57 protein-coding genes and 1 riboswitch are annotated in these 55251 nt (G+C 48.1%); of the genes, 53 read left to right on the top strand and 4 right to left on the bottom strand.

The annotated features are described in order from the left end of the window. A partial coding sequence (locus tag HMPREF1039_RS05670) for a 3,4-dihydroxy-2-butanone-4-phosphate synthase (protein ID WP_007391410.1) occupies nt 1-165 on the bottom strand: 165 nt, incomplete at its 3' end. A gap of 118 nt (nt 166-283) precedes the next feature. After that, nucleotides 284-400, bottom strand: a riboswitch (FMN riboswitch). 232 nt (nt 401-632) lie between these two features. Here HMPREF1039_RS05670 and HMPREF1039_RS08285 point away from each other — a divergent pair. After that, nucleotides 633-776: a hypothetical protein gene (locus HMPREF1039_RS08285; protein ID WP_007391444.1), complete on the top strand. Its 144-nt coding sequence runs from the start codon at nt 633-635 to the stop codon at nt 774-776. A 20-nt stretch (nt 777-796) separates the two neighbouring features. On the opposite strand, the gene HMPREF1039_RS05665 is transcribed toward HMPREF1039_RS08285, so the two are convergent. Beyond that, nucleotides 797-2200, bottom strand: a complete 1404-nt coding sequence (locus tag HMPREF1039_RS05665; RefSeq protein WP_007391446.1) for an FAD-binding oxidoreductase — start codon at nt 2198-2200, stop codon at nt 797-799. 161 nt (nt 2201-2361) lie between these two features. Between HMPREF1039_RS05665 and HMPREF1039_RS05660 the strand changes: the two genes are divergently transcribed. From HMPREF1039_RS05660 to HMPREF1039_RS05490, 37 genes are all read left to right on the top strand, one after another. Further along, on the top strand, nt 2362-2700 hold the full coding sequence (locus HMPREF1039_RS05660; protein WP_007391447.1) for an FtsB family cell division protein: 339 nt from the start codon (nt 2362-2364) through the stop codon (nt 2698-2700). A gap of 118 nt (nt 2701-2818) precedes the next feature. Next, the gene (locus tag HMPREF1039_RS05655; protein ID WP_007391450.1) at nt 2819-3250 is read left to right on the top strand and encodes a S1 domain-containing RNA-binding protein; all 432 of its coding nucleotides are present in this window, start codon (nt 2819-2821) and stop codon (nt 3248-3250) included. Between the two features lie 96 nt (nt 3251-3346). Then, nucleotides 3347-4279 carry a Ppx/GppA phosphatase family protein gene (locus HMPREF1039_RS05650; protein WP_007391456.1) on the top strand — a complete coding sequence of 311 codons (933 nt, stop codon included), beginning with the start codon at nt 3347-3349 and terminating at the stop codon, nt 4277-4279. Beyond that, the gene (gene tilS / locus HMPREF1039_RS05645; protein WP_007391411.1) at nt 4276-5652 is read left to right on the top strand and encodes a tRNA lysidine(34) synthetase TilS; all 1377 of its coding nucleotides are present in this window, start codon (nt 4276-4278) and stop codon (nt 5650-5652) included. Before HMPREF1039_RS05650 ends, tilS begins: the two co-directional genes overlap by 4 nt. Then, nucleotides 5636-6175 carry a hypoxanthine phosphoribosyltransferase gene (gene hpt, locus HMPREF1039_RS05640; protein WP_007391418.1) on the top strand — a complete coding sequence of 180 codons (540 nt, stop codon included), beginning with the start codon at nt 5636-5638 and terminating at the stop codon, nt 6173-6175. Before tilS ends, hpt begins: the two co-directional genes overlap by 17 nt. Before the next feature lie 106 nt (nt 6176-6281). Next, complete coding sequence (ftsH, locus tag HMPREF1039_RS05635; RefSeq protein WP_007391457.1) at nt 6282-8222, top strand: ATP-dependent zinc metalloprotease FtsH; 1941 nt, start codon at nt 6282-6284, stop codon at nt 8220-8222. 309 nt (nt 8223-8531) lie between these two features. After that, a complete protein-coding gene (locus tag HMPREF1039_RS05630; protein ID WP_007391426.1) occupies nt 8532-9518 on the top strand; it encodes a biotin--[acetyl-CoA-carboxylase] ligase in 987 nt (328 codons plus the stop codon). Nucleotides 9519-9654: 136 nt separating this feature from the next. Continuing rightward, on the top strand, nt 9655-10419 hold the full coding sequence (locus tag HMPREF1039_RS05625) for a type III pantothenate kinase (protein ID WP_007391422.1): 765 nt from the start codon (nt 9655-9657) through the stop codon (nt 10417-10419). After that, a complete protein-coding gene (gene dusB, locus HMPREF1039_RS05620; RefSeq protein ID WP_007391455.1) occupies nt 10403-11398 on the top strand; it encodes a tRNA dihydrouridine synthase DusB in 996 nt (331 codons plus the stop codon). Before HMPREF1039_RS05625 ends, dusB begins: the two co-directional genes overlap by 17 nt. 112 nt (nt 11399-11510) lie before the next feature. After that, complete coding sequence (gene greA / locus HMPREF1039_RS05615; protein ID WP_007391443.1) at nt 11511-11996, top strand: transcription elongation factor GreA; 486 nt, start codon at nt 11511-11513, stop codon at nt 11994-11996. A 22-nt stretch (nt 11997-12018) separates the two neighbouring features. After that, nucleotides 12019-13530 (top strand): lysine--tRNA ligase, encoded by a 1512-nt coding sequence (lysS, locus tag HMPREF1039_RS05610; protein WP_007391436.1) that lies wholly within the window; start codon nt 12019-12021, stop codon nt 13528-13530. A gap of 281 nt (nt 13531-13811) precedes the next feature. After that, nucleotides 13812-15098 carry a hypothetical protein gene (locus HMPREF1039_RS05605; RefSeq protein WP_007391407.1) on the top strand — a complete coding sequence of 429 codons (1287 nt, stop codon included), beginning with the start codon at nt 13812-13814 and terminating at the stop codon, nt 15096-15098. Nucleotides 15099-15188: 90 nt separating this feature from the next. After that, a complete protein-coding gene (gene brxF / locus HMPREF1039_RS05600; RefSeq protein WP_007391441.1) occupies nt 15189-15656 on the top strand; it encodes a BREX-3 system P-loop-containing protein BrxF in 468 nt (155 codons plus the stop codon). A 71-nt stretch (nt 15657-15727) separates the two neighbouring features. Next, nucleotides 15728-15982 carry a hypothetical protein gene (locus HMPREF1039_RS08015; RefSeq protein ID WP_007391428.1) on the top strand — a complete coding sequence of 85 codons (255 nt, stop codon included), beginning with the start codon at nt 15728-15730 and terminating at the stop codon, nt 15980-15982. A gap of 72 nt (nt 15983-16054) precedes the next feature. After that, complete coding sequence (locus HMPREF1039_RS05595; RefSeq protein ID WP_007391448.1) at nt 16055-17473, top strand: autotransporter outer membrane beta-barrel domain-containing protein; 1419 nt, start codon at nt 16055-16057, stop codon at nt 17471-17473. Between the two features lie 51 nt (nt 17474-17524). Continuing rightward, entirely contained in the window at nt 17525-18928 is a 1404-nt protein-coding gene (locus HMPREF1039_RS05590; RefSeq protein WP_007391408.1) for an autotransporter domain-containing protein, read from the top strand. A 188-nt stretch (nt 18929-19116) separates the two neighbouring features. Next, on the top strand, nt 19117-20550 hold the full coding sequence (locus tag HMPREF1039_RS05585; protein ID WP_007391429.1) for a DUF438 domain-containing protein: 1434 nt from the start codon (nt 19117-19119) through the stop codon (nt 20548-20550). Nucleotides 20551-20684: 134 nt separating this feature from the next. Then, the gene (gene thiL / locus HMPREF1039_RS05580; RefSeq protein WP_007391409.1) at nt 20685-21659 is read left to right on the top strand and encodes a thiamine-phosphate kinase; all 975 of its coding nucleotides are present in this window, start codon (nt 20685-20687) and stop codon (nt 21657-21659) included. A 10-nt stretch (nt 21660-21669) separates the two neighbouring features. After that, nucleotides 21670-22137, top strand: a complete 468-nt coding sequence (locus HMPREF1039_RS05575) for a bifunctional tRNA (adenosine(37)-N6)-threonylcarbamoyltransferase complex ATPase subunit type 1 TsaE/phosphotransferase (RefSeq protein ID WP_007391405.1) — start codon at nt 21670-21672, stop codon at nt 22135-22137. Next, on the top strand, nt 22121-22822 hold the full coding sequence (gene tsaB / locus HMPREF1039_RS05570) for a tRNA (adenosine(37)-N6)-threonylcarbamoyltransferase complex dimerization subunit type 1 TsaB (RefSeq protein WP_007391449.1): 702 nt from the start codon (nt 22121-22123) through the stop codon (nt 22820-22822). The genes HMPREF1039_RS05575 and tsaB overlap by 17 nt, the downstream gene beginning before the upstream one ends. Next, entirely contained in the window at nt 22819-23280 is a 462-nt protein-coding gene (gene rimI / locus HMPREF1039_RS05565) for a ribosomal protein S18-alanine N-acetyltransferase (RefSeq protein WP_007391433.1), read from the top strand. Before tsaB ends, rimI begins: the two co-directional genes overlap by 4 nt. A gap of 18 nt (nt 23281-23298) precedes the next feature. Continuing rightward, the gene (gene tsaD / locus HMPREF1039_RS05560) at nt 23299-24324 is read left to right on the top strand and encodes a tRNA (adenosine(37)-N6)-threonylcarbamoyltransferase complex transferase subunit TsaD (protein ID WP_007391423.1); all 1026 of its coding nucleotides are present in this window, start codon (nt 23299-23301) and stop codon (nt 24322-24324) included. A gap of 21 nt (nt 24325-24345) precedes the next feature. Further along, nucleotides 24346-25791: a histidine kinase N-terminal domain-containing protein gene (locus HMPREF1039_RS05555; protein WP_007391427.1), complete on the top strand. Its 1446-nt coding sequence runs from the start codon at nt 24346-24348 to the stop codon at nt 25789-25791. Further along, on the top strand, nt 25766-26359 hold the full coding sequence (locus HMPREF1039_RS05550) for an ANTAR domain-containing response regulator (RefSeq protein WP_007391452.1): 594 nt from the start codon (nt 25766-25768) through the stop codon (nt 26357-26359). The genes HMPREF1039_RS05555 and HMPREF1039_RS05550 overlap by 26 nt, the downstream gene beginning before the upstream one ends. 114 nt (nt 26360-26473) lie before the next feature. Then, on the top strand, nt 26474-26755 hold the full coding sequence (gene groES / locus HMPREF1039_RS05545) for a co-chaperone GroES (protein WP_007391424.1): 282 nt from the start codon (nt 26474-26476) through the stop codon (nt 26753-26755). 38 nt (nt 26756-26793) lie between these two features. Beyond that, entirely contained in the window at nt 26794-28425 is a 1632-nt protein-coding gene (gene groL / locus HMPREF1039_RS05540) for a chaperonin GroEL (protein ID WP_007391413.1), read from the top strand. Between the two features lie 165 nt (nt 28426-28590). Next, nucleotides 28591-28797 carry a 50S ribosomal protein L31 gene (gene rpmE, locus HMPREF1039_RS05535; RefSeq protein ID WP_007391442.1) on the top strand — a complete coding sequence of 69 codons (207 nt, stop codon included), beginning with the start codon at nt 28591-28593 and terminating at the stop codon, nt 28795-28797. Nucleotides 28798-28871: 74 nt separating this feature from the next. After that, nucleotides 28872-29753 carry a DUF1385 domain-containing protein gene (locus HMPREF1039_RS05530; RefSeq protein ID WP_007391420.1) on the top strand — a complete coding sequence of 294 codons (882 nt, stop codon included), beginning with the start codon at nt 28872-28874 and terminating at the stop codon, nt 29751-29753. A gap of 17 nt (nt 29754-29770) precedes the next feature. Beyond that, nucleotides 29771-30853 carry a peptide chain release factor 1 gene (gene prfA, locus HMPREF1039_RS05525; RefSeq protein ID WP_007391421.1) on the top strand — a complete coding sequence of 361 codons (1083 nt, stop codon included), beginning with the start codon at nt 29771-29773 and terminating at the stop codon, nt 30851-30853. Continuing rightward, nucleotides 30846-31718, top strand: coding sequence for a peptide chain release factor N(5)-glutamine methyltransferase (prmC, locus tag HMPREF1039_RS05520; RefSeq protein ID WP_007391419.1), 873 nt, complete (start codon nt 30846-30848; stop codon nt 31716-31718). The genes prfA and prmC overlap by 8 nt, the downstream gene beginning before the upstream one ends. Next, nucleotides 31708-32754 (top strand): L-threonylcarbamoyladenylate synthase, encoded by a 1047-nt coding sequence (locus HMPREF1039_RS05515; RefSeq protein ID WP_007391451.1) that lies wholly within the window; start codon nt 31708-31710, stop codon nt 32752-32754. Before prmC ends, HMPREF1039_RS05515 begins: the two co-directional genes overlap by 11 nt. 44 nt (nt 32755-32798) lie before the next feature. Next, a complete protein-coding gene (gene rpiB, locus HMPREF1039_RS05510) occupies nt 32799-33239 on the top strand; it encodes a ribose 5-phosphate isomerase B (RefSeq protein ID WP_007391412.1) in 441 nt (146 codons plus the stop codon). Between the two features lie 15 nt (nt 33240-33254). Then, on the top strand, nt 33255-33878 hold the full coding sequence (upp, locus tag HMPREF1039_RS05505) for a uracil phosphoribosyltransferase (protein ID WP_007391406.1): 624 nt from the start codon (nt 33255-33257) through the stop codon (nt 33876-33878). Between the two features lie 169 nt (nt 33879-34047). Beyond that, nucleotides 34048-34863 carry a hypothetical protein gene (locus tag HMPREF1039_RS08385; protein WP_007391461.1) on the top strand — a complete coding sequence of 272 codons (816 nt, stop codon included), beginning with the start codon at nt 34048-34050 and terminating at the stop codon, nt 34861-34863. 44 nt (nt 34864-34907) lie between these two features. Further along, nucleotides 34908-35687: a uridine kinase family protein gene (locus tag HMPREF1039_RS08380; RefSeq protein WP_007391458.1), complete on the top strand. Its 780-nt coding sequence runs from the start codon at nt 34908-34910 to the stop codon at nt 35685-35687. 237 nt (nt 35688-35924) lie between these two features. Continuing rightward, a complete protein-coding gene (gene ilvA, locus HMPREF1039_RS05495; RefSeq protein ID WP_007391438.1) occupies nt 35925-37145 on the top strand; it encodes a threonine ammonia-lyase in 1221 nt (406 codons plus the stop codon). A 52-nt stretch (nt 37146-37197) separates the two neighbouring features. Further along, nucleotides 37198-38574 (top strand): amino acid permease, encoded by a 1377-nt coding sequence (locus tag HMPREF1039_RS05490; RefSeq protein ID WP_141557579.1) that lies wholly within the window; start codon nt 37198-37200, stop codon nt 38572-38574. Nucleotides 38575-38778: 204 nt separating this feature from the next. Here HMPREF1039_RS05490 and HMPREF1039_RS05485 read toward each other — a convergent pair whose 3' ends face one another. Further along, nucleotides 38779-40341, bottom strand: a complete 1563-nt coding sequence (locus tag HMPREF1039_RS05485; RefSeq protein WP_007391417.1) for a putative polysaccharide biosynthesis protein — start codon at nt 40339-40341, stop codon at nt 38779-38781. 398 nt (nt 40342-40739) lie between these two features. Between HMPREF1039_RS05485 and HMPREF1039_RS05480 the strand changes: the two genes are divergently transcribed. The 7 genes from HMPREF1039_RS05480 (at nt 40740) to HMPREF1039_RS05455 (ending at nt 48936) form a co-directional block, all read left to right on the top strand. Continuing rightward, nucleotides 40740-41216, top strand: a complete 477-nt coding sequence (locus HMPREF1039_RS05480) for a MarR family winged helix-turn-helix transcriptional regulator (RefSeq protein WP_007391434.1) — start codon at nt 40740-40742, stop codon at nt 41214-41216. After that, a complete protein-coding gene (locus HMPREF1039_RS05475; protein ID WP_039891836.1) occupies nt 41203-42294 on the top strand; it encodes an efflux RND transporter periplasmic adaptor subunit in 1092 nt (363 codons plus the stop codon). The genes HMPREF1039_RS05480 and HMPREF1039_RS05475 overlap by 14 nt, the downstream gene beginning before the upstream one ends. Beyond that, a complete protein-coding gene (locus HMPREF1039_RS05470) occupies nt 42291-45338 on the top strand; it encodes an efflux RND transporter permease subunit (protein WP_007391414.1) in 3048 nt (1015 codons plus the stop codon). Before HMPREF1039_RS05475 ends, HMPREF1039_RS05470 begins: the two co-directional genes overlap by 4 nt. 100 nt (nt 45339-45438) lie before the next feature. Next, complete coding sequence (locus HMPREF1039_RS08375) at nt 45439-45675, top strand: FGGY family carbohydrate kinase (protein WP_235720034.1); 237 nt, start codon at nt 45439-45441, stop codon at nt 45673-45675. Next, nucleotides 45612-46985 (top strand): FGGY-family carbohydrate kinase, encoded by a 1374-nt coding sequence (locus HMPREF1039_RS05465; protein WP_007391453.1) that lies wholly within the window; start codon nt 45612-45614, stop codon nt 46983-46985. The genes HMPREF1039_RS08375 and HMPREF1039_RS05465 overlap by 64 nt, the downstream gene beginning before the upstream one ends. Nucleotides 46986-47229: 244 nt before the next feature. Further along, a complete protein-coding gene (locus tag HMPREF1039_RS05460; RefSeq protein WP_007391431.1) occupies nt 47230-48090 on the top strand; it encodes a 3-hydroxybutyryl-CoA dehydrogenase in 861 nt (286 codons plus the stop codon). A gap of 63 nt (nt 48091-48153) precedes the next feature. Then, nucleotides 48154-48936 (top strand): enoyl-CoA hydratase-related protein, encoded by a 783-nt coding sequence (locus tag HMPREF1039_RS05455; RefSeq protein ID WP_007391437.1) that lies wholly within the window; start codon nt 48154-48156, stop codon nt 48934-48936. 111 nt (nt 48937-49047) lie between these two features. On the opposite strand, the gene HMPREF1039_RS05450 is transcribed toward HMPREF1039_RS05455, so the two are convergent. Then, nucleotides 49048-50151: an acyltransferase gene (locus tag HMPREF1039_RS05450; RefSeq protein ID WP_007391425.1), complete on the bottom strand. Its 1104-nt coding sequence runs from the start codon at nt 50149-50151 to the stop codon at nt 49048-49050. Nucleotides 50152-50277: 126 nt separating this feature from the next. On the opposite strand from HMPREF1039_RS05450, the gene HMPREF1039_RS05445 reads away from it, so the two are divergent. The 8 genes from HMPREF1039_RS05445 (at nt 50278) to HMPREF1039_RS05410 (ending at nt 55076) form a co-directional block, all read left to right on the top strand. Beyond that, nucleotides 50278-50793, top strand: coding sequence for a hypothetical protein (locus tag HMPREF1039_RS05445; protein ID WP_007391445.1), 516 nt, complete (start codon nt 50278-50280; stop codon nt 50791-50793). A gap of 16 nt (nt 50794-50809) precedes the next feature. Beyond that, nucleotides 50810-51208, top strand: coding sequence for a DUF3592 domain-containing protein (locus HMPREF1039_RS05440; protein ID WP_007391435.1), 399 nt, complete (start codon nt 50810-50812; stop codon nt 51206-51208). An 18-nt stretch (nt 51209-51226) separates the two neighbouring features. Continuing rightward, a complete protein-coding gene (gene folE / locus HMPREF1039_RS05435) occupies nt 51227-51826 on the top strand; it encodes a GTP cyclohydrolase I (protein WP_007391432.1) in 600 nt (199 codons plus the stop codon). Next, entirely contained in the window at nt 51816-52661 is an 846-nt protein-coding gene (gene folP / locus HMPREF1039_RS05430; protein ID WP_007391459.1) for a dihydropteroate synthase, read from the top strand. The genes folE and folP overlap by 11 nt, the downstream gene beginning before the upstream one ends. After that, a complete protein-coding gene (gene folB / locus HMPREF1039_RS05425) occupies nt 52661-53023 on the top strand; it encodes a dihydroneopterin aldolase (protein WP_007391416.1) in 363 nt (120 codons plus the stop codon). The genes folP and folB overlap by 1 nt, the downstream gene beginning before the upstream one ends. Further along, a complete protein-coding gene (gene folK / locus HMPREF1039_RS05420; RefSeq protein WP_007391454.1) occupies nt 53016-53519 on the top strand; it encodes a 2-amino-4-hydroxy-6-hydroxymethyldihydropteridine diphosphokinase in 504 nt (167 codons plus the stop codon). Before folB ends, folK begins: the two co-directional genes overlap by 8 nt. Then, entirely contained in the window at nt 53504-54163 is a 660-nt protein-coding gene (locus HMPREF1039_RS05415) for a response regulator transcription factor (protein WP_007391439.1), read from the top strand. Before folK ends, HMPREF1039_RS05415 begins: the two co-directional genes overlap by 16 nt. A gap of 97 nt (nt 54164-54260) precedes the next feature. Further along, nucleotides 54261-55076 carry a sensor histidine kinase gene (locus HMPREF1039_RS05410; RefSeq protein ID WP_007391460.1) on the top strand — a complete coding sequence of 272 codons (816 nt, stop codon included), beginning with the start codon at nt 54261-54263 and terminating at the stop codon, nt 55074-55076. Nucleotides 55077-55251: the final 175 nt, after the last annotated feature.

Genomic DNA, 55251 nt, shown 5'->3' with positions numbered 1-55251 from the left:
GGTGGCCATAAAATTCATATTTTCAGTCGTACAGAATTGAGCCGCGCAGATGAGATCGCCTTCATTTTCCCGATCCGGATCATCGGTGACGATAATCAGATGTCCTGCACGCAGCTCTTCCAAGGCTTCTTCAACGGTATGGAAAGGTCGTTTTTGGGTTGTCATAAATGATATCCTCCTTTGGGTTTAGCGGGGTACGTAGTGATAAGAAGCGATACACTAAGAAAAGCCCCGAACTGAATGACAGTTTCAGGGCTTTTTTTATGCAACCAAAAGAATAGGTATACATCTTCTTTCATCCAGACTATACTGTCGGTTTTGGAATTACACCAAATCGTACGCCGTAGCGTTCGCGGACTATACCGCCGGTCGGGAATTACACCCTGCCCTGAAGATTGTATATTCAATATATGGCTATATAATACATCAAGAATATGTTCTTGTAAAGTACAAAGAACAGAAAACCTTACAGAAGAAGGAACATTTTCTCCGGATCTCGGGCCTGTTTGTCGGCTTTCCTCATGGCCGCTGTTGCGGGAGCCGTGCATTTTTTTGACTTGTCGGCGTGTATCGTCGATTCCGGGGGATCCTGAAAGGTGTTTGTCCGACGGATAACTATAAGTATATTATTCGTGCCGGGTAGCGTAGTCGACGGCGACAACTCGCCCGCCGCCGGCATGAGTGACCGTCGGACGGTCACGTGGCTGTATTTCGGTTCTAAAGAGGGGCCGGGACAGCGGCAGCGGTTTATGCACGTCAAGAATATACTGTTGTAAAGTATAAATACCGGAAGATCTTACGGCAGATCGAAAATTTTTCCCGGATTTAAAATGTTATTCGGATCCCAGGCCTGTTTGATGGCTTTCATCATGGCCAATTCTTCGGGATTTGTGAATTTTTTCATTAACTGTTTACGTTTATAGCCGATGCCGTGTTCTCCCGAAAGGCGTCCGCCCAACTGATAAATATAGGTATATAATTCCTGCTGATGGGCTTGGACACGGCGTTGCCAAGCGTCGTAGTCTTCGGCGGGCGGTTTGAGAATATTGAGATGCAGATTGCCGTCGCCGGCATGGGCGGCCAGTCGGACGGTCAAGCGGTAACGGGCGGTTGTGGCGGCGATTTTTTGTAGCAGTTCCGCTTCCCGTTCAATCGGGACTACCACGTCTTCTTTGCTGACGCAAAGGCTTTCGGCGCGCACGGCTTCGGCAAAGGATTTGCGTAAATGCCAAATTTTTTTATACTCGGCCAATAAGACTTGGGAAGCACCGCCGGCACGACAATATTCGTCCAGTTGTAACAGATGACGATCGCGTTCGTCTTCATCGGCACTTTCCATTTCAATAATGACATAATGTCCGTCTGCTTGTCCCGGCAAGGGTTCTTGCAAAAAGTCGGCGATGGCGTGCAGGGTGGTTTGATCCAAAAATTCCACACAGGTCGGCAGGATTCCCTTTTGTAAAAGTGTCGAGGCCAGCGTGACGGCCGCTTCGGCGGTAGGGAAAACCGCCAGTATATCCGAACAATAGGGCGGTTTGGGGAAGAGTTTAAGTGTGGCTTGCGTAATAATACCCAAGGTGCCTTCCGATCCGGCCAGCAGCTGTTCCAAACAATAGCCGGTAGATTGTTTACGTAAAGGCGCCCCGACAGACAGAATATGACCGGTAGGATTGACGATTTGCAGGGCGTAAATTTGATGGCGGGTGGTACCGTATTTGACGGCACGATTACCGCCGGCATTGGTGGCGATGTTACCGCCTATGCAGCAAGAATCGCCGCTGCACGGATCGCCGGCATAGAACAGGCCGCGGGCTTCCGCGGCGGCTTGCAAATCGGCAGTACGCACCCCCGCTTCGACGACGGCGTACAGGCCGTCCGGACGGATTTCACAAATATGATTCAATCGTTCCGTACTGAGAACGATACCGCCATAGATGGGGACGGCGCCACAGGCCAATCCCGTGCCGCCGCCGCGGGGAACGACGGGAATGTGACAGGTATTGGCCAATTTTACTACGGCGGCCGTTTCGTCCGCCGAGGCCGGCAGCACCACCGCTTCGGGGAGGTGGTGATAGGAGGGATCCGTCACTTCATCATGACTATATGGCAGCATCTTTTCCCGTTCCGTCAGGACATAGGCGGCGCCGACAATTTGTCGTAAGCGGGCTTGAACCGATGCGGTTACTTTTTCATAGGACATACAACATCCTTCTTTCTTTTACAAAATTACTTTCTCTTCTTCATTATAAGAAGGAAGCGGAAAAAAGTCATCACTTTTCCTATAAATTTGGGCAAGAGACTTTCTATCTTATAAAAATAACGGTATACTATACGTGATACGAATAAAAGAGGAGGCTGGACATGGTACCCCAAGAGCAGCGGCACAGACGGCCGCAACGTCGGCTTCGTCGGCGGAACGGACGGCACGGTAAAACGACATATCGTATTTTTCCCATGTATCGCCTGCTACGTGCGGTGATTATTTTGGCGGGACTCTTCTTTTTGGCATATCGCGGGGCGGAGTTATGGAGAATTCATGATAATATGCGGCAGACGATGCAGCAAAAACAACAACTCCAACAGGAAAACACGGTGTTGAAACAACAAAAAGCCCGTCTGGAAGATCCGGAGGAAGTTGTCAAAGAAGCGCGGCGACAATTCGGGTTGGCCAAACCGGGAGAAATTCCTTATAAACGATAATTACTGTAAAAATCAGTAAAATAGGCAATTTTTATTGAATTTTTCAGGGCTTTTTATTATAATAGCGTTATACGCTTCAGCAATAATGCGGAGCATACAAGGAGGAATATACGTCAGCATGATAATCGAAGCAGGCAAGGTGTTGGAAGGCACTGTGACAGGGATTACGAAATTCGGGGCATTTGTAGAGCTTCCCGATAAAAAGGTGGGGCTGATTCATATTTCAGAAGTAGCCAATGAATATGTAAAAGATGTTCACGATTTTTTGAAAGTGCAAGATGTAGTAAAGGTCAAAGTCTTGGCGGTTGATGATAAGGGAAAAATTGCCTTATCCATTAAACAGGCGCAACCGATGCCGGAAAAAAAGGAATTTCGTCCGCATCGTGAATTTCGGCAGCATAGCGGGTTTGACAATCGTCGTACGGCTTCTTCCGCCTCGTTTGAGGATCGACTCAGTAAATTTCTCAAAGAAAGCGACGAACGTCTCATGGATTTGAAACGCAATACTGAATCGAAGCGCGGTGGCCGCGGTGCACGGCATGCTGATTGATTTCGGATGAGAAAGATTGGGGCAGAAAAAAGAGTATTCCCACCGGGATGCTCTTTTTGTTTTTCATTCGCACGAGGATACTAGAGGAGATAAATCATGACAAAACAAGAATATGCGGTCATTGATATGGGGACGAACTCGTTGCGACTCATGACGGGTTGGAAAGATGAGAGTCGCGATCGTTGGGTGCTTTCTCCCAAACAGGTGGAGACCACGCGGCTGGGACTTCATGCGGAGCAAACCGGACGGTTGTCCGAGGCGGGGATGCAGGCGTCTTTTGCCGTATTGGAACGTTGGCGTTCCCGGTTGGCGCAGGTGCCGGTTTGCGTGGTGGCGACCAGTGCCGTACGGGAAGCCAAGGACGGCAAAGCGTTTTTGGCGGAAGTACGTGCCCGTTTCGGCTGGCATTGTCGCGCCATTACCGGTTGGGAAGAGGCGTCCTTGGGATTTTGCGGGGTGACGGCGGAGCTGCCGGCACAGCAGTGTGTGCTTACGGTGGATATCGGCGGCGGCAGCAGCGAAGTCGCTTCGGGTATGCGGGGCGACGTGCATTGGTCGCATAGTTATCCTGTCGGCGCCGTGCGTTTACAAGAGCAGCGGGAACGGGAAGGACTGTCTTTGGACGACCTGGTCTCCCGGTGTGAGAAACAATGGCTGGCTATGCCGTTACAGGCGGAAACGGTGATCGGTATGGGCGGTACGATTACGGCGGCGGCAGCCGTCGAATTGGGATTGACCGTGTATGATCCGCAGCAAGTACAAGGGTATTATATAGGATTGGAAAAGTTGACCGCTTTAATTCAGCGACTGGATCGCATGGGGGCGGAAGAACGGCGGCATGTACGCGGGCTGCCTGCCGATCGCAGTGAAATTATTGTGCCGGGATTGGTGATTCTCTGGTCTTTTTTATGTCATTACGGTTTACCCGGTATACAGGCCAGTGAACGCGATTTAATGGAGGGCGTCTTTTATCGCCATTCGTTTCATGATGCGGCATGGCGCGGCGGTGCCGGCGCAGGTACGAAATGATCGGGCGCGTTGCGGCGTTTTGTCGGGAACACGGGTTGGTGCATGACGGGGATCTCGTGCTGGCGGCCTGTTCGGGAGGCCCCGATTCGCTGGCTTTATTGGATGTACTTGCCCGTTGTCGGGAGCGTCTGCACATAGAAGTTGCGGTGGCCTATATTAACCACGGTATACGGACGGCGGCGTTCGATGAAGAACGCCGGGTGCAACAAGCCGCGGCGGCACGCGGCTGCCCCTGCTATATACGCCGCACGGCAGTGCCGGCCTTGGCGCGACGGCGCAAGCAATCGTTGGAAACGGCGGCGCGGGAAGAACGGTATCGGCTGTTGCGTGACGTACAGCGGCAAATACGGGCACAGTCCATTGCGGTGGCACACCACCAAAATGATCAGGCGGAAACCGTTCTCTGGCATTTGGTGCGGGGGAGCGGGTTGACAGGATTGGCCGGCATGCGTCCCCGACGGGAGAAAATTATTCGTCCTTTTTTATGTGTAACACGGGCGGAAATTACGGACTATGCGGCAAGACGGCACTTACACCCTTGTCATGATGAAACCAATGATGAATTGCATTGCACGCGCAATAAATTACGTCTTCAATACTTGCCGTTCCTGGCACAACTGAATCCGGCGATTATTGCCGATTTGAATCGACTGGCCGCGGTAGTGCAGGCGGAAGATGACGTACTGCGGCAACAAACGGAAGAGGCGTATCGGCGGACGGCACAGGTACGGGCGGAAGGGATTGTTTTATCGAAAACACGTCTTGCAGAACAGCCGACGGCTTTGCAGCGCCGGCTTATACGTCGGGCGTACGAAGCGCTGACGGGACATATGACGGGGCTTTCGTTGGAACAGGTCGAGACGGTGCGGCACTTGCTGGATAAAGAACCGGGAAAACGATTCGCCATGCGGGCGTTTTACGTACAACGTACGTATGAGGCGTTGGTTTGCACTGCACGGCCGCCTGTATCCCGAACGGCGGAAATTGCCGCCGCGCTTCCCTTCGGAACTCCGCAAGTATATAGGCTGGGAGCATGGCGACTGCAATTGCAGGTCACGACGAAGCCGGTGAAACCGGCGCCGAATCAATGGCTGATCGATTATGATCGGTTGTCGCCGGACACGGTGTTACGCTGTCGTCGACCGGGAGATCGCTGGCTTGGTAAAGACCATACGACAGCGTTGAAAAAAATTTTTACAGCACAACATCTTATGCCGGCACAGCGGGCAACGCTTCCTTTACTTTGTCAGGGCAATCTGGTAGTGTGGCTTGCCGGCCGGGGGGCGTGCCCGACCCTTGCCGTGCAGGCGGAAACGAAACGAATCGGGATTATTACCTTGCTGGGAGGAACTGAATATGCATCAGGATATTAAAGAAATTTTATTTACAGAAGCACAAATCAAACAACGTGTACAGGAATTAGGGCGGGCCATTACCCGGGATTATGCGGGGAAACCGGTTGTTTTGTGCGGTATTTTAAAAGGGGCGGTGACCTTTTTTACCGATTTGGCACGGACGATAGAAGCCCCCGTACAATTTGATTTTATGAGTTGTTCCAGTTACGGCGACGGCACGACTTCCAGCGGTTCGTTAACGATTCGCAAAGATCTGGATACAGACGTGCGCGGTAAAGATTTGCTGGTAGTGGAAGATATTATTGATACGGGCGTGACGTTAAGCCATTTGGTGCCGCTGTTGCAAGAACGGGGTGCCCGTTCCGTAAAATTGGCCACTTTATTGAGTAAACCGTCACGGCGACAAGTGGAAGTGCCCGTGACGTATAACGGCTTTGAAATACCCGATGCGTTTGTTGTCGGCTACGGCCTGGATTATGCAGGCTTATATCGGAACCTGCCGTATATCGGCGTATTAAAAGAAAACGTGTATCAGGCATAACATCTATCCCGGACAGGAGGTGTTGTTGCTTTTTAAGAATTGTGGTAAGATAAGCACATATGAGTCGAATTCTTAAGAATTTGATAAATTATGCGAAAGGAGCAGTATGTTGAGTAAATTTGTGCGTAACGTAGGGTTAAATCTCTTGATTATTGTAGTAGCCGTAACGATTATTGACGCCGTCACTACGAATCACGTCGATAAATCGGAAATATCGTATACTAATTTTTTGAACCAGGTGCATCAGAAAAAAGTGGATGCCGTTCAAATTACGGATGACCATTCCATTTCAGGACAATTAAAGGATGGCACTTCTTTTTCATCTTATGCGCCCACAGATGCTGCTCTAATGTCGGATTTGCGGAATGCCGATGTCAATGTCGTGGCGAAGCCGCCGAAACAACCGTCATGGTGGATGAGTTTATTGAGCTCTGTATTGCCGATTTTAATTCTCATCGGCGTATGGTTCTTTATTATGCAGCAAACGCAGGGCGGCGGCGGTCGAATTATGAACTTCGGGAAAAGTCATGCGAAGCTGCATGGCGAAGGGAAGATTAAAGTTTCCTTTAAAGATGTGGCCGGCGAAGATGAAGCCAAAGAAGAATTATCGGAATTGGTGGAATTTTTGCGTAATCCCGGAAAATACAATGATATTGGTGCGAAAATTCCCAAGGGGGTCTTGCTGTTCGGACCGCCCGGGACAGGGAAAACTTTATTGGCGCGTGCTGTAGCCGGAGAAGCGGGCGTTCCCTTCTTCAGTATTAGCGGTTCCGATTTTGTGGAAATGTTTGTCGGTGTCGGCGCTTCCCGCGTGCGGGATCTCTTTTTACAAGCGAAAAAGAATGCGCCCTGCATCGTCTTTATTGATGAAATTGATGCCGTCGGCCGTCAGCGCGGTGCCGGGTTGGGCGGCGGACATGATGAACGGGAACAGACCTTGAACCAACTGTTGGTGGAAATGGACGGGTTCGGCGCCAATGAAGGTATTATTACCATTGCCGCTACGAACCGCCCGGATATTCTCGATCCCGCCTTGTTGCGTCCCGGACGGTTTGACCGGCAAATCACGGTCGATCGGCCGGACTTGCGCGGCCGAAAAGCCATTTTGGAAGTGCATGCCAAAGGCAAGCCTTTGGGAAAAGATGTGGATCTCGGGATTATTGCCAAAAAGACGCCCGGCTTTACCGGCGCCGATTTGGGAAACTTGTTGAATGAAGCCGCCTTATTGGCGGCGCGTGCCGATAAACGGATTATCAACATGCCGGAATTGGAAGAAGCCAGCGAAAAGGTTTGCTTCGGACCGGAACGACGCAGTCATGTGATCAGCGATAAAGAAAAACGTTTGACCGCCGTACATGAATCGGGGCATGCGCTCATTGCTTACTTGTTGCCCGAAGCCGATCCGGTACATAAAGTTACGATTATTCCGCGCGGCCGTGCCGGCGGGTATACGATGATGCTTCCGGAAGAAGATCGTTCGTATGAAACGAAATCGTACTACTTGGCGCAAATTCGTGTCGCCTTGGGAGGACGGGCGGCTGAAGAAGTCTATTTTAACGAAATCAGCAGCGGCGCATCCGGCGATTTGCAGAATGTCACACGGATTGTACGACAAATGATTACCCGGTTGGGAATGAGTCCGAAATTGGGCCCCATGATTTTCGGCGAACAACAGGAACAGGTATTCTTGGGTAAAAATTTGGGACACGAACGTAATTACGGGGAAGGCGTGGCGGAACTGATTGACCGGGAAATGCATGAAATCGTGACGACCGCCTATGACGATGTATTGCGTATGTTGCGTGAACATATGGATACGTTGAAACATATGTCCGATGCGTTGATAGAAGTGGAAACTATTGATCGGAAACAAGTGGATAATTTAGTAAAATACGGGACGTTGACAGCCCCGGAAGAAACGGCGATAACTGCAGGTGAAGAGGACGTACAAGAAAACGTTGCCCCGCCGGCACAGACCGAAACTTCGGAAAAGGCGGAAGCTGTCAGCCCGTGGGGCAATCCTGAATCTTCCGATACGAAGAAATAAGTGAAAACACTGCGGCATATACCGCAGTGTTTTTTTTATAACTTTTAGGAAGATACAAAGGATGAAAAAGGGGATATTGTAAAGCGAGTGTGAATAAATATTATATAAAATATATATGAGTTATAAGAGCATATGGAAATGGTCACATATAATACGTAAAAAATGCTTACACGATATTGCGACTTTGATAACAGTATTGACATAATTATTAAATATGCTACAATTTTACAGTAGTATAGAGGGTCAGAGAGTACAGCGACCGCAGGCGGTCATCGTTATGATAAATGCAGGTATAGTAGAGGTGAAAGAATGAGACAGGACATTTTGGATTATTTGACGGCACATGAAGGGGAATTTGTATCGGGTCAGCGTATTTCGGAAGCCTTGGGTATTTCACGAACCGCTGTATGGAAACATATTAAAGTACTCAAAGCGCGCGGCTATGTGATTGAGTCCTATACGAAAAAAGGATATTGCTTACGGGAAGCGCCGGAACTGATTGTGCCGGAAAAAATCAAGGCGCAGGTGCAAACCGAGTTTTTCGGAAAACAGTTCATTTACTTGGAAAAGATTGATTCCACTAATACGTATGCCAAGAAGATAGCCGATAGCGGTGCTCCGGAAGGAACGGTCGTGTTGGCGGAAGAACAACGCGGCGGACGCGGGCGGCTGGATCGTTCCTTTTTATCACCTTTTGCACAGGGGCTTTGGTTTTCGCTTATTTTACGGCCGTCGTTTTCGCCGATGGAAGTATCGAAATTGACGTTAATGGCGGCTGTTGCCGTGACTAAGGCGTTGCATCGTTGCGGTTTGACGGAGTGCGGCATTAAGTGGCCGAATGACATTTTAGTACATGATAAAAAAGTGGTAGGTATTTTAACGGAATTACATGCATCGGCGGAAAAAATAAATTATGTTGTCATGGGTATCGGCATTAATGTTTCGCTGACGAAAAAAATGTTGCCGCGAGAATTAAAACGTATTGTTACCAGTTTTGCTATGGAAAATGTGGAGGCGCTTCGCGCGGATATATTGAAGACGGTCCTGGAAGAATTGGAACACTATTATATTTCGGTCTCGGAAAACGGCTTTGCCCCCATTATAGAGGAATGGAAGGTTTTATCCTGCATGATGAATCGGGAAGTGGAAGTGTCGGCGATTGATCGGATTTTTAAAGGAAAGGCCGTAGGGTTGGATGAAGACGGCAATTTATTGGTAGAAACGAACAAGGGGACGGAACGTGTTTTGGCCGGCGATGTGCATGTGCGTCCTTTGGTAATGAGAAGAACTAATTAACAGGTCGGAAACAGTCTTTCCTGCACCGCAGGAACAGGCTGTTTTTTTTGTGCAATTTTTAACAAAGTCTGTTCAAGATTGCCAAACTTTGCTATTATAGTAGGCGTAACTACTTCATCATTAAGGGAGCGTAAAAATGTTATTAGTCATTGACGTGGGCAACACGAATATTGTATTAGGTGTGTTTCAAGGTAAAAAATTATTAGACCATTGGCGTATTTCGACGAATCGTTTGCGGACTACCGATGAATACGGGGTACTCATTCGCAATTTATTTTATTTAAACGGCGTCAATGCGAAAGAAATTAAAGATATTATTATCTCTTCCGTCGTGCCGCCGGTTATGCCGACGTTGGAACGGATGTGCCAGCGGTATTTCGGCCTAGTGCCGTTGGTCATCGGTCCCGGCGTAAAGACCGGTATGGATATTAAATACGATAATCCGCGGGAAGTGGGCGCCGATCGCATTGTCAATGCCGTAGGCGCGTATGAAAAATATGGCGGCCCCGTCATTATTATTGATTTCGGTACGGCCACGACATTTTGTGCCGTCGATAAAAAAGGCAATTATTTAGGCGGCGCTATTTGCCCCGGCATCGGTATTTCCACGGAAGCCTTGGTACAACGCACGGCAAAATTACCGCGCATAGAAATTCGGCGGACCGATCGCGTTATTTGCCGCAATACGGTGGAAAGCATGCAAGCCGGCGTGTTTTACGGTTTTGTAGGGCAAGTGGACGGCTTAATTGCCTGCATGCATAAAGAATTGGGGGCGAAGGCCAAAGTGGTGGCTACAGGCGGCCTGGCAGTCGTCATTGCTCCGGCGACGAAGTCCATTGACGTGGTTGAACCCTTACTGACCTTGGAAGGATTGCGAAGTATATATGAACGAAATTGTTGAGGCGCCGTTGCGGATCGGTTCCGTACCGCTGGCCTCCCGGGTTATTTTGGCACCCATGGCCGGAGTATGCGATTTGCCGTATCGGCGCATTGCCAAAGCTCACGGTGCGGCGCTGGTTTGTACAGAAATGGTCAGTGATAAGGGCTTGGTATATCACAACGGACATACGCAAGAAATGTTACAAATTGCTAAAGACGAGCATCCCCTATCGTTACAACTTTTCGGCGCCGATCCCGCTTCCATGGCCTATGCGGCGGCGGCGGCGGAAGAGGCAGGCGCCGATTTGGTCGATATTAATATGGGGTGTCCGGTCAAAAAAGTGGTTCGTAACGGTGCCGGCGCCGCGTTATTACAAGATTTGCCGCGGGCGGAAGCTATTATTCGCGCTGTCGTACAGGCCGTATCCATACCGGTGACCGTAAAAATGCGTGCCGGCTGGGATGCCGCCCATGTGGTGGCGCCGGCTTTGGCCGAACGGGCCGAAGCGGCGGGCGCGGCGGCGGTTGCCGTGCATGGGCGGACGCGCGAAGCTTTTTACAGCGGGAAGGCGGATTGGCGGGTCATTGCCGATACGGTACAAGCCGTGTCCATTCCCGTCATCGGCAACGGTGATGTCGTAGACGGACCGTCGGCGCGGGATATGTTGCAGCAGACCGGCTGCGCCGCCGTTATGGTGGCGCGGGCCGCGCAGGGAAATCCGTGGATTTTTTCGCAGATTACGCACTATTTGACGACCGGAGAAACGGCCGCACCGCCGACGGCATGGGAACGATATACTCAAATACTGGCACATTTAGAGGCCCTGGTGGCGTATAAAGGCGAATATATCGGTATTCGCGAAATGCGGGCTCATGCGTCGTGGTATACACGGGGCTTATACGGTTCGGCGGCCTTGCGGGAACGGATCAATCGCACCGTGTCGGTGGCGGAATTTAGGGCGGTAGTGGAAGAAATGCGTCGCCATGCGGCGGGTGATTGACAGTCGCCGGGGATATGAATATAATTAAAATTACCATTATTTTGTTATGCAAACCACCGGAGTTGCCGTCAGGCCCCCGTGTATACGCAGGAACATACAAAGGAGTACGGTTATGAATACAGAAACCTTAATTACGCAGGAAGGCTTGCAAAAGCTGAAGGATGAATTGAATGAATTGAAATCGGTGCGACGTATTACTGTTTCCAAGCGCATTCAAGAAGCTATTGCATTGGGGGACTTGAGCGAAAACTCGGAATATGATGACGCTAAGAATGAACAGGCCTTTATTGAAGGGCGCATTGCCGAATTGGAAGGGAAAATTCGCACGGCTAAAATCATTCAGGCCGCCGATGACAGTGCGGCTAAAGTGCGGTTGGGTTCTCATGTCGTATTGGAAGATGTGGAAACGGGTGAACGGTTTGATTATACCGTCGTCGGTACGGCGGAAGCCGATCCGTTCAATAATAAAATTTCCAATGAATCGCCTGTAGGAAAGGCGATTTTAGGACAACTTATCAGTCAACAGGAACCGGTAGTGGTCACCGTAAAGGCCCCGGCAGGTGAATTGCAATATCGCATTTTACCGCCTGAAGCATAAGACAGTAGGAGGAGAACCCCAGATGGCAGATACTAAGCATACAGATACAACTGCAGCAGATATAGAAAAATTAAATGATCAAATGCACGTACGGCGAGAAAAAATGGAACAATTTGCCGCTGCCGGCGTGTATCCGTTCGGGGAAAAATACGAATGGGATCATCATGCGGCAGACGTCAAACAAGCGGCAACGACTTTGGAAACGGCGGCAACGGTGGTGCATTTGGCCGGGCGTCTCATGGCCATTCGTCGGCACGGCAAGACGGCTTTTTGTGTACTGCGCGATATTAGCGGTGAAATACAAGTATATTTTCGTAAAGACTTGCTGGGCGAAGACTCGTATACGCTGTTTAAACTTTTGGACATCGGCGATATTATCGGTGTAGAAGGTACGGTCTTTACTACGCATACGGGGGAAACGACGATTCGCGTGAGTGACTGGAAACTCTTAACTAAGGCACTGCGTCCGTTGCCGGAAAAATTTCACGGGTTAACGGATAAAGAAACCCGGTACCGGCAGCGGTATTTGGATCTCATTGTCAATCCGGAAGTGAAGGATACGTTTATTAAGCGCTCAAAAATCATTAAGGGCATTCGTCGCTATTTGGATGAACGCGGCTTTTTGGAAGTAGAAACGCCGATGCTGCATACGATTGCCGGCGGGGCGGCGGCACGGCCGTTCAAAACTTATCACCATGCGCTGGACATGGACATGTATTTGCGGATCGCCCCGGAATTACATTTGAAACGACTGTTGGTAGGCGGATTGGAACGCGTGTATGAAATGAATCGCTGCTTCCGCAATGAAGGTATTGACACCCGGCATAATCCGGAATTTACAACGGTTGAATTATATCAGGCCTTCGGGGACTTGGAAGACGTGATCGCCATTACGGAAGACATCGTCGCCACGTTGGCAAAGCAACTGTACGGTACGACAAAAATTACGTATTTGGATACGGAAATCGATTTGACCCCTCCTTGGAAGCGCATGACCATGATTGAAGCGGTAGCCGAATTTACGGGCAAAGATTTTACGGGCGTGACGGATTTGGCCGCGGCACAAGCCATCGCGGACGAGTTACAGGTGCCGTACGGGAAATTTGACGGTATCGGCAAGATTATTAACGCCTGCTTTGAAGAATATGTAGAAGAAAAATTAATACAGCCGACGATTATTACCGGTCATCCTTTGGAAATTTCCCCGTTAACCAAGCAGCAACGGGAAAATCCTCTGCTGACGTACCGTTTTGAAGCCTTTATTTACGGGCGGGAATTGGCAAACGGCTTTTCCGAATTAAATGATCCCTTGGATCAGCGGCGACGGTTTACGGCACAAATGGAAGAACGGGAACGCGGGGATGATGAAGCGCATCAGATGGACGAAGATTATTGCCGCGCTCTGGAATACGGCTTACCGCCTACAGGCGGTTTGGGAATCGGTATTGACCGCTTGGTTATGTTTCTCACCGACAGCGCTTCTATTCGCGATGTGCTGCTTTTCCCGACCATGAAAACAATAGAAAACAAATAGGGCAACGTGTATTTTTTATAGTAAAGTACCCTCGCAGCGGTCGGTTTCGCTACGACGGGTACTTTTTTTTATATCGTTTTCGCTTTGTTCGGCGGTTGGGAATTGACCCGACAAGGCGGGAACAGTATACTAAGAAGAGACATGTTGCAGTGGCGGGTTGCAGGCGGATGCACGGTAGGGGACAAGCGTTTTTTTTTGTTACGGCGCCGGCAGCAAACCGGGTAAACCATGTTATATTTCAGTTATTATACAACAGCAGGACTGTCCATACAGGAGGAAGTATGAAATACCATATATCTATAATGACGGCGTTGACGGCGGGCATTGTTTTCGCGTTTGCCGGAAGCAGTGCGGTGACGGCGGAATCGCCGTTGTTTACGCCCGCAGCGATAGAAGAAAACGTTTCAACGGCAACGACGACCGACGCGGCGGAGCAGCCGAAGGATACGACGGATACGCCGGCCAAGCCGGCAAAAGAGGATGCCTACGCCCGCTTGGAACGTGAATGCCGGGAACATCCGGACACGGACAAGACGGCGCCGACCGGTCCGTTGGGAGAAAAAAGCAAAGAAATACTTTCTATTTTAACTCCCTTGACGCCCGTTACGGCCGCGCAACGACAACTATTGGCACAGCAAGATACGTTGCATGTTATTCCTCTTATTGCGGCGGATTTGAATATACAGGGAATTGAACGGGGCTTTTCACAAGCCCAAGTGGAAGAAAGATTGGGTAAACCCGTACGCATTACGAAGACGGATCATTTTATGACCCTGCATTACGGTAATGATAAAGAATCTCTGCGCTGTGTATTGCGTACGGAACAGGAAACGGCGGACGGCCGATTTACGTATACACCGCAAGTGGATGCCGTTTTTTTGGCCAAAGGCGATACGGTGTCGATTGGCAGAAATATTTTTTTGCACAATCCTGTAGAACTCGTTTTGCGTCGTTATGGCGTACCGCACAACGTTTTGCGGGATGCCGCCGCCAATGTGTATTATTTGGTTTATGAAGCGGGCCGTACGGATTTGATCTTTGCCGTAGCGGAACGGAAGGTACAGCGGGTGGCGCTCATGGAGGCCCGTTATCCGTATCATCGGGAACAGGCGCTTACCGGGCGACAGGCGCGGGAAAAGCGGGATTTTACACTCATGGGGTTCGGCTTGGACGAACCGTTCATTGCCAACCGCTATAATATGTGGAATAATCAACTTAAACGAGGCACCGATACGTTTTGGTTATATAATAATTACGGCGTGGCGGTAGACGGAAAAAATAAGGTGAAACGGGTGTTTTTACTGACCAACAGCGGTTATACCGATCGCGGCGCGACGTTGGGTTACCATGTGTCCACCGTGTTGGGCTTATACGGGTATCCCGACCATGTGGATCATACGGGGACGGATCCCAAGGGAGTCGATGTGTACTACTACAGCAGTCCGTATCAACCGGGCGTGTATTTAGCCTTTGTCATCAAACGGGATACACAGTATGTGGATGATGTTATCTTGACGGAAGGTCCGTTGCACGATGTGCAAAATCCGACGGCACGCTACGGCTTATAAGCGGGGCGAGAAGGAACTTTGCTTTTTCGTTGCCGTTCCAGTATAATAAAGATACAAGTAAGTCAATATTAACAAACGAAGGTGATTTCCATGGTGACAGATGCAGAGGTTTTAAAACGGTGGAAGTACGTGGCGCAGGAAGAGGAAAAAATTCTCATCCTTATCGGCGGCCCCGGTTCGGGAAAAAGCAAGGTCATTCGGGATTTATCGGAACAAGACGGGTGGAAAATTTGTGAAGCGCGGCAACTGTTCGACGACGAATTTCTCGCCATTCCCCGCGCCGATCGCCCGGAACGGGCAGTGGCCCTGATTGCAACCGCCTTGGAGCGATTGCATGCCAAAGTGGTCATGATTGACAATGTGGAATTTTTATTTGCGCCTATTTTAAACTTGAATCCCGTACACATGTTGCTGGAGTTGAGCAAAAAATTTCCGATTATTGTCAGTTGGCGCGGTACGCTGGACGGGAATACGCTGTATTTTGAACATAACGGCGAACCGAAGTATGCCAAATTTACCGTAGCCGATACGAATCATGTGATTTCTATGGATGCGTAACCGTCCACCTGCAAAGCGTTGTCTTTGCAGGTGGATTTTTTTATACGAAGAATTGTACACAGGCGGTGTATATGCCGCCTGTGATTTTTTTGATCGGCAAAGGGTGGATATATGGCTGGTGTAATACCGGGAGTACAGGTGTTAACGGAGAAAGTTGGGGAAGCTGCAATGTCATCGGACAAAGAATCGGCAGCATGTATTGTCGTTTGTTGCCATGTGTCGGTACATTTTTAGGGAAGGTGTTGACGGTGGCTCGGCGGTATTCGGGAAGGTGCGGGTGGTTACGGGTAGGAGAGCACATTCGCTATAGGGGAAAGACTATATAGGTATTGTATGTTCGGATGAATCACAGTATAATAATAAATGCTGTCGTAGGAAAATAAAAGAGGTGGTACGGGATGAAAAAGGCTGTATGGTGGTTATCGGTACTGACGGTGATGATGACCGGTACGGTGACGGCAAATGATTTATATACATATCGTTATGTTAATTCGGACGGTACGATTGTCAATGTTACGGATGCGGGATATACGAAAGTAGGAAACGTAACGGTGGCAGGAAAAACGTATTGGGGGGCCTTTTCGGCGGTACCTAAGTCGCAGGATACGATTATCGGTAAATTGGCAACGAATATGCCGTTGACTCATCACGAGGGCTTTACGGTTACCAAGCGCATGCCCGATCCGGAGCATCCGGGGGAGCAGATAACAGAACTGGAGCAAGAAATTCCTCGTAATTTATATGATATGGCAAAATGCCCTCATGTATGGGGAACCACAGACGGAATCGAGGTTTCTGTACCGAAGACTCCGGGAAAAATGGTATTGCTTAATAATGCCATTCATATAGAGCCGACCGACAGGGATACAAATGTGGATTTGGCGAAGACTTGTTTACGGAATGGTGAGGCCCATGGGAAGGTGGCCGCAGTGACGGAGTCGGCAGCGTGGTGGACCCATTACACGTCGGCACATATACAAGATGTGCAGGGCGTGGGAAATAGGCGGTTGTTATGGGAACGAGATGCGGCGGGAAAGTGGAAAACCGCAATGCGGTATAATCTGTTTGAGAAAGAAACGCAGCTTCGTGTATGGACTATCGGTAACAATCGCATGGGGCGCGATAAGAGTGTAAACAGTATGTACTTTTTTTACGGACAAGAGGCCGGTCGATATTTCAGGACGTCCGTTCTTGATGAAAGGATACGGTGGATTGCGAATCCGAACGGCTTTCATGTAGCCAATGCCAAGACGGATATGTTCGGCGTGGGATTTCGTAAGACTAAACCTTTTGCGCACGGGCTGTACGGAGAAGTGCTGGGGCAATATGCCGTATTTGATCGTCAGATACATACGGTAAATGACGGCATATATGGCAGTCAAAAGGCGTCCGTACAGGGATCGGATGTGGGACTGTCGGTGGAAGCGGGGCGGCATATAGCGGTCATGTCTCATGTATCTTTACAACCGGAAGTGCAGTATACGTATCATTTGTATGATCAACATGCGTATACGGACAGTTTGCAAAGGAAATTCGGGCGTATATATCGACATGAAGAAGACATCCGTGTCGGTTTGCAAGTAGCGTATAAGGGGATTTATGCGAAGGTGAACCGATATTTTTCGTGGTATAATCAGTATCGCTTACCGGCGGTAACGGAATATGAAATCGGGTGGGAACGACATTTTCATCGGAACGGCGAGTTGGGGGCGGCAGTTTCCTCTCGCACGCAAGTATTGTGGCGTTCAAGAAAGAGCGGTAAGACGTATAAAAAACGGCAACAGACCTATCGGTTTTGGGCACAATTTCATTTTTAAGCGGCGTGTCCATGGCGTCTGTAAAGGAATGATAAGAAAGAGAGCACTTGTATGAAAAAAATATTGTATAGTGTGTTGGCTGCCGCTTGTTTATTCATGACCGAGGTTGCGGCGGCTAATGATTTAAATACATATCGTTATATCCGGTCGGACGGAACGGTACATGAACTGACGGATACGGATGATTATACGGAAGTGGGAAGAGAGCCGATAGAAGGGAAAGAGTATTGGGTAGCCGTCATGTTTCGTCCTCAGGATGAGTACACGGATATATATAAGCTGAAAACTAATGCACCGCTAGATAACAAGAGTGATATGGGCGGCTTTATTTTGCGTAACCGTACGAAGGATCCGAAAGACGGTACGGTCGTGACCGAATGGGAAAAGCCGATCCCACGTAAGGTAAGTGGGGGGTGGTTGGGATCCCCTTTTGTAACGTGGGCTGTACATGGGAAAACGTATAGGATCGGCGATGACAAGGGAAGATTTATATTGCTTAATAATGCCCAACACATACAGCCGTCCGACCCGGATACCGGTCTTGATTTGGCGAAAGCGGGCCTTATGAGCTTGGAGCGGCGAAACGTGGCGGCAGCGGAAAAAAAGAAGAAATCATCGTGGTGGACAACGTATACGACAAACCGTATACATCGAAAATATTTTAGTATATATAAGTTACCGACATGGAAAGTTGATAAAGATGGAAAGCGGAAAATAGGGAAAGCGAGGATGGTGGCTTTTAAGAATTCTTATAGTCGGATTTTAGGTGTCGGCAGGAATATAATCGGACAAGACGGTAGTATTACGGGGATGTATTTCTTTTATGGGCAAGAAGAGGCGCAATATTTACGAGATCGTATTATGGATAAAAATATTAATGTTATTCATAATAAAGCAGGGTTTCATGTGGCGAATGGAAGTACCAAGATGCTTGGCGGCGGCTTAAGCAAGACAACGTATTTTTCGCATGGACTGTATGTAGATGCGTTGTGTCAGTATGCGGTTTTCGGTAGAGATATACATACGGTGAATAATGGTGTATATCGTAGGCAAAAGGCTTCCGTACGGGCGGATGATATAGGGTTGTCATTGGAGGTAGGGCGGAAGATTCAGATGCGGAATCATTGGTCGATGCAGCCGGAAGTACAGTATACATATCATCACTATGTACAGGATCCGTATACGGACAGTTTGCAAAGAAAAATTGCCCGGGCGGATATACGGGATCGAGAATTTAGGGCCGGTATGAAGGTCATGTATCGGGATATATATGTTACGTTCAATAAGTATTTCAATTATACAGACCGTAAAAAGATAGATACAGAAACGGCAATCGGCATAGATAGGGAAAGAAAGAACAACTACAGCATTCATTCTTCCGTGACGTATCGAACGGGGGTACAGCGAGAGGAAGAGCAGGTACGGCTGAATATTTTAATGAAAAAATATTTATAAATCGGCAAGGCGCGTTTTCAAGGGTCCAGGTCAAGACGGCAGCTTCGCGGCGAAATGCGAAGCATGCCGTTTTTTTTATGATCCTCTCCGGTTGGTTGTAAAAACAACATCTTGCCGGCAGGGTATATGGTATAATGACGATGTAAAGGCGGTACGTATGGATATTAGCGAGAAAAGAGGGACGGACAATGAAAAAAACGTTGGATTTAAAAAAGAGTGTGTATGAGTTGATTCAAGAGTATCCGGAAGTGGTACAGATATTGTCTTCAGTCGGATTTTCAGAGGTGGAAAATAAAGTGGCGCAACATACGGTGGCCAAGGTGATGACGATTCCGCAGGGCGCGGCTATTAAACATATTGCGTTGGGCCATGTCATTCGGGCTTTTCGCAAAGCCGGGTTTGCCATCGAAGGTCGGGAGGAGGTCGGGTTTGCCGGTCCGGAGGTGGCGAAAAATCGTGAAGAACGTAAAGCGGAATTAAAAAAGATGTTGTTGCAATTACATGACGGGATTCCTTTGGAACAAGTTCGGCAAGCGTTTATCCGTTCTTTTTCGCATGTGGAAGCGGCGGAAATTATGGCGGCGGAACAGGAATTGATACAAGAGGGAACGCCGATAGAGGAAGTGCAGAAACTTTGTGATTTGCATTCGGCTTTATTTCATGATGCGGCGGGACAGCGGGTGCAAAATCCGGAAGAGGTGGAGCAAATGCTCCGGAATGCGTATGAGGAAACCGGTCATCCTTTACGCACGTTTAAACGAGAAAATGATGTGCTCCGGCAGGCGATTGTTGCAGTTAAGGAGGACTTGGAAAAGGGAACGGATGCCGGGGACTCTTTGGGGAAAATGTCCGATTTGGCGATTCATTATGCTAAAAAAGGAGATTTGCTGTATCCTTTATTGGCACAGAAATACGGTGTTACCGGACCGTCAAAGGTCATGTGGACGGTAGATGATGAAATTCGCCGGGATGTACGCCTGTTACAACGTCGAGAGTTTCATGAAGAAATTTGGCGGGAGGAAGTCAAGACGTTGGTGCAGCGGGCGGAAGAAATGATTTATAAGGAAGAGCATATTTTATTTCCTATTTGTGTACGCACGTTTACGCAAGCGGATTGGGTTCAGATTTATAAGGACGGCGAAGAGTACGATCCGGCCTTTTCTCTGCCGGCGGAAGTATGGGCGGCGGCAACGGCGGGAAAAGCGGCGGTGCTTCCGGAAGGGTGGGAAGACGGTAAAATCGTCATGCCCGGCGGCAGTTTTACTGTACGGCAGTTGACGGCTGTGTTAAATACGATGCCGGTAGAAATTACCTTTGTAGATGAGGAGGATGTGAATCGGTTTTTTAATGAAGGACCGAAAGTATTTAAGCGTCCTATGGCGGCGATCGGACGGGATGTGTATTCTTGTCATCCGCCGAAAATTGAAGCGATGGTACGGATGATTATCAGCGAGTTTAAAGCCGGCCGTCGGGACAAGGTGGAACGATGGGCGGAACGTAAGGGGAAACCGTTATTTGTTACGTATTTTGCCGTACGCGATCGTGACGGAAAGTACTTGGGGACGTTGGAAACGGTACAGGATATGCAATTCGCCAAGGATCATTTTGCCGGCAGATCGTAAGGGTGTATTTTTTAGCGACAGGGACATGATGCAGGGTCATGTCCCTGTTTTGTATAGGGAAGGTCGCGCGTAGTCGTTTACTTTTTTCTATATATACATTAAAATAGAAACAAAGTTCGAGAAGGGAGATTATCGTGAAAATATCGGATGTTGGGGAATTCGGGATTATTCGTATGATACAAGAGCGGCTGTCGGTTTCTCCGGAAAATGTGGTAGTAGGCATCGGTGATGACGGTGCCGTGTATCGCACCACCCCGGGACGGGAACAGGTGGCGGTGATTGATACGATGGTGGAAGGTGAGCATTTTATTATTCATAGAACCGCGACGTGGCATGCGGTGGGATATAAGGCGGTGGCGGCCAATTTGAGTGATTTGGCGGCCATGGGCGCCGTGCCGACACAGGCGGTAGTATCGACGGCGCTGGCACCGACGATGGAAGTGTCGGAGGTGTTGGCGATGTATGATGGCATGCAGGACGTTTGTCGGACGTATGGGGTGAATATTATCGGCGGTGATACGGTAATGGCCAAGGAAAGTGCGGTTATTACGGTTACCGCATTGGGCGAAGTGGAAGCGGGTCGCGCGTTGTTGCGAAGCGGCGCGAAAGCGGGCGACATCGTGGCGGTTTCGCATACCTTGGGTGATGCCGGCGCCGGGTTGGATGTGTTATTGTCCGGAACCGCAGGGTATGAATCCTTAGTGCGGGCGCATCAATATCCGGTACCGCAAATACAGTTGGGGCGAATATTGGCGGCGCATCATGGCGGTTGTGCCAATGATATTAGTGACGGCATTGCCGGTGAGGCCAATGAAATCGCCAAGGCTTCTCATGCGGACTTGGTATTATATGCGGAATCCATACCGGTATCGGCGGCATTGCGACAATGGTGTGCACAGGAGAAAAAAGATGTGTTTCATTATGTGTTGCAGGGAGGAGAAGATTATGAGCTGATTTTTACGTTGCCCCCGGAAACTTTTTCGGCAGTGCGGCGGCAAATTCCGAATCTTACGCCTATCGGTCGCGTATGCGCCGGCACAGGCAGGGTGCGGTGGGTGCAGGACGGAAAAGAAAGCATTGTGCCGCCGCACGGATGGACGCATTTTTAAGGAGGACGGCATGACAGATATAATAACTCGCTCAGAAGCGGAAACGGTGGCGCTGGGAGAACGGTTGGGAGCCGTTTTGCGTGACGGTAACGTGTTGGCCCTGCATGGGGATTTGGGTGCGGGAAAAACGCATTTTGTGCAGGGGATTGCTCGCGGTATGGGGATTACAGAGCCGGTAGTGAGTCCTACGTTTACGATTTTAAATTATTATGAACATGAGATTCCTTTGCAGCATTTTGATTTTTATCGTCTCGAAGAGGCGTCGGAGTTGGCGGCGTTGGGATTTGATGAATATGTGCAACACGGGGTGACGGTTATTGAATGGTCGGAAAAATTCCCCGAATGTATTCCGCATACGGCGGCACATGTATATATTGATAACCCGGGTCTTTGCGAACGGAAGTTTCATTTTGTATGGCAAGGTTCGCAATGGGAAGCGGTTGAAAAAGAGGTAAAGAATTATGCAATTGGCCATTGAAACATCCGGTCTCGTATCGAGCGTGGCGCTGCTGCATGAAGGTGTATTGCGCAGTGAATTAACGATTCAGGCCCGGTTAACGCATTCGGAACAATTGATGCCCCATATTGCCGATATGTTGGTAAAGGCGGGGGTTACGAAACAACAAATTGACAGTGTATCGGTGTCTATCGGTCCCGGATCGTTTACAGGGCTGCGTATCGGACTGGCTACCGCAAAAGGGTTGGCATTCGCTTGGCGTGTGCCGCTGGTCGGCATCGAAACGCCGGTCGGTCTGGCCTGGAATTTTGTCGGGGTCGGGGATTTGATTTGTCCGTTAATTGATGCCCAAAAGGGAAATGTATATGTTTCTTTATATCGGTGGCGACGGGATACGTTGGAAGTGGTGCAAGATACGTATATTGCGCCGGTAACGGAGGTGTTACGGTCTTTACGGCAACGGGGCGAACCGACGGTATTTTGCGGTGACGGCTTGCGGTTGGCGATGCCGTATTTGGCGGCGGATCCTTTATTCCGCATCGCCCCGGCGACGATGGCGATTCCTCGGGCCGGCAGTACGGCGCTGGCGGCGGCACAACGGCTGGAAAATAACGATACGGACGACTGCATGCGGTTGACCCCGGCGTATAAACGGCGAAGTGAAGCGGAAGTATTGTGGGAAAAACGGCATGGAGGCAAGGCATGATTGTCAGAAAAGCGCAGAAAACGGATGCTTCCGGTATTTTTGCCGTCGAGCGGGAGGCCTTTTCCGTACCTTGGTCGCAAGTGGCGATTCAACGAGAATTGCAGAATACGGCGTTGACTATGTACTATGTATTGGTTACGGACCGGGGCGACATTGCCGGATATGCCGGATTGTGGCATGTGGCGGATGAGGGGCAAATTACGAATGTCGCCGTGCTGCCTGCTTTTCGCGGTAAAGGATATGGCGAATTGCTTTTGCGCGTACTTATGGAAGCGGCGTGGCGTGTCGGGTGTGCGTCGATTTTTTTGGAAGTGCGGGTGTCTAATTTATCGGCGCAGCAATTGTATCGCAAATTGGGCTATGCGGCGGTGTCCGTTCGCCGTGCGTATTATTCGCAGCCTACAGAGGATGCGTGTGTGATGGAGTGTAAAAAAGAGCGGTATTGTTGGAGTATATAATAAGAGAAGGAGAAAGATATGTATACATTAGCGTTGGAGACCAGTTGTGATGAAACCTCGGCGGCCGTGATTCGGGACGGACGACATATATGCTCCAATATTATTTCGACGCAGGTGCCGATTCATCGGAAATTCGGCGGCGTTGTGCCGGAAATTGCTTCGCGACAGCATATTGAATATGTGTTGCCCATTATTCGGGAAGCGCTTACGGTCGCCGGGTGCGAGTTGGAAGATATGGATCATATCGGCGTTACGTATGGACCGGGGTTGGTAGGCGCCTTACTGGTAGGGGTAGCCGCCGCTAAAGCTATCAGTTTTGCCGTGAATAAGCCGTTAGTGGGCGTAAATCATATGGAAGGGCATATATTTGCCAATTTTCTCAGTCATCCGGAATTGGAACCGCCGTTTTTATGTTTAGTGGTTTCCGGCGGCCATACACAATTGGTGCAAGTACAGGATTATAATGCGTTTGTTTTGCTGGGACAGACACGGGATGATGCGGCGGGAGAAGCGTTTGATAAAATTGCCCGCGTTATGGGCTATCCTTATCCCGGCGGCCCGCAAATTGATTCGCTGGCAAAACAGGGAAATGCGGAAGCGATTGTTTTTCCCAAAGCGCTGCATGAAAAACATAATTTTGAATTCAGTTTCAGCGGTTTAAAATCCGCCGTGTTGAATTATTTGCATACGTTGGAACAGCGGGGGCAAACTTATGTGGCGGCGGATGTGGCGGCTTGTTTTCAAAAGACGGTGGTGGAAACGCTTGTGGAAAAAACCATGGATGCGGCACAATATAGCGGCGCCGTAAAAATTGCCGTAGCCGGGGGCGTATCGGCCAATTCCGGTTTGGCCGCCGCTATGGAACGGGCATGTATGGAAAAAGGGTATACCTTTTATCGACCGCAGCCTGTATTGTGTACGGATAACGGCGCTATGATCGGGTGTCGGGCATATTATATGGCACGGGCCGGTTTATTTTCGGATTTGACGTTAAATGCGAAACCCAATTTAGCGATTGCGTCCGCGGCGGGAAACGAAACCTAGGTTATTGGGGGAAAGGTGTTTATGAACACATCTATTTTAGAGATTTGTCGCAGGTACAGTTCGCTTTCGGAAGTACAAATTCATATTTTGCAGCATAGTGAAGAAATTTTGCAATTTGCAAGTGATTTATCCCGGCGGGAAATACAACTTTTTGTGCCCGGTAAAAAGCCGCAGTCTTTGGTTTCCGTCGCCTGGCGAACGCCGTTTTCCCGGCAATCCAGTATGGCGGAAGGTGTACGGGTGGGGTGCGAAATCGCCGCTTATGAAGAACCCGCGGTTTGGCAAGTGTTACAACAGGGGCGCCCGTTACATGCCGGTCGGGAAGTGCAATATGGGAAGATTGAATCGTTGGCGGCATATCCTTTTGCAGATAATGCCGGTTCGTGTATAGCCGCGGTGGTGTTTTTCGGCAATGTCGAAGTAAGTAGAGAGAGCTTGACAGAAACGGCGTATTGGGCATTGCAGGTACCTCAGGAGATTGCCGCGCGCGATTTATATCGCCCGTTAACGGTACAAGAAGGGGTGGTAGTAGTGGACGGTAACGGGGTTATTACGTATGCTGATGAAATGGCGGTGGGAATTCTTCATTTGCGTGGGCATATAGGCGGGTTGCAGGGATTTAATATTTATAATGCCCAGCGTGATTTTATCGGCGCCAAGCGGGCGTTGGCCACGGCTAAGGGGTATATGGATGAAGTACTTTTTCAGGGGGCCGTGTTTACGCGTCGGGTGTTGCCGTTATTGCAGCACGGTAAGGTACAGCAAATTGTATCTCTTTTGGCGGAGCGTACGGAGTTGCATCATAAAGAGGCGGAATTGTTAGTAAAAACTTCGGTTATTAAAGAGATTCATCATCGGGTGAAAAATAATTTGCAGACCATTGCCGGGTTATTGCGCATGCAAAGTCGACGTGCGCATAATGAAGAAACTAAAATGGCGTTAAATGAAAGTGTGCAGCGGATTTTAAGCATTTCTTTTATTCATGAAATTTTAGCACGGCAAGATGCGGAAACGGTGGATGTTGCCGCAGCGGCACAACAGTTATTGACATTGGCGGTGCGCAGTATGGCGGCACCGGAACGACGGATAGAAACGGTTTTTCGGGGGGAGTCGTTGTATCTGTCTTCCGGACGGGCCACCTCGGTAGCCCTGATTTTAAATGAATTGATTACTAATGCGTTGGTTCACGGATTCGGTAAGGAACGCTCCGGCACGTTGTCCGTAAGTGTACAGGCAAAGGGGGAACAGGTGGAAGTGTCGGTGACGGATACGGGATGCGGCATGCCGCCGGGAAGCGATCGGGAGAATCCGGCGCATTTAGGCCTGGAAATAGTACGTACGCTGATTGAAACGGATTTACACGGGCAGTGGCGCATAGCGGCGAATATGCCGCAGGGGACCCGGGTTACCGTTCGGTTTTTACGGCAAAAGGAGGACAGAGATGGCATATCGCATGGTCATTGCTGATGATGAAGCGATTATTCGCATGGATTTGCGGGAAATGTTGGAGGAATACGGGCATGAAGTGGTGGGCATGGCGGATAACGGTGAAACGGCTTGGCAATTGGTACGACAAGAAAAGCCGGATGTCGTGCTGTTGGACATTAAAATGCCGACGTTGGACGGGATTCAGGCGGCACGACGCATCGGACACGAACATTTGGCGCCGGTACTGTTGTTGACGGCATATAGTCAACAGGAGATGGTGGCGAAAGCTAAATCGTCCGGCGTTTTCGGGTATGTTGTCAAACCGGTGTCGCCGCAGCGCCTATTTCCGGCTATAGAAATTGCGGTGGCGCAATTTTCCCGGCAAGAGGAATCCTATCGGCAAATGGCGGCCATGCGGGAACGGATAGAGACGCGGAAACAAGTAGAGCGGGCGAAGGCCGTGATGGCGGCACAATTTCATTTGCCGGAAGCGGAGGCGTATCGGCGTCTACAACAATATAGTATGAAACACGGCAGATCGTTGCGGGAAGTGGCCGCAGCCGTTATTAAACAGGCGGGGGAAAAGAAAAATAACAGTATTTTTTAGTATTGTATTGACTTTTTTACCTTTCTTGAGTACACTATAGACAGTGATTAGCACTCAAATCCGTTGAGTGCTAATAAAACGATAAAGATGTTTTTGTTGAGGAGGAATTGTACGATGTTAAAACCATTAGGAGATCGCGTAATAATTCGTGTATTGGAACAGGAAGAAAAGACCGCCGGCGGTATTTATTTACCGGATACGGCGAAAGAAAAACCGAGCCGGGGAGAAGTCGTAGCGGCAGGTCCGGGAAAAATGACGGATGACGGAAAACGGGTTGCCTTGGATGTGAAAGCGGGCGATACAGTTATTTTCTCCAAATATGCAGGAACCGAAGTAAAATTTGAAGGAACGGATTATCTGATTGTAAGCGAACGGGACATTTTGGCTGTTTGCTGATTTAAAAATAAATATTTTCGTATAGGAGCGTGTGTAGAATGGCAAAACAAATTTTGTTTAATGAAGAAGCGCGTCGCGCTTTGGGTAAGGGTGTAGATGCTTTGGCAAACGCCGTAAAAGTAACCTTGGGACCTAAAGGCCGCAATGTAGTATTGGATAAAAAATTCGGGGCACCGACGATTACTAATGACGGGGTTACCATTGCTCGTGATATTGAGTTGGAAGATGCGTTTGAAAATATGGGCGCACAATTGGTAAAAGAAGTAGCTACCAAAACGAACGATGTTGCCGGTGACGGTACGACGACGGCTACGTTATTGGCACAGGCCATGATTCAGGAAGGCATGCGCAATGTGGCCGCAGGCGCCAATCCGATGATTTTAAAGCGCGGCATTGAAAAGGCCGTTACGACGTTGGTGGATGAAATTCAGCGCCGCGCCATTCCGGTTGCGGACAAAGCCGCTATTGCTCAGGTCGCTTCCATTTCGGCAGGTGATGAAGAAGTGGGCGGTTTGATTGCCGACGCGATGGAAAAAGTAGGGAAAGACGGCGTTATTACGGTAGAAGAATCGAAGACCATGGGAACACAGCTCTCCGTTGTGGAAGGCATGCAATTTGATCGCGGCTATATTTCTCCGTACATGGTAACGGATACGGATAAGATGGAAGCCGTTATGAGCGAACCGTATGTTTTGATTACCGATCGTAAAATCGCTTCTATTCAGGAAATGTTACCGGTATTAGAAAAAGTGGTACAGGCAGGTAAAGAATTATTGATTATTGCGGAAGATGTAGAAGGCGAAGCCTTGGCAACGTTGGTAGTCAATAAATTACGCGGTACGTTTAAAGCGGTTGCGGTTAAAGCTCCCGGCTTCGGCGATCGTCGTAAAGCCATGTTACAGGATATCGCTATCTTGACGGGTGCTACGGTTATTACGGAAGACGTAGGTCGCAAATTGGACAGTGTGACGATGGAAGATCTCGGTACGGCTCGTCAAATCCGTGTTACAAAGGATGAAACCACGATTGTGGAAGGCCACGGGAATCAGGAAGAAATTAAAAATCGTGTGGCACAGATTCGGGCACAAATTGCAGATACGACATCCGATTTCGATAAAGAAAAATTGCAGGAACGGTTGGCAAAGATGTCCGGCGGTGTTGCTGTTATTGAAGTAGGGGCCGCTACGGAAGTAGAATTAAAAGATAAAAAATTACGTTTGGAAGATGCGTTGAATGCTACGCGCGCTGCTGTTGAAGAAGGTATTGTAGCCGGCGGCGGTACGACATTTATCCATATTTTGCCCGTGTTGGATCAATTGAAAGAAGAAGGCGATGTACAAACGGGTATTAATTTGGTAAAACGTGCGGTTGAAGAACCGGTACGTCAAATTGCCGCCAATGCGGGATTGGAAGGTTCCGTTATTGTCGCAAAAGTTAAAGCATCGGCTGCAGGTGTAGGCTTTAATGCGTTGACTGAAGAATATGTGGATATGGTTAAATCCGGTATTGTCGATCCGGCCAAGGTAACCCGTTCGGCCTTACAGAATGCAGCATCTATTGCCGCATTGGTATTGACGACGGAAACATTGGTAGCGGATAAACCGGAAGCTAATGCACCGGCCGCACCGGCTATGCCTGCCGGCATGGGAGGAATGCCCGGTATGATGTAAGCCGTTGATTTTTACGGCGTGTTTTATAGACTCGGACAAAAAATTGTCCGAGTCTATTTTTTGAAAAAACATAAAACACGGCTTTATTCTTGCCATATATATGGTGTCTATGATATAATAACCCGGTATGGATTTTGTATGTCAGAGAAGAAAGAGGTGTGAATCGTGAAAGAAAACATTCATCCGAAATATGATACCGTAAAGGTTACCTGTGCTTGTGGCAATACGTTTGAAACTCGTTCCACCGCATCGGAACTTCGCGTTGAAATTTGCTCCAAATGCCATCCCTTCTTTACGGGACAACAGCGTGCACAACAAGCTCGCGGCCGTATTGAACAGTTCAATAAGCGTTATGGTAAAAAAGCTAAATAACAGCAATACAAGTGGGCGGCAGAGCAGAAATGCTCTGCTCTATTTGTATGTTTGGGCGGAAGGAGAGGAGCAGTATGGAAAAGCCGCGTGCGTATGTAGGCGGGCAAGCGGTTATAGAAGGGGTTATGATGCGCGGTCCGCAAAAAGTTGCTACGGCTGTCCGCCTGCCGGACGGCAAAATTACCGTACAGTGTGAGCCCGTTCATTCCCTTACGGAGCGGTTTCCTTTTTTAAAGAAACCTTTTATACGGGGTTCCGTGGCGTTGTATGAATCTTTGTTATATGGTATGCGGAGCTTGTCTTTTTCGGCTAAGGCGGCGGAGGAAGAAGAGAACGTATCGGATGTTCAGATGGGATTGACGTTGACGGTTTCCGTGGTTATGGCGATCGTGTTTTTTATTTTATTGCCGACGTACGGTGCTCATTTTTTATTGTCCGCAACTGCCGCTTCCGTACACTTGAATTTGGCGGAAGGCGGGCTGCGATTACTGATCTTTTTGCTGTATATTTGGGGGATTTCTTTTACGGACGGCATGTACCGTGTATTTCAGTATCACGGTGCGGAACATAAAACTATTTGGACTTATGAAGCGGGCGAACCGTTGACGGTGGAAAATGTAAAAAAACATAGTCGTCTTCATCCGCGTTGCGGGACGAATTTTTTATTGATTGTTATGGTAGTATCTATTTTTGTTTTTGCATTTTTAGGTTGGCCGGGGATTGTTTTTCGCGTGCTTTCACGGATTATTTTTATGCCTGTTGTTGCCGGGATAAGTTATGAAATTATTCGCTTGGCGGCGGATTCTTCTCATACCTGCATACGAACAGCGGTACGACCCGGTTTGTGGCTTCAATATTTAACGACCCGGGAACCGCAGGCGGATCAGATAGAGGTGGCGATTGCCGCTTTGGAGGCGGCCAAACCGTCGACCGGGCAGACCGCACAGAACCTATAGAAGGAGAGATGTACACGGTGTTTTTGGATAAAGTGCAGGCAGTAGAAAATAAATATAATGATTTGGAACAACGCATTAGTGACCCGGCTGTTATTGCCCGACAAAAGGAATGGCAAAAATTGACCAAAGAGCATGCTTCTCTGGCCCCTATTATTGAAGCATATCGTAAGTATCAGGAGGTTTGTAAGACCATACGTGGGGATCGGGAATTGTTGGATGATCCTTCAACGGATACGGAATTAACGGCGATGGCCAAGGAAGAAATTGCCGAATTGACAAAAAAACAAGCAGCATTGGAAGAAAAACTGCATATTCTTATGCTGCCGAAGGACCCGCATGATGATAAAAATGTCATTATGGAAATTCGCGGCGGTGCGGGCGGTGATGAAGCGGCGTTGTTTGCGGGAGATTTATTTCGGATGTATATGAAATATATTGAAAAACAACCGGGATGGAAAGCCGAGCTGATCAGTGCCAATGAACCGGAATTGGGCGGATATAAAGAAGTGGTTTTTTCGGTAGAAGGGGCCGGCGTATATGGCAAGTTGAAATATGAATCCGGCGTGCATCGCGTGCAGCGGGTTCCCGTAACGGAAGCGGGCGGGCGCATTCATACGTCTACCGCCACTGTAGCGGTGTTACCGGAAGCCGATGATGTGGAAATTGATTTGGACATGAAAGATGTACGGGTGGATTATTTTCGTGCCAGCGGCGCCGGCGGACAGCATATTAATAAAACCAGTTCGGCCGTACGGATGACGCATATGCCCTCCGGAATTGTGGTGGAATGTCAGGATGAACGTTCGCAGTTGGAGAATCGGACCAAAGCGTTGCGGGTATTAAAAGCGCGGTTATTGGATCAGGCACAACAGGCCGCTGCGCAGGAGGTGACGGAAGCTCGTCGCAGTCAAGTCGGTACAGGCGATCGCAGTGAACGGATTCGTACGTATAATTATCCGCAAGGACGGGTTACGGATCATCGGATTAATGTTACCTTATATAAATTGGATGCGGTTTTGAACGGCGATCTTGATGAATTTATTCAGGCCTTGGCGGAAGCGCGACGGGCGGAATTGATGCAGGCGGAGGAACATGAATAAGATCTGGACCATTGGCAGTGTGCTGACGTGGACGCAAAAATTTTTTCAACAAAAAGGAATAGAAACGCCGCGATTGGATGCGGAAATATTGTTGGCCCATGTGTTGGGAAAAGAAAGAATTTATTTATATGCGCATTATGAGGAGCCGTTAAATGTTGATGAATTGGCGCAATATAAGGCATATATTCAAAAACGGGCGGACGCGTATGCGGTTGCGCATATTACCGGTGTGAAGGCGTTTTTCGGGAGCGATTTTTTAGTATCTCCGGAGGTCTTAATTCCCCGGCCGGAAACGGAGTTGTTGGTGGAATACGTGATTCATGCCTGTAAGCAGCGGGAATCTTTGCGGATTTTGGATATCGGTACAGGCAGCGGCGCTATTCTGTTAAGCTTATTGGCGCATTTGCCGCAGGCCGTCGGTTGGGGGGTGGATATTTCCCGGGCGGCTTTGCAAATTGCTGAAAAAAACAGCATCGTGCAGGGTTTGGAGACGCGCGCGGTTTGGCGGGAAAGCGATCTTTGTCAACAGGTGCAGGGGGAACGATTTTCTGTCATTGTTTCCAATCCTCCGTATTTGACGGCGGCGGATATGGCGCAATTACAGCCGGAAATTCGTCGGGAGCCCGAAACGGCTCTTTTCGGCGGACAAGACGGACTGGATATATATCGTCGTTTGGCTGTAGAAACGGTACCGCTTTTGGAACCCGGCGGGTTATGCGCAGTGGAAATCGGACGGGGACAAGAAGAAGCGGTACAACGTCTGTTCACGGCTGACGGCGACTATACGTTACAGGATTGCGTGTGGGATTATGGCAGGATTTTGCGGCATCTGGTATTTAAGAAAGAGCGAAAAAATGAAGACTGAACTACTTAAAATTACAGATATAGAACAACAACAGGAGCTTTTGCGGCAAGCCGGCGCTTGTATTCGGCAAGGCGGTTTGGTAGTATTTCCGACAGAAACGGTATACGGATTGGGCGCCAACGGGTTGGATGAAACGGCTTGTCGGCGAATTTTTGAAGCGAAAGGCAGACCGAGTGATAATCCGTTAATTTTGACGGTAGCGGATCGACAGGGAGCGGAACAGATCAGCGACCATATTTCGCCGTTGGCGGAAAAATTGATGGCACGATTTTGGCCGGGCCCGTTAACCTTGGTTTTACCTCGGCGTTCCTGCGTACCCGATGTTGCGACCGGCGGCTTGGATACGGTGGCGGTTCGTTGTCCGGATCACGATATTTGTCGTGCCTTTTTGCAATATGCGCAAGTTCCGGTGGCCGGGCCGAGCGCCAACTTGTCGACCCGTCCCAGTCCCACTACCGCCGCAGAAGCGTTACATGATATGGACGGACGGGTACAGATGATCATTGATGGCGGCGCTTGCCATATCGGCGTGGAATCTACGATTGTGGAATGCACGGCGGCTGATGAAGTAACGATTTTACGACCCGGCGGCATTACGCCGGAAATGTTGGCGGAAGTGGCGGCAAAGGTGGTACTGGATACTCATTTGGTCAGCGGTAAGGGCGTTCCCAAGGCTCCCGGAATGAAATATAGACATTATGCGCCGGAAGCTCCCGTACAAGCCTTTGTCGGCTCGGAACAAGCGGTTATCGAAGCTGTACAAACGGCATATACAGAAGCGAAAGCGGCCGGAAAAACGGTAGGTTTTTTGCTCAGCCGAGAAGTGGCGACGCAAGTAGGAGCCCCACATACGTTTATTTGGGGACATCATGGCGATGCGGCTGCATTGGCCAATAAACTTTATACGGGGTTGTTGTTTTTTGATAAAGAGCGGGTAGACTTGATTTTGGCGGAAGGCGTGCAAGCCGTCGGGTTGGGATTGGCGGTCATGAATCGTTTAAAAAAAGCGGCCGGCGGTCATGTACAAGCAGTATAATTGAAACATTTCCGGAAGATCGGAACTATAGAAAGGAGTTTTTTATGAAACTGGTAATAGGTGCGGATCACGGCGGTTTTGCATTAAAACAGATCGTGGTAAAATACTTACAGGAAGAACAGTGGGATGTCACCGATTACGGGACGTTGACCGGAGAACGGTGCGATTATCCGGATATTGCCCGAAAAGTGGCGCTTGCCGTAGCGGCGGGAACGTTTGAGCGTGGGATTTTAATTTGCGGTACCGGGATCGGGATCGGGATTGCCGCCAATAAGGTCAAAGGTATTCGTGCGGCATTATGTAATGATTTATTTTCCGCAGAATATTGTCGGCGACATAATGATGCGAATATTGTTACGATGGGCGGTCGGATTATCGGTCCCGGCGTAGCGCGGGAAGTGGTGCGGATTTTCTTACAAACGCCGTTTGAGGGCGGTCGTCATGCGGCACGCTTGGAAAAAATTGCCATGTTGGAAGAACGATAAGAAGGGGGAAACAGGATGCAGGTACAAGTAATGGATCATCCGTTGATTCAACATAAAATTACATTAATGAGAAAAAAAGAAACGGGAGCGATGGATTTTCGGCAATTATTGGAAGAAATTACCATGCTTATGGGCTATGAAATTACCAGAGATTTGCCTTTAGAAGAAGTGGCAATAGAAACCCCGTTATGCGCGATGACGGGAAAACAAATCAGCGGCAAAAAACTGGGAATTGTGCCTGTATTGCGCGCCGGTTTGGGGATGGTTCAGGGCATGTTGAATTTAATTCCCATGGCGAAAGTGGGACATATCGGATTGTATCGTGATCCGAAAACGCTGGAGCCGGTAGAATATTATTGTAAACTTCCTGATGTTACCGATCGTGATTTTATTATTGTCGATCCTATGTTGGCAACCGGGGGAAGTGCTTCGGAAGCCATTACGTTATTGAAAAAGAAAGGCATACAACATATTAAACTCATGTGTTTAGTGGCGGCTCCGGAAGGCGTTAAACGAGTGAATGCGGATCATCCCGATGTACGTATTTATGTAGGTGCGTTAGATGAAAAATTAAATGACCGGGGATATATTTTACCGGGGTTGGGAGATGCGGGGGATCGCATTTTCGGAACCAAATAATTAGGGACATATCGAAAGAAAGACTGTCGGCGGGCTGCGTGTTTTCGTGTTGAATGAAAACGCGCAGTTTTTCGTTACGGTCTGTTTTTCATCCTTACATAAGAGAAAAAGGAAAGCGGAGAAAAATATCGAATAAAATAAATATAAAGAAAGGAAAGGAGGAACATATATGATTACGATTACAGACAGAACACAACATAAAACCTATACCGTAGAAGAGGGAATATCATTGGAAACGGTAGTGCGGGAACAGTATGCGACAGCGCAACCGCGTATAGCGGCGGCTTTATATAATCGGGATTTTGTCGGGTTGGATACGAAAGTAACTGCCGATGGGGAAATTACCTGGTTTTCTTTAGGTACCGTGGAGGGCAACAGCTGTTTACAACGAACGGCGATTATGCTCCTGGTGAGAGCGGTGGATGATTTATATCCGGGAGGCAAGGTATTTGTAAAACATGCCTTGCGAAAAGCACTGTATTGTGAACTCAGTATCGGTCATACCGTTACGGTGCGGGATGTGAAGATGATTCAACAGCGGATGGAAGAGATGGTGGCGCAAGATGAAAAATTGACGCAAGTCATTACGGGTACGGAAATGGCGATGGAAATGTGCCGTAACCGTCATATGGAACGGGAAGCGGAATTATTGCAACACTTGGATATTCATCATATTATGGCGTACCAATGCGGTCGTATTTTTGATTATTATATGGGGCCGTTGTTGCCGAGTATGGGCTATATTACGTGTTTTCATGTACGTTCGTATGCACCGGGAATTATTTTAGAATTACCGACGCCGCAGTCGCCCGAGGCGCTTCCGGTGTACAAGGAAATTCCCAAAATGGCACGGCTTTTTTTAGATGCGGAAAGTTGGGGGCGGATTGTTCGGTGTGAATATGTGTCGGATTTAAATCGTTATATAGACGACAATACGATTCAAGATATTGTGGATATGGCGGAAGCCTTACAGGAAAAAAATTAGCGGAAATTGCCGACTATATTGTTCAGCAACGACCGAAAATAAAAGTGGTGCTGATTTCCGGTCCTTCTTCCGCCGGTAAGACGACCTTTTGCAAACGCTTGACAACGCAATTGCGGGTAGTGGGATTGCGTCCTGTAAAAATTTCTTTAGACGATTATTTTTATAATCGGGAAGATACGCCGAAAAATCCGGACGGCTCCTATGATTTTGAATCATTGCGGGCCATTGATGTCCCTTTATTCAATAAACAGATTGATGCCTTACAGCAGGGCAAAGATGTGTATTTATCAAGGTTCGACTTTGTTGAAGGGAAACGATATTTTGACACCCTGCCGGTTCATTTGGAACCGCAGCAGCCGATTGTTGTAGAAGGATTGCATGCTTTGAATGATTCTTTGACGTACATGTTGCCGCGATATGAAAAAGTAAAAATTTCGTTAGGTGTACTTACGCAAATTCGCATAAATGATCATAATCGCATTTCTACTTCCGATACGCGGATTATTCGGCGGATGGTGCGTGATCGCCAATTTAGAGATCGGGACGCATTGGCGACGATGGATGTATGGGCGGATGTCCGTCGGGGGGAAGAAGTTAATATTTATCCGTATCAAGAAGATGCGGACACCATTTTCAATACGGCTTTACCGTATGAGTTGTCCGTATTGAAACCATATGCGGAGCCGTTGTTGGCATCTATTGAAAAAGACAGTACGCATTATGCGGAAGCACAGCGGCTGTTAAAATTTTTAAAACCATTTAAAAGTTTACCGTCCCAAGTGGTGCCGGGAAATTCATTGTTGCGGGAATTTATCGGAAAATAACAGCATATAGAATAACAACGTCTGTCTTTATTGATAAAGGCAGGCGTTTTTGTATGGTTGCAGACCGTAGACGTATCGTCGGGCAGCGTGTATAGCAATAAAATATACTCTACTATCCACATACAAATGTATAACAGTAATAAACAAAATGAGAAAAATTATATTGACAGTGAGACCGGAGTGACGTATATTAGAACTGCAATCTCATAATACCAACCATGTAAGGGGGAATTTTTTATGAGTGAAGAACGAGTGACTTTACAAATGATAAAAGACGCTCGGCAACGCCTAAAAGGCGTAGCACAACAGACCGGTTTGTCGTATACGCATTCCGTAAGCAATTCGGCCGGTTGTCAAGTATTTTTGAAAATGGAAAATTTGCAACGCACCGGTTCGTTTAAATTGCGCGGCGCTTACAACAAAGTAGCGTGTTTGTCACCGGAAGAACGGGCAAAGGGTGTAATTGCCGCATCGGCCGGCAACCATGCGCAAGGGGTGGCGTTGGCGGCCGGAGAATACGGTTGTCAGGCGACGATTTGTATGCCTAAACATGCGCCGTTGGCAAAAGTGGCCGCTACTCGCGGGTATGGGGCGAACGTGGTATTACACGGTGATTTTTTTGATGAAGCCGCGGCCAAAGCGGTGGAACTCATGAAGGAACGCGGGTATACTTTTGTGCATCCCTTTAATGATCCGGAAGTCATTGCCGGGCAAGGCACGATTGCGTTGGAAATTTTGGAACAATTACCGGAAACTGAAGTGATTGTGGCGCCTATCGGCGGCGGCGGCTTAATTTCCGGATTGGCGGTAGCGGCTAAAAGCCTGAACCCGAACATTAAAGTTATCGGCGTGCAGGCGCAGAATATGCCGTCTATGCTGGCATCTCGGGAAGCAGGTCGGATTGTTACGTATGACGGTAAAGCTACGCTGGCGGACGGTATAGCCGTCAAAAAGCCGGGAGAATTGACGTATGCTCTTTGTCGGCACTATGTGGATGATATGGTGACGGTAGATGAAACGGAAATTGCCGGGGCGATTTTATTATTATTGGAACGGGCCAAAACGGTAGCCGAAGGTGCGGGTGCGGTGCCTGTGGCGGCGTTGATGAACGGGAAAATTTCCGGTATTCGCAATAAAAAAGTTGTCGCTCTGGTCAGCGGCGGCAATATTGATGTCAATAATATGACGCGTGTTATTAATAGCGGCTTAATTCGTTCTTGGCGGAAACTTTTCTTTGAAACGGTGGTTCCCGATAAACCCGGAGAAATGGCTAAATTATTACTGCTTATTTCCCGGTTTAATGCCAATATTATTTCCATTACCCATGCGCGCAGCCAACACGGCATCGGGTTCGGCTCGACAGCAGTGGGCTTGGAATTGGAAACGGCCAATGAAAGCCATGTGGAACATTTAGTGGAAAAACTTAAAGAAGAAGGATATCCGGTCAATATAAAATAGAGAAGAGAAGGGATTGAACAACATGGAGAACACTGCAAGTGAGAAAAACACCATGGAACGAGGATTAAAACCGCGTCATGTTGAAATGATAGCCTTAGGCGGCACGATCGGCGTGGGACTTTTTATGGGCTCGGCCAGCACGATTCAAATGGCCGGTCCGTCCGTTTTATTATGTTACGGTCTGGCCGGATTGGTCATGTTTTTTATTATGCGCATTATGGGAGAAATGTTGTATACCGAGCCGGTTACAGGGTCTTTCGCCATGTACGGCCATAAATATATTTCTCCTTTTGCCGGCTATATGACCGCATGGTGTTATTGGTTTTTGTGGATTGCCGTTGCTCTTTCGGAAATTACGGCTGTCGGCATTTATATTCATTATTGGTTTCCCTTAGTACCGCAATGGATTTCCGCTTTGGGCGGTATGGCCATTGTCACCGTTGCCAACATGGTGGCCGTAAAATTGTACGGTGAATTTGAATTTTGGTTTGCCATTATTAAGGTTATTACGATTATTGTCATGCTTATTATCGGCGCGTTGGTTATTGTGTTCGGGTTCGGCAATCACGGGGTTCCCGTCGGTATTTCCAATCTTTGGACAAACGGCGGATTTTTCCCGCACGGCTTCAGCGGTATGTTGGGTGCCATGTGTGTGGTAGCGGCCGCCTTTCAAGGGGTGGAATTGGTAGGTATTACGGCCGGTGAAGCGCAAAAACCTCAGGAAACGTTGCGGAAAGCTACGAAAAATATTGTTTGGCGAATTTTAATTTTCTATATCGGCGCTATTTTCATTGTGTTGGCCTTATATCCCTGGAATCAATTGGGAACCTTGGGAAGTCCCTTTGTTACGACGTTTGCAAAAGTGGGGATCACATCGGCGGCCGGGATTATTAACTTTGTCGTTTTAACGGCGGCGTTGTCCGGGTGTAATAGCGGTATTTACAGTTCCGGACGTATGTTGTATACCTTATCGGAAAACGGCTTGGCACCTAAATTTTTCGGCAAACTCTCCCGTCACGGCGTGCCGCGTCACGGTATTTCCATTACTATCGGTTGCCTGTTGATTGGCGTTATTTTAAATTATCTCATACCGAATTCCAAACTCTTTATTTATATTTACAGTGCCAGCGTATTTCCCGGCATGGTAACTTGGTTTGTATTGGCCTATTCGCAGAAAAATTTCCGTAAAAATTGGGGAGAAGCTGTCATGTCCAAGCATCCTTTTACGTCGCCTTTATATCCGTATGCCAATTATTTTTGTATTCTTTTCCTGGCATTGGTTACGGTCGGTATGTGGTTCAATCCGGACACGCGCATGTCATTGATTGCCGGTTGGATTTTTATGGCGATTATTACGATCGTATATTTCCTGGCAGGATATCATAAAAATCAGTATGATAAAGAAGGAAAGTTAATAGGAAAACAATAATATAACCGGTTCCTCGTAAACCTGTTGAAAAAACGCGTTGCTTTTGTAGAAGCAACGCGTTTTTCTGCGGAAAAGCAAGCGGCAAAAAGGAGACACAAAGGCGGGAGTCGGTAAGCGAGCGGGTATATACGAGCGGTGATTGCAGGGGCATCTCAGCCCTTTGTCGTATACAAAAATACCCCTGCCGTTCGGCAGGGGTATTTTTTAATGCGCATATTTGGCAAAGCGTTTGAAAAAGGGAATTTTGCTCAAATCGTCCTGCGTTACGCCGCCGGTGGCGGTCATAATACCTAAATAAATCAATAATCCTGTAAAGCAGGGAACAAATAAACTGATCACTGCCGGTGTGTGATGGTGTAAAAAGCTGTACAGACAGGCCACGATACAGCCCATAACGGCAGCGGACAGGGCGTTGCGTAAAATAATTTTAAGGTCAATGATATAGCCCGTATGACGGTAAATGAAGATTAAATTTAACAGAGCCGCTACGCCTATATCCGCTACGGTGGCACAGGCGGCGCCGCGAATACCGAAAGCGGGAATGGCTACCAAAAACCAGTTGCAACATACTTTGACCGCGGCGGCAATCATCATATTCATGACAGGAATTTTCGGCTTTTTCAGACCTTGCAAAATCGCCGTTGTAATTTGGTGCATGCCTAAAAAGAAAATGGCAATCGCAATGGTGCGGGTAGCCGGTGCGGCGGCCGGCGCATTGTAAATAAAGGTTACAATAGGATGAGCCATCACAAATAAGAGGACACTGAAGGGAATGGTCACTAAAAAAGCGACGCGCAGGGCTCCCGCCGTACGATTATAAATTTCTTTTTTATCACCCAACGTGAAATAATGACTAATCGTCGGCACCAAGTTCATGGCCATGGCAATGGTAAGAATGGTGGCCAAAGTGACCAAAGGGACGGACATACCGGTTAAATAGCCGAACAGTTCGGTCGCTTTATGTGTCGGAAAACCGGCCGCTTCCAAGCGCCGCGGTACAATTAATAAATCCAAATTAGACACGATCGGCAACATAATACTTGCCATGGAAATGGGAATCGATAAAGAAACGAGTCGTTTCAGAATGTGCCACACGTTTTCTTGCGGATAGGAGACCGTTGTCGTCGGTAACGTTTTTTGCAAACGGCGATAGAAGAACAACAAGACGAAAAGTGCGGCCAAACCGCCGAAACCGGCACCTAAACTGGCACCGCCGGCGGCATATTGCAAGCCGTAGGGCATAAAAAAGGAGGCAAAACCGAGCATGGAGATGACGCGGACAATTTGCTCCGTAATTTGCGATACGGCGGTCGGGGTCATTTGTCGCCATCCTTGTAAATAGCCCCGGAAGCCGGCGATAATGGTGGTGAAAAAAATAGCCGGCGCCAACGCAATTAACGACCAGTAGGCGCGACTTTCTCGAATAATATGTTCGGAAATTAAGAAGCGGGAGCCGAAAAATACGAGGAGGCTGAGTATAAAAGCCGTTGTGCACAGCATAGAAATGGAGACATGAAAAATTCGTTTGGCACCGGCATAATCTTCTTTTGCCGCTTTTTCCGCTGTAATAATAGAAATCGCAATGGGAATACCGGCGCTGGATATTTCCAATGCCAATAAATAAATAGGAAAGGCCATTTGATAAATGCCGATGCCTTCCCCGCCTAAAATACGTGAAAGAATGACCCAGTTAATACTGCCGATTGCTTTTACGACAAACCCCGACAGGGTCAGAATCAAGGTCCCGGAAATAAATTTATTACTCATAATAACCCCTTATTCTTTTGGTAATGTGTTTACTATAAACAATTTATTTTAGCATATTTTTAGTATTGTTGCCAAACATAAGGGAAAAACGGGGATGTTTTATTCTCTTAGTTGTCAACACATAGGGTACACGTTGAGAAGTATTCTGTGTAACCTATATAGTATTACCTTATATATGGGGAAAAACGGCGAGATTTTATGCGCCCGATGCGGGTATGAAATGTCGTAAGAGACAGGATATACGGAGCGGTATACATTGCCGAGCTTGGCAATGGGAAAGGGCTTTGATAGCGGTAAAGAAGTGCATACGGTATAAATTTTGAAAATAATTCTTGCGGACATATAGGCTTTTTGCTATACTAATGTTGATTGAATCAACTTTAAGGAGGAGCGTACGTATGATGGATTATTTTGAAATAGGACATGAATTCGGGATTATTAACAGACGGACGCAGGCCTATGTATCCGGGGCATGCCGCCCGTGGAATGTATCCTATTCAGAGCATGTTGTTTTGCTTACTTTATATTCTCATGACGGTTGTACGCAAGTGGAATTGGGAAAATTACTGACGGCGGATAAAGCATTGGTAGCACGCAATGTAAAATTATTGGAAAAAAAAGGATTGATTTTTCGTCGGCAAGATAATGAAGATTTACGGTATAAATATATATATTTAACTCGCAAAGCCTGGGAAATGCGACCGGCGATGGAAGCGATTGTGAAACGATGGGTATCGTTTCTTCTGAAAGGAGTAGAAGAAAAACGGTTGGCGGAAGCGTTGGATACGATGAAAATTGTTTCGGAAAATGCGGCGCGAGCTATGGTTGAAACTATCGGTACGCCCGGAAAGGGTGAGGGAGATGAAGATGAATAAGTGGCTTATCGGTATCGGGTTACTGATCGCCATGAGCGTGCTTGCCGGCGGTTGCGGTAAAAAAATATCGCCGCCTCCGGAACCGCAGTTGGTCAAAACCGTTACGGTCGGCGGGACGATGGACAGTGATACGAAAACGACATATGCCGGTACCGTGCGGGGACGCTATGAAAGTAAATTGGCGTTTCAAGTGGGCGGTCGGATTACGGCCCGTTATGTACAATTGGGCTCACGGGTGCAACGCGGACAGGTCCTGATGACGTTAAATCCGCAAGATTTGCAGTCGGCTGTACAGCAAACGCAGGCACAGGTGGATGCGGCAACCGCACAAGTAAAGTTGGCACAAGAGAATTACGGACGGTTTCAAAAACTGTATCAGGAAGAGGCGGTCAGTGCGGTAGCGTTGGATCAAGCGAAAACGGCATATCGACAAGCGGCGGCACAGTACCAACAAGCGCTGGCGGCACGGCAGTTGCAACGTAATCAGTTGGCATATACACAATTGACGGCGGATGCGCCCGGAGTTATTTCTTTCGTAAACGGTGACCCGGGACAAGTTGTTGCACCCGGCATGCCTGTGTTGACATTAGTTCATGACGGGGATTGGGAAGTGGAAATTCATGTCCCGGAAAATAAAGTGGCCGATTTTACGGTAGGCAAGACGGTATCCGTGTCGTTTTGGGCGTTAGCCAATGCCGCGTGTCGGGGGATGGTGCGGGAAGTGGCGCCGATGGCCGATCCGGTTACCAAAACGTATACTGTGCGGGTTTCTTTATGGCAACCGCCGGCAGGGATGCAATTGGGGATGACCGCCGGGGTGGTCAATGCGGCGGCCCCGAAGGTTCCGCAGGGAACGTATCGGTTGCCGTTGGCGGCTATTTATCAAACGGGTAATACGCCGCATGTATGGGTGGTGACTAAAAACAATCGTTTGCAATTACAAGCGGTGCAGATTCTTGCTTTCGATGATGATGCAGTACAAGTAGGGGGACTTTCGGCAGGTGCGCAAGTGGTAACGGCCGGTGTAAATCTCTTATATGAAGGAGAACAGGTGAGGACGGAGAGTGAGGAAACATGAGGAATCTCTCGGAAACGGCACTGAAAAATAAAGTGCTGGTATGGTATTTCATTGTCCTTATTGCTGTTGCCGGCGTGTTTTCCTATATGAAATTGGGGAGAATGGAAGACCCGGCGTATACGGTGCGGCAAATGGTTGTTACTGCGGCTTGGCCGGGGGCCACGGCGGAACAAATGCAGAAACAGGTGACGGACAAGCTGGAACGACAGCTGCAGGATACGAAAGGCTTGGATTCTCTGCAAAGTTATTCCCGGCCGGGACAGACCGTTATTTTTGTTTCCTTGCAGGATTCGGTGCCGGCTTCGCAGATTCGCAGTACGTGGCACGATGTCAGAAATTTGACGGAAAACATGAAACGACAACTGCCGGACGGCGTTGTAGGACCTTTTTATAATGACCGCTTTGATGATGTATACGGCTCTATTTATGCGTTGACCGGAGACGGGTATTCGTATGAAGAATTGCGGCAAAAAGCGGAAAATTTAAGACGGGTGTTATTGACGGTTCCCGATGTCGGTAAGGTGCAATTATTAGGCGTGCAGGAGGAAGAAATTTATATTTCCGTGGCGAATGCGAAATTAGCGGCCTTGGGTATTCCGCCCACGGCTATTGCGCAAGCGGTGCGGGGACAAAATGCCATGACGCCGGCCGGCATGATTGATACAAAGTCCGACAATGTATACTTACGGTTATCCGGCCGGTGTAATGACTTGGAAGATATTCGGAATATTCCCATCAGTGCCTCCGGGCGTACGTTCCGTCTGGGAGATATTGCGACGGTGGAACGCACGTATACGGATCCGGCCAATCCGAAAATGTATTTTAACGGTAAGCCGGCCGTGGGACTGGCGTTATCGATGAAAAACGGCGGCAATATTTTGACGTTGGGGAAAAATTTACAGCAATTTTGTCAAACCGTGAAAGCAGATTTGCCGGCAGGGATGGTATTGCATCAAGTGTCCGATCAACCGCAGGTTGTTAAAGAGTCGATTGCCGATTTTATCGGTACGTTGCGGGAAGCGATTATTATTGTCCTGCTGGTAAGTTTTTTGAGTTTGGGACTGCGAACCGGATTGGTAGTCGCTTGTTGTATTCCCCTGGTATTGGCAGGCGTATTTTGTGTGATGGAAGTAAGCGGGATTGATTTACATAAGGTATCGTTGGGCGCCTTAATCATTGCCTTGGGATTATTGGTGGATGATGCGATCATTGCAGTAGAAATGATGAGCGTACAGTTGGAGCGCGGGAAAACCCGGCTGGAGGCCGCCTGCTTTGCATTTCGTGCGACGGCCAAACCGATGTTGACCGGAACGTTGGTTACCTGTGCCGGATTTATTCCCGTGGCCTTTGCGGACGGGGCCGCTTCCGAGTTTTGTCGGAGTTTATTTCCGGTGATTTTTTCCGCATTATTGTTATCTTGGATTGTTTCGGTAATGGTAGCCCCTTTATTCGGGTATTATCTTATTAAGCCGAAGATTACGCAAACCCGCAAACCGTTATATCAAAGTCGATTTTATCGCCTGTTTCGCCAAGTATTGGAGAAATGTTTAACCCATTATCGCGCGGTTATTGCAGCGACGGTGATTGCTTTTGTCGTGTCTGTGGGAATGTTGCGGTGGATTCCGCAAGAATTTTTCCCGCCTTCTTTGCGTCCGGAAATTATTGTGGAAATGACGTTGCCGGAAGGATCTTCATTGGCTGCGACACAGCAGGAAGCACAACGGTTTTCGACATATTTGCGTCAGCATACTAAAGAAATGAAAAGCTATTCTTATTATGTGGGAGAAGGGGCTCCGCGTTTTGTATTAACTTGGGAACCTGTATTGCCGGCAAGTAATTATGCACAGTTTATTATTGTGGCTGATGACTTGCAGTCCCGCGCTTCTTTAATGAAGAGTATTCAACGGGAAATGAAGGAGCATTTTCCGACGGTTCGCAGCAATGTTAAAAATATATCGTTAGGACCGCCGTCTTCGTATCCGTTGATGATTCGTGTTTCGGGGTATAATGCGGACCGGGTTAAACTGTATGCGGAACGTATGGCGGCAAAAATTCGGCAAAATCCGGATACGGCAGATGTATTTTTGAATTGGGAACAAAAGAGTAAAGTTTTACGCGTCGAAACAGATCAGGCAAAACTTCGTTCTTTGGGGATCTCCGATCAAGACGTGGCGAAGACGTTGTATACGGAACTTTCCGGAGCCTCGATTGCTCAATATTATGCGCCGGATAAGACGATCGGTATACAAATGCGATTACAAGCACAAGATCGCAATTCGTTGGCGGCCGTGCAGAGTATTCCCGTATATACGGCCGGCGGTTATGTGCCGTTGGGACAATTGGCAAAAATTTCCTATGGAGCGGAAGATACTTTAATTTGGCGTCGTAATTTAAAACCGACGATTACGATTCAGGGAAATATCAGAAACGGCACGGCGAATGATGTGACCGCCGAGGCCTATCAATCCATTCAAGGGATTCGCAACGCCTTGCCTTTCGGGTATGATGTAGAAGTGGGCGGAGATTTGGAAAACAGTCGTAAATCCTTGCACTATTTGTTGCGCCCCGTACCGATCATGATCATTCTTATTATTACGCTGCTGATGTTGCAATTGCGGAGCGTAGCCGATATGTTGTTGACGTTGGTAACGGCTCCCATGGGAATGATCGGCGTCAGTGCGGGAATGTTGATTTCCGGTAAGCCCCTGGGGTTTGTCGCGTATTTGGGAATATTGGCATTAAGCGGTATGATCATTCGCAATTCCGTGATTCTTATTGATCAGATTAAAAAGCATATTGCCGGCGGCGAAGATCCGTGGAATGCAGTCATTGATTCGGCTATTTTACGGTTTCGACCGATTATGTTAACGGCGGCGGCCGCTATTTTGGGGATGATTCCGTTGATGCGCAGCATTTTTTGGGGGCCTATGGCGGTGACTATTTCAGCGGGCTTGTTGGCCGCGACCGTACTTACCTTACTGGTTTTACCGGTGATGTATGTGGCTTGGTATCATATACGTCGACCTTCTTATAAAGAAGAATAGCGTATTTTAGTAAAAACGAAGAGCAAGAAGGCTTTCTTACTCTTCGTTTTTTTGTATTATGAATATAATGAACGTCGTGTATACAAGGAGGAAGTTACATATGGATTCTTATTATGTAGTATTTGACGCGGGAACGCAAAGTGTGAAAGTGGCTGTATATAGTTTCGCCGGGAAGTGTGTAGCCGCGGCGACGGCGAAAACCTCACTGCAATACCCGAGACCGGGATGGGTGGAAATGGATATTGACGAGTATTACCGTTCGGTAAAAAATGTATGCGTATATGCAGTGACCGCATGCGTGCCGACGGCCTGTCGACGGCGGCAGTGGCGGCAATAATGGGGGACGGTATTATTTGCGGCATTGCCGGGATTAATGAAGAAGGGAAGCCGGTTACGCCGTATATTAATTATTTGGACAGTCGTACCGCTGCTGATGTGGCGCGGTTGAAAGCGGAGAATCGGTCTATATGGGCGAGAGAAACGGGAAATGCCGAACCCAATGTGATGTTTCCGGCGATGATTGCGCGTTGGTTTTTAGCTCATACGGAGTTTGTAAAAACAGGGGTTAAATTTATTCACAATTGTCCGTACATCTTACTTCATTTGGCCGGGTTACGCGGTACGGAGGCGTTTATTGATTGGGGCACGTTATCGGGCTGGGGGTTGGGATATAAGGTGGCGGCAAAAGAGTGGTCGCCGGCACAATTGCAGATTCTCGGCATTGACCGCACGTATTTACCGCGTATTGTCAAACCGTGGGAGCATATTGGACGGTTGTGCGCCGCCGATGCGGCGGAAACCGGTTTTCCCGAAGGGATTCCGATTTGTGCGGGTGCCGGCGATACGATGCAGTCCATGCTCGGCAGCGGCGTGTGGAAGGCCGGACAAGCGGCGGATGTTGCCGGTACTTGCGCCATGTTTTGTGTGGCCGTACCGGGAATTATACCGGCATTGTCTCAACGGGGAAGCGGATTTGTATTTAATGCGGGGACGTTGGCGGATACTTATTTTTATTGGGGGACGGTGCGGACAGGCGGCTTGGCTTTGCGTTGGTTTAAAGATGCCGTTTGCCGGCAGGAAGCGAATGAATCGTATTATCGGACGTTGGACGAGCTGGCGCAGGCGTATCCCCCCGGATGTAACGGCGCGTTATTTTTTCCTTATTTGACCGGCAATTCGACTTCCCGGCCCTATGTGCGCGGTACGTTTACCGGGTTGACCTTGGAGGCGAATCAAGGAGCTTTATGGCGTTGCGTATTGGAAGGGATCGGGTATGACTATAGGGAGATTATGGCGCAATGCCGTCAGGCGGATATAAAGATAAACGGGGTGACGGTGACGGAAGGCGGCAGTCGGGATGCTTTGTGGAATCAAATCAAAGCGGACATGCTGGAAACGACCGTGTACACTTTGGCGGAAGCCGGCGGGGCAATGCCGACCAATGCCGTTATTGCCGCGTATAGTGCGGGGCATATATCGGATGTACGCGGACCGCTTCAAGAACGCATACGATTGCGGCATACGTTTTTGCCTCGGGAAAACGCCGTGCGGCTGTATAAAAAACAATACGAACGACGTTGCCGCTTGTTGACCGCTTTAAATGAAGGGGAGAAGGCGGCGCGGAGATATGACGAAAGTTCATATTAGAACATAGTATAAGGATAAATTTGCATTAAAGTATGATAAAAAAGAACTTGACTGTCGGAATTATGGCAAAAAAGCATAGAATATTAGTGATAAATTATAAAAAAATGAAATTTTTAAGTAGATTTTTTAATAAAAACCGGTATACTTATAAATGTAAGCAGTGCATCTTAAAAATAGTAAGAACGCATAATTTTTTTTACTTGAAAAAGTGAAAAAAATCACGCGACTAAAAGGAGGAATTACTATGTTTTGTAAAAAAGTAATGGTTATCGGTGCAGGTACAATGGGCTCGGGTATTGCGCAAGTATTTGCTACACACGGATGCCAAGTCATCTTGAATGATATTAAAGATGAATTTATTGCCGCCGGCAAGGGTAAGATTGATAAGTCTTTGGGCAAAATGGTGGAAAAAGGAAAAATGACGCAGGCCGACAAAGATGCGACGATGGGGCGCATTGACGGGTTTGTGACACGGACGGCCGACAACATGAAAGACGTGGATCTCGTGGTGGAAGCGGCGGTAGAAAACTTGAAAATTAAAACGGCAATTTTCCAAGAATTGGATGAACTTTGCCCGGCACATGCCATTCTTGCCAGCAATACTTCTTCTTTGGCCATTACGCAGATCGGGGCCGCTACAAAACGTCCGGGACAAGTCATCGGCATGCATTTCTTCAATCCCGCACCGGTAATGAAATTATTGGAAATTATTAACGGTATCGCTACGTCTCCCGAAACCTATGAAAAGATTGCCGAATGCGCAACAGAATTGGGAAAAACGCCGGTTAAAGTTTCCGATTTCCCGGGATTCGCCGGCAACCGTATTGTTATTCCCATGTTGAATGAAGCCATTCAGGCGTTGATGGACGGCGTGGCATCGGTAGAAGATATTGATGCGGTTTGCAAATTGGGATTCAATCATCCGATGGGACCTTTGGCATTATGCGACCTTATCGGGAATGATGTTGTACTGCACATTATGGAAGTGTTATATGAAGGGTTCGGCGATCCCAAATATCGTCCTTGCCCGTTGTTAAAGAAATATGTCAATGCCGGGTATTTAGGCCGTAAGACGGGCAAAGGCTTCTACGATTACAGCAAATAAGAGACTGCACGTATGGGGGATTTCTTCAGCGGCAGAATACATAGGATATAGGAGGCTTCACGGATGGATTATAAAAATATTCTTTGCACAGTAGAAAACAGTATTGCGACGATTACTATTCATCGTCCGCAAGCATTGAATGCGTTGAATGCGGAAACGGTACAAGAATTAAATGATGTCGTAAAAAAAATCTCCGCCGATACGACAGTTAAGGTCGTTATCATCACCGGAGACGGCGAAAAATCTTTTGTTGCCGGCGCGGACATTAAGGAAATGTCGACGAAAAATGCTGTAGAAGGACGAGCTTTCGGACAAATCGGGCAAGATACATTTACTTTGATTGAAAATATGCCTCAACCGGTTATTGCCGCTGTTAACGGCTTTTGCCTCGGTGGCGGTTGTGAATTGGCATGCGCCTGCGACATTCGGTACGCTGCGGAAACGGCCAAATTCGGACAACCGGAAGTCGGTTTGGGCATTACGCCGGGCTTCGGCGGAACCCAGCGTTTGCCGCGGGTTATCGGACGAGGTGCCGCTAAGGAATTATTGTATACGGGCGGCATTATTGATGCACAGGAAGCATTGCGTTTGGGATTGGTCAATAAAGTGTTGCCGCAAGGGGAATTAATGTCGGCGGTTCAGGGATTGGCGAAAAAAATAGCGAAAAATGCGCCTGTTGCGGTACAGCTTTGTAAGGCGGCCGTCAATCGCGGTATTAATTGTGACGTTGTTACCGGTATTGCCTATGAAGCGGAAGTATTCGGTCTTTGCTTTGCTACGGTAGATCAAAAAGAAGGCATGAGTGCTTTTATTGAAAAAAGAAAAGCTGATTTCCAAGGAAAATAAAATCGTATAGACACTCCTCTATATACTTATTATGAAAAGAACGCCTCCTGCGGTTTGAGCCGCCGCAGGGGGCGTTCTTTCGGTGCGAAAAACGGTTCGGTCGGACGGAGATTATTTTATACCTAAGCAAATTTGCAACCAAGACGGTAAGGAGATTTTTTGTATGAGTAGCGAATATAGTAAGGACGTCAGTGTTACAAAAAGATATAGACACAGTATATAGGCCGCATCGGGAACAAGGTGACGATGATGTAAGTAGGCCGCTCCTATACTTAACCATACGGGGTGTACTAAATACATCGGATAAGAAACATTGCCGAGTAGCGTAAAAAGGCGCTGGCATACCGGCGAAAGGGACCGGCATTCCCACTGGTATAAAAAGAACAGTAACGTGGATACGGTATAGATCATGCCTATCGGGCTGAGCTGATGAATGGTAAAAACGGCGGATAAGGCACTGTATTGCCAATAATGCATGACGCCCGCATAGGAACCCAGCATGGCGAGTACGGCCGCTCCCTGAAAGAGATAGAGGAAGACCGCATGGTTTTTCATCCATGCTATAACGGCCGGAAAATGTTCTGCTGTAAAGGCGCCGAAGAAAAAGATGAAAATATAATGAAGGACAAGATAATTCAGTCTGTAGACAAAGAGATCGTGCCACAAAGAGGTCGGCGGGGCAATCCAAACATACGAAGAATAATAGTTGAAAATGACATTTCCTATGAATAAAAGGGGAAAGAAAATAGAGGCATGTCGGTCGGTTTTTTTGAGAAGATAGCGCCAAAGGGGCATGAGAAGATAAAACCATAAAAGGATTACTAAAAAATAAATATGGTACATGCTCAGTCCGAAGAGCAGGGTTTTACCTAATGTAAGAGGCCGGAACAGGGTGTAGGAGTGCTCGGCGACCGACATATAGCACAGATAAAATAAAGACCAAAAAAGATAGGGAATGAACACGGTTTTTAAGCGACGTTTTAAATATGTCGTATAGGAAAAAGGACCCTGTAAGGGGTATTTATAAAACAGGCCGAAGGCGGAAAGGAAGAAAAAGGCGGGGACGGAAAAGCGGGATAAAATTTCCAGAACGGCAATAAGCCCCAAGTTGGGGGTCGGATTGGTTAAGGCGACGGAGCCGATATGAATCGCAATGACCCCCAGCATACACAAACCGCGCAAATAATTAATGGAATGAACGAATCTCTTTGACATTTCGCACCTCTAACTATACAATAAGATATAGACTGTCCGGATCCGAAGGGAAAACTTCGGTCGGCGGCAATGTCTTTATTATACCAAATTTTATGAGGAAAAACAGAACATTCGGGGAGGGGAACGATGGCACATTCGGTTATTCAAAAAATTACGCGTACGGCACTTTTGCTTGCCGTTACGTTATTACTACAAGGACTGCGGTTGGTAATACCTGTACCGCCGCAAATCAGTTTGTTTTTTATCGGTTCGCTGGTCAATGCCTGCCTGGTTATTGCCGTACTGCGGACCGATCTGAAAGCCGGCAGTGTGATAGCTGTTGCGGCACCCGTTTTTGCGTATTTGGAAGGAATGCTGCCGTTACCGTTTTTTATTCCGGTCGTAGCGGTGGGAAACTTGGTATACGTCGTCTTTATTTGGGCATTGCAACAATACGGATTACGGAAATTGTACATTGCGGCTTTTTTAAAAGCCATTGTTTTATTCGGCGGTTTTTCTTTATTGTTTGCGTTAGTGCAGGTACCGCCTAAAATTACGCATATGATTTTATTTGCCATGAGTTGGCCGCAAATTGTTACGGGCATTATCGGATTGGTTGTCGGATATGCTGTCAGTCAACGTTTGAAAAAAGTTGACCGATAGATAGGAGGATGGAAGTTTGTTATATTATGTTCCCGCCGTTATAGGAATTTTTTTAATCGGTTTCGGAGTTTATCACGGGTACGCGCTGCAGGCGTTCATTCGTCGCTGTACGGTACGTACGGAAGGGGTAGTGGAAGCGTTTGTCTGCCCGCCGCAAAAGGGACGGCCGCTTTATTTTCCCGTTATTTCGTATCGGGACCGGGACGGTAAAGTACAGCGAAAGCAATACAGATGGGGCGACAGTCAATGGCATATACAAGTGGGGGATATTGTAAGTTTGCAGTATAATCCGCAAAATTACGATGAATTTTATTTATATGCCGAACAGGCGACGTGGCGGCAGTATGCCAATGCGTTTTGTATTATTTTAGGAGGCATCATTTTTATTTCAGCGTATTATCGCTTGGCTATGTAGAGAGGAAATTGGCAAAGTATGGCATACGAGTTACAAACACAGGAACAGCAGGAGCAGGCGGTTCAATCTATGCGGACATTTTTACAGGCATTGGGATTGGATTTACAGGCCTTGGGGATGGAAAAAACTCCGCAACGGGTAACGGCAGCGTTTACACAATTTTTTTCGGGACTGCGGGAAGATCCGGACAAAGAATGGGGACATCCCATACAGACCGGGACGGACGGATTGGTAGCCGTACGAAATATTCGTTTTCACTCTCTCTGTGAACATCATTTGTTGCCTTTCTTCGGCACCGTACATATAGCGTATTATCCGCAACATGGCAAGGTGGCCGGGTTTGGGCATTTTATTCGGGCGGTTACGATTTTAGCCGAACGGCCGCAATTGCAAGAACGACTTACGGAAGATATTTGCCGGTCGGTGTATCGCGGCTTGCAACCGGCGGGGGTACTAGTGATTGTAAAGGCCAAACAATTGTGTATGACCATGTTGCAGGCGGCGGCCGGGGATACGGATATTGTTACGGCGGCAACGGCCGGAAATATAGTGAACGGCAATGCTGCGTATGAGCAGGCATGGAAATTGTTAATGGAGGATACAACGAATGCACTTTGAAAAACGCAGGTATACATGGGCGGACGGAAAAACGTTGACCATCGGAGAACGGCCGCTGATTATGGGCATTCTTAATATTACGGCCGATTCGTTTTCCGACGGCGGCTGTTGGAATACGCCGGAACGGGCGTTACAACATATGCGGCAAATGATTGCCGACGGCGCGGATATTATTGATGTCGGTGCCGAATCGACGCGTCCGGGCTGTACGGCCTTGGGCGAGGAAGAGGAGATTTCCCGCTTAGAAAAGATTTTACCCCTGCTGTTGCAACATACGACCGTACCGATATCCGTCGATACGTACAAGGCGAAAACGGCAGCCTATGCGATGGCGGCAGGGGCGCATATATTGAATGATATTTGGGGCTTACAATATATGCGGGAACCGGGAGAAATGGCGGCGGTAGCCGCGGCGTATAACGTTCCGATTATTGTGATGCATAATCAGGAAACGACGGTATATCGGGATTTGCTGTCGGATATGCAGCATTTTTTTACGCGCACCATGGCGATTGCGGCGCACGCCGGAATAGATGAGTCCTGTATCATTACCGATCCCGGCTTGGGATTATTCGGCAAAACTACGGAACAAAACTTATACATTATGCAACATTTGGAAACGTTTACCCGGTTACCGTATCCCTTGTTGTTAGGACCTTCCCGCAAGCGGTTTATCGGTGCCGTGTTGGATTTGCCCGTACAGGAACGGATGGAAGGTACGGGGGCCGTCTGTGTCGCGGGGGTCTTGGCCGGGGCGGCTATTTTGCGTGTACATGATGTACGACCGGCGGCGCGGATGTGTCGTATGGCGGCAGCGTTAAGGAGACAGGAATAATGGATTGTATACAATTGACAAACATGGCTTTTTGGGGATATCACGGCTGTTTGGAAGAGGAACAACGCAATGGACAGCCGTTTTATGTGGATCTGAAATTGTATTGTTCGTTACGGACTGCCGGCAAAACGGATGATTTGGCCGCCACGATTGATTATAGTAAAGTGTATGCGCTGCTTCGGCAGATCATGACGAATACTTCGTATCATTTAATCGAAGCCCTGGCGGAAACGGTAAGTGAGAAAATATTGTCCGTTTTTCCGGTGGAAAAAGTATGTGTAACCGTTCATAAACCGCAGGCTCCTATGGGCGGTTTAGTGGGTGATGTAGCGGTCACTATAGAACGGGGACGGCATGAATAGATTTTATCTCAGCTTAGGCGCCAATTTGGGAGAACGGGAAGAAACCCTGGTACAGGCCGTATCTTTGTTGCGTCGGGCGGCGTGTGATATAACGGCTCTTTCTTCATTATATGAAACGGTGCCGTGGGGAAAAACAGATCAACCGGATTTTCTCAACGCCGCGTTGGCACTTCGAACGGAGCGGGACGGGGCGGCATTACTTGCGGTCTGTATGGATATTGAACGACGGTTGGGAAGACAACGACATGAAAAATGGGGGGCACGTACGATTGATTTGGATTTAGTGTACAGTCCGGATGAAGAATGTCATACTGTCAACTTGCAATTACCCCACCCGTATTTAACACAACGGGCGTTTGTGTTGGTGCCGTTGCAAGAAATTGCGCCGAATTTGTGTTTTTATGGAAAATCAATAGATCGGTGGATACATCGGGTAAGCCAAGAGGGACAACAAGTACGAAGGTATAGAAAGGGGAATACATGGAAAAAATTTTAATTGCGGATGATGAACAACTGATGCGTCGATTAGTACATGATTTTTTGCTTCCCGAAGGGTATGAGCTTATGGAAGCGGCGGATGGCAAAGCCGCGTTGGCGGCATATGAACAATATCATCCCGATTTAATTTTGCTGGATGTGATGATGCCCGGTTATGACGGTTGGACCGTATGCAGAGAAATTCGCAGAGAATCTGCGGTTCCCATCATTATGTTGACCGCCAAGGGCGAAGAAATCGACCAATTGTTTGCGTATGATTTGGGTGTGGACGAATATGTAACGAAACCGTTCAGCCCTAAAATTTTAGTAGCGAAAATAAAAGCCGTGTTTCGGCGTTCCAAGCATGCGGCAGAGGGGGAAGCCTGTGGGGTATGCCTGGATAAGGATGCCCGACAAGTCGTATTGGACGGAAAAAATGTCGACCTCAGTCCGACGGAATATAAATTGCTGAATTATTTAATGAGCAATACGGGAAAAGCGTTAAGTCGCAGACAAATTTTAAATCAAGTATGGAATTATGACTACTATGGCGATTTGCGTACAGTAGATACGCATATTAACCGTTTACGCATTAAGTTGGGCATAAAAGGGGAGTATATTCAAACAGTGCGCGGCTACGGGTATCGGTATGATGCCCGATGATGGCGGCATCGTTGCGGAAGCGGAGAGGCGGCAGGTTGTTTGCACGGCCTGTGTGAGAATTGGGGAGCGGATTTAATACAAGAAAGGAAGCGGCGAATTGGGAAAGCGTTCAGATGCTTTATCCGCGCAGCTGCATGCGGCGTTGGCGGCAAAAAATGCGGCTAATCGGCAACTGCAAGCGGAGTTGCGGCGTACCAAAGAAATGGAAACGATGCGACAACAGTTTCTTTTTGCCGTGTCGCATGAATTAAAAACTCCCTTAGCTATTATTCAAGGCTATGCGGAAGGGTTGGAAAGTCTTACGATTGATGAGGAAACGCAACGCCGGTATTGCCGGATTATTCAAAGCGAAGCGCGGAAAATGGGAATTTTTGTAAAAGATTTACTGGATGTATCCCGCTTGGAAATGGGCACTTTGCAGCTACAGCCGGTGTTATTTGACTTTTCGGCATTAATTGATGAAATGAAGGAACGGTTTTCCCGGATTATAGTACAAAAAGAATTGTGCATTACCTGGGAAATCCCGAAAGATATACTTATTTTTGGAGATCCCGCACGGATTGATGTTATTTTAACCAATCTTATCAGTAATGCTGTTGATTACACTCCGCAAGGCAGAAAAATACGGATTTCTATTCTTCCTAAAGAGGGGGGATACTGCATTCGTGTATATAATCAGGGGATTCGGATTCCGGAAAAAGAACAAACGTTAATTTGGAATGCGTTTTATAAAGGGAGTTCGGGACAACCGACAGACCGTACCTTCGGCGGGCACGGGTTGGGTTTGGGCATTGTCTCAAGCTTGGTTACTCTGCACGGTGAAGCATACGGGGTATATAATGAAGCGGACGGGGTAACATTTTGGTTTACGGTCAGTGACCGGGAAAAAGAATTGCCTGTAAAAAATGAATAAAAAGAAACATAAAGCATGTTGCAAGCGGCAGGATGCTTTATTTTTGTGGGTTCAGGGGGATAATGGAGAGAGAAAAGGGCGTATTAGGAAGGCTGTCTTGACAAAACATGTATTTTACGATAAAATAAACAAGCTTTCACTTGAGACGGCGTAAAGCGTCACGGATTTTCTCAAA

Origin of the sequence: Megasphaera lornae, assembly GCF_000214495.1 — a bacterium.
In the GTDB taxonomy this organism is placed as follows: Bacteria; Bacillota; Negativicutes; order Veillonellales; family Megasphaeraceae; genus Megasphaera; species Megasphaera lornae.
Note: the sequence above shows the minus strand (reverse complement) of the source record. Positions and strands in the feature narration are given on the sequence as shown.

Bases quoted from the DNA above. Each gene is read 5' to 3' on its own strand.
- HMPREF1039_RS05665 (WP_007391446.1), bottom strand. From the start codon at position 2,200: ATGTCCTATGAAAAAGTAACCGCATCGGTTCAAGCCCGCTTACGACAA.
- HMPREF1039_RS05660 (WP_007391447.1), top strand. From the start codon at position 2,362: ATGGTACCCCAAGAGCAGCGGCACAGACGGCCGCAACGTCGGCTTCGT.
- HMPREF1039_RS05655 (WP_007391450.1), top strand. From the start codon at position 2,819: ATGATAATCGAAGCAGGCAAGGTGTTGGAAGGCACTGTGACAGGGATT.
- HMPREF1039_RS05650 (WP_007391456.1), top strand. From the start codon at position 3,347: ATGACAAAACAAGAATATGCGGTCATTGATATGGGGACGAACTCGTTG.
- tilS (WP_007391411.1), top strand. From the start codon at position 4,276: ATGATCGGGCGCGTTGCGGCGTTTTGTCGGGAACACGGGTTGGTGCAT.
- hpt (WP_007391418.1), top strand. From the start codon at position 5,636: ATGCATCAGGATATTAAAGAAATTTTATTTACAGAAGCACAAATCAAA.
- ftsH (WP_007391457.1), top strand. From the start codon at position 6,282: ATGTTGAGTAAATTTGTGCGTAACGTAGGGTTAAATCTCTTGATTATT.
- HMPREF1039_RS05630 (WP_007391426.1), top strand. From the start codon at position 8,532: ATGAGACAGGACATTTTGGATTATTTGACGGCACATGAAGGGGAATTT.
- HMPREF1039_RS05625 (WP_007391422.1), top strand. From the start codon at position 9,655: ATGTTATTAGTCATTGACGTGGGCAACACGAATATTGTATTAGGTGTG.
- dusB (WP_007391455.1), top strand. From the start codon at position 10,403: ATGAACGAAATTGTTGAGGCGCCGTTGCGGATCGGTTCCGTACCGCTG.
- greA (WP_007391443.1), top strand. From the start codon at position 11,511: ATGAATACAGAAACCTTAATTACGCAGGAAGGCTTGCAAAAGCTGAAG.
- lysS (WP_007391436.1), top strand. From the start codon at position 12,019: ATGGCAGATACTAAGCATACAGATACAACTGCAGCAGATATAGAAAAA.
- HMPREF1039_RS05605 (WP_007391407.1), top strand. From the start codon at position 13,812: ATGAAATACCATATATCTATAATGACGGCGTTGACGGCGGGCATTGTT.
- brxF (WP_007391441.1), top strand. From the start codon at position 15,189: ATGGTGACAGATGCAGAGGTTTTAAAACGGTGGAAGTACGTGGCGCAG.
- HMPREF1039_RS08015 (WP_007391428.1), top strand. From the start codon at position 15,728: ATGCCGCCTGTGATTTTTTTGATCGGCAAAGGGTGGATATATGGCTGG.
- HMPREF1039_RS05595 (WP_007391448.1), top strand. From the start codon at position 16,055: ATGAAAAAGGCTGTATGGTGGTTATCGGTACTGACGGTGATGATGACC.
- HMPREF1039_RS05590 (WP_007391408.1), top strand. From the start codon at position 17,525: ATGAAAAAAATATTGTATAGTGTGTTGGCTGCCGCTTGTTTATTCATG.
- HMPREF1039_RS05585 (WP_007391429.1), top strand. From the start codon at position 19,117: ATGAAAAAAACGTTGGATTTAAAAAAGAGTGTGTATGAGTTGATTCAA.
- HMPREF1039_RS05575 (WP_007391405.1), top strand. From the start codon at position 21,670: ATGACAGATATAATAACTCGCTCAGAAGCGGAAACGGTGGCGCTGGGA.
- tsaB (WP_007391449.1), top strand. From the start codon at position 22,121: ATGCAATTGGCCATTGAAACATCCGGTCTCGTATCGAGCGTGGCGCTG.
- rimI (WP_007391433.1), top strand. From the start codon at position 22,819: ATGATTGTCAGAAAAGCGCAGAAAACGGATGCTTCCGGTATTTTTGCC.
- tsaD (WP_007391423.1), top strand. From the start codon at position 23,299: ATGTATACATTAGCGTTGGAGACCAGTTGTGATGAAACCTCGGCGGCC.
- HMPREF1039_RS05555 (WP_007391427.1), top strand. From the start codon at position 24,346: ATGAACACATCTATTTTAGAGATTTGTCGCAGGTACAGTTCGCTTTCG.
- HMPREF1039_RS05550 (WP_007391452.1), top strand. From the start codon at position 25,766: ATGGCATATCGCATGGTCATTGCTGATGATGAAGCGATTATTCGCATG.
- groES (WP_007391424.1), top strand. From the start codon at position 26,474: ATGTTAAAACCATTAGGAGATCGCGTAATAATTCGTGTATTGGAACAG.
- groL (WP_007391413.1), top strand. From the start codon at position 26,794: ATGGCAAAACAAATTTTGTTTAATGAAGAAGCGCGTCGCGCTTTGGGT.
- HMPREF1039_RS05530 (WP_007391420.1), top strand. From the start codon at position 28,872: ATGGAAAAGCCGCGTGCGTATGTAGGCGGGCAAGCGGTTATAGAAGGG.
- prmC (WP_007391419.1), top strand. From the start codon at position 30,846: ATGAATAAGATCTGGACCATTGGCAGTGTGCTGACGTGGACGCAAAAA.
- HMPREF1039_RS05515 (WP_007391451.1), top strand. From the start codon at position 31,708: ATGAAGACTGAACTACTTAAAATTACAGATATAGAACAACAACAGGAG.
- rpiB (WP_007391412.1), top strand. From the start codon at position 32,799: ATGAAACTGGTAATAGGTGCGGATCACGGCGGTTTTGCATTAAAACAG.
- upp (WP_007391406.1), top strand. From the start codon at position 33,255: ATGCAGGTACAAGTAATGGATCATCCGTTGATTCAACATAAAATTACA.
- HMPREF1039_RS08385 (WP_007391461.1), top strand. From the start codon at position 34,048: ATGATTACGATTACAGACAGAACACAACATAAAACCTATACCGTAGAA.
- ilvA (WP_007391438.1), top strand. From the start codon at position 35,925: ATGAGTGAAGAACGAGTGACTTTACAAATGATAAAAGACGCTCGGCAA.
- HMPREF1039_RS05490 (WP_141557579.1), top strand. From the start codon at position 37,198: ATGGAACGAGGATTAAAACCGCGTCATGTTGAAATGATAGCCTTAGGC.
- HMPREF1039_RS05485 (WP_007391417.1), bottom strand. From the start codon at position 40,341: ATGAGTAATAAATTTATTTCCGGGACCTTGATTCTGACCCTGTCGGGG.
- HMPREF1039_RS05480 (WP_007391434.1), top strand. From the start codon at position 40,740: ATGATGGATTATTTTGAAATAGGACATGAATTCGGGATTATTAACAGA.
- HMPREF1039_RS05475 (WP_039891836.1), top strand. From the start codon at position 41,203: ATGAAGATGAATAAGTGGCTTATCGGTATCGGGTTACTGATCGCCATG.
- HMPREF1039_RS05470 (WP_007391414.1), top strand. From the start codon at position 42,291: ATGAGGAATCTCTCGGAAACGGCACTGAAAAATAAAGTGCTGGTATGG.
- HMPREF1039_RS08375 (WP_235720034.1), top strand. From the start codon at position 45,439: ATGGATTCTTATTATGTAGTATTTGACGCGGGAACGCAAAGTGTGAAA.
- HMPREF1039_RS05465 (WP_007391453.1), top strand. From the start codon at position 45,612: ATGCGTATATGCAGTGACCGCATGCGTGCCGACGGCCTGTCGACGGCG.
- HMPREF1039_RS05460 (WP_007391431.1), top strand. From the start codon at position 47,230: ATGTTTTGTAAAAAAGTAATGGTTATCGGTGCAGGTACAATGGGCTCG.
- HMPREF1039_RS05455 (WP_007391437.1), top strand. From the start codon at position 48,154: ATGGATTATAAAAATATTCTTTGCACAGTAGAAAACAGTATTGCGACG.
- HMPREF1039_RS05450 (WP_007391425.1), bottom strand. From the start codon at position 50,151: ATGTCAAAGAGATTCGTTCATTCCATTAATTATTTGCGCGGTTTGTGT.
- HMPREF1039_RS05445 (WP_007391445.1), top strand. From the start codon at position 50,278: ATGGCACATTCGGTTATTCAAAAAATTACGCGTACGGCACTTTTGCTT.
- folE (WP_007391432.1), top strand. From the start codon at position 51,227: ATGGCATACGAGTTACAAACACAGGAACAGCAGGAGCAGGCGGTTCAA.
- folP (WP_007391459.1), top strand. From the start codon at position 51,816: ATGCACTTTGAAAAACGCAGGTATACATGGGCGGACGGAAAAACGTTG.
- folB (WP_007391416.1), top strand. From the start codon at position 52,661: ATGGATTGTATACAATTGACAAACATGGCTTTTTGGGGATATCACGGC.
- folK (WP_007391454.1), top strand. From the start codon at position 53,016: ATGAATAGATTTTATCTCAGCTTAGGCGCCAATTTGGGAGAACGGGAA.
- HMPREF1039_RS05415 (WP_007391439.1), top strand. From the start codon at position 53,504: ATGGAAAAAATTTTAATTGCGGATGATGAACAACTGATGCGTCGATTA.